The sequence below is a fragment of the Paenibacillus sp. FSL P2-0322 genome, from assembly GCF_037975315.1.
In the GTDB taxonomy this organism is placed as follows: domain Bacteria; phylum Bacillota; class Bacilli; order Paenibacillales; family Paenibacillaceae; genus Paenibacillus; species Paenibacillus polymyxa_B.
Genome location: NZ_CP150243.1, coordinates 15,001 through 72,671 on the forward strand (window position 1 = coordinate 15,001; position 57,671 = coordinate 72,671).

Consider the following 57,671-nt stretch of genomic DNA (forward strand, 5'->3'; position numbering starts at 1 on the left):
GTAATAGCTCACTGGTCGAGTGACTCTGCGCCGAAAATGTAACGGGGCTAAACACACCACCGAAGCTATGGCTTGATGCTTGCATCAGGGGTAGGGGAGCGTTGAATGCGGGTTGAAGGTGTACCGTAAGGAGCGCTGGACTGCATTCAAGTGAGAATGCCGGTATGAGTAACGAAAAGATCTGTGAGAATCAGATCCGCCGAAAGCCTAAGGGTTCCTGAGGAAGGTTCGTCCGCTCAGGGTAAGTCGGGACCTAAGGCGAGGCCGATAGGCGTAGTCGAAGGACAACAGGTCGAAATTCCTGTACCACCGTAATCCGTTATGAGCAATGGGGTGACGCAGTAGGGTAGTGACGCGGACTGATGGATGTCCGTCTAAGCAGTGAGGCTGGTGTGTAGGCAAATCCGCACATCGTTAAGGCTGGGCTGTGATGGGGAGCGAAAATTGTAGTAGCGAAGGTCATGATCTCAGACTGCCAAGAAAAGCCTCTAGCCAGGAGAAGGTGCCCGTACCGCAAACCGACACAGGTAGGCGAGAAGAGAATTCTAAGGCGCGCGGAAGAACTCTCGTTAAGGAACTCGGCAAAATGACCCCGTAACTTCGGGAGAAGGGGTGCCTCGGTAGGGTGAATAGCCCGAGGGGGCCGCAGTGAAAAGGCCCAAGCGACTGTTTAGCAAAAACACAGGTCTGTGCGAAGCCGCAAGGCGAAGTATACGGGCTGACGCCTGCCCGGTGCTGGAAGGTTAAGGGGAGTGGTAAGCCTTCGGGCGAAGCTATGAACCGAAGCCCCAGTAAACGGCGGCCGTAACTATAACGGTCCTAAGGTAGCGAAATTCCTTGTCAGGTAAATTCTGACCCGCACGAATGGCGTAACGACTTGGGCGCTGTCTCAACGAGAGATCCGGTGAAATTTTAATACCTGTGAAGATGCAGGTTACCCGCGACAAGACGGAAAGACCCCATGGAGCTTTACTGCAGCTTGATATTGAATTTGGGTACGATCTGTACAGGATAGGTGGGAGCCGTTGAACTTTGAGCGCCAGCTTGAAGGGAGGCATCCTTGGGATACCACCCTGATCGTATCTAGGTTCTAACTTGGTACCGTAATCCGGTGCGAGGACAGTGTCAGGTGGGCAGTTTGACTGGGGCGGTCGCCTCCTAAAGAGTAACGGAGGCGCCCCAAGGTTCCCTCAGAATGGTTGGAAATCATTCGAAGAGTGCAAAGGCAGAAGGGAGCTTGACTGCGAGACCTACAAGTCGAGCAGGGACGAAAGTCGGGCTTAGTGATCCGGTGGTACCGCATGGAAGGGCCATCGCTCAACGGATAAAAGCTACCCTGGGGATAACAGGCTTATCTCCCCCAAGAGTCCACATCGACGGGGAGGTTTGGCACCTCGATGTCGGCTCATCGCATCCTGGGGCTGAAGTAGGTCCCAAGGGTTGGGCTGTTCGCCCATTAAAGCGGTACGCGAGCTGGGTTCAGAACGTCGTGAGACAGTTCGGTCCCTATCTGTCGTGGGCGTAGGAAATTTGAGAGGAGCTGTCCTTAGTACGAGAGGACCGGGATGGACGTACCGCTGGTGTACCAGTTGTTCCGCCAGGAGCACCGCTGGGTAGCTATGTACGGAAGGGATAAGCGCTGAAAGCATCTAAGCGTGAAGCCCCCCTCAAGATGAGATTTCCCAATTAGTAAGACCCCTTGAAGACGACGAGGTAGATAGGTTGGGGGTGGAAGTGCAGTAATGCATGGAGCTGACCAATACTAATCGGTCGAGGGCTTATCCTAAGAATAAAACGCAAATGAGTTTCGGATCCAGTTTTCAGGGTGTAACCTTGAAAGTATGTACAAGTGACATACAATAAGCGCATGGCTATTCATTCACACGATAAGTGATGAACCGAATAACCGTACGGAAGAATTTACAGTGTAAATTCATGTTTGGTGGCGATAGCGGAGGGGTTCCACACGTACCCATCCCGAACACGACCGTTAAGCCCTCCAGCGCCGATGGTACTTGGACCGCAGGGTCCTGGGAGAGTAGGACGTCGCCAAGCAACAAGTAAAGAGGACCATGATCTCATTGAGATTATGGTTCTTTTTTTGCATATACGTATACTTTAGAAATATCCTTACAAAAGGAAGGTAACATTTTTGTTACGGAATGTAAGAGTAAACCCTGTATAATATAGGTATTGAATCCCATACACACACGCTGCATTATTGCAGAATTATGCAAACTCCATCATAGGATTTTGTATAGTCAATCAGGCTGGTAAGGAGGGAAGATCATGCGGCGAAATAAATGGCTTGCTCTATTGGTGCTATTCAGTGTCGCTGTCGCGATTCTTACCGGGTGCGTGGAGGAGGAGCCTTCTTGGACATCGTTTGAGGGTGCTGCCAATGAGAAGACGTTTCCGGTTCCCAAAGAAGCTAGTAAAACCGATCGGGCCAGCAGTAATTCGGACATGGACTATGTTCGCTATGCACTGCCAGCATTGAAGGAAAGTGATAGTCTACCTGCTCCTTATCTAGAGGAGATTGCAGCTTGGGGCTGGACTGAGGAACCGAATTTATCCACCTCGAATCAGAAGGTGTTTCAGAAAAATAAACACATGGTGCATTTATCTGTGCATGATGGTTCTTTTACTGTATTGGTTCCAAAAGACAGAAAGGCTGTTGTGAAGAGCAAAAGCGTGGATCTTAATTAGGGACACGGTTTTTAACCGAGTAAGTAGCATAGGATTTATTGTAGATCATATTTTTAGTAAACTCATAGCGTATTGTATGCTGTGTATAATGATGAATGAAGAGATCGGATATGGGGAAGCACTCAGAACTGCAGTTGAGTAGGGGGTGGCTTCCTTTTATATATTTGCATGTTGATCAAATGCTCTACATGAATAACGAGGATAATGATGAGGAAAAGTTTACTTGATAAGCGAATATAACGATTACAGTTGTTAAGTCACAAAAAAAGGAGTAACCGGTTGAGGTTGCTCCTTTTTTATTGCTTCGGTCTATATGGGTGTAGGTTAGTTCAGACCTGAATTTTCTATCTGTACGGATAATGAGTGGTTAGATTTACTGTTGATAATATGAGGCATCTTCATCGGTAAACTTCAACATGCCGTCTTTTCTCTCGCCTGTAAGCCGACTGAGGATGTATAGACGCGGTGCAATAAGCCATAGATGCCAGAAGAGTAAGGATACAGTAAAGGCTGGTGGAGACCAGAGAATGAATACGGCTGATAAGCAGATACCGATCCAGAGGGTATGTATGTGCACACGACGAAAGATGCTATAGCCTATATACTGGTCTGTCATATAGCCTAGCCAAGGTAATTTACGATGGAATGCCCAGCGTTTGCGGAAGGATGTTCCGCCACCGATGTATAGGACAGATCGTGAGATTACGAAGTGTACCCATAAGGTTAGGAAAAAGGCAAGAGCAAACAAAAACACGCTAGTCCAGGAAAAGGCAAGAAGCAGAAAGAGAAGCATAATAATAGGTAATGTGATGTGACTCCATATTAGTTGACGCGGTATACTGATTTTTTTAATGAGCTTGTAGTGATAGTAGGTAGCTTTGGTTCCGGTTTCCTCTGTCATGCGAACAGTCCTTTCATTAATCTACTGCATCACAAGTGGCTTCCCGTCCACAGCCGGAAAAAGGGACGGTACTTCGCTCATGCCGCTTTAAATAAGCATTTAATCGTTTTTGTAGAAATACAGAATGATCAACATCCAGTGTTAGCTAGCCTACTCTATAATTACTGGAAAAGCTATCACTGATGAAGTGTTCAAGAGCTCCGATGAAAGGGTATCCATACATAAGAGCTTTTCTTATTATATCGGCATAGACGGCTGTTTTTTAAACATACGGGGTACAAACACCATAATGGCCCAGAAGGAATATATATAGAGTATATCGTCGAACTGGGCTATGAAAAGGTTTAAAATAGTAGAAAGTGCCCCATACTAATAGTAAAAGAAACAAGGTGGGATGGATATGCATGATCAAGGCGGCCACCGCTGCATTATATGCGGGCAGCACAAGCATGAAGGCATTTTTATCGTTTCCGAGTTTATCTGTGATACGTGTGAAGCTGAAATGGTGCACACGGATGCAACTGATGCCAAATATCATTTTTTTATTGATCAATTAAAGCAAATCTGGGTACAGAAAAATGCATAATATCCTTTGCTAATTAGTCTTTGAAGGATTGGCATTCCAAGGTCTGTCGATACGGGCCTTTTTTTCTGTGAGTAAAAGTAGGATTCCGCTTGATTTTACGATAAAATAAGGTAGATATAAAGCTTTGTTTGGAAGGATTGCAGAATGATGGGGAAAAAGGCGGTACATGCACCATTAATGGAAGCTCTAATACGTTACCGGACTCAGGGCAATGCTTCTTTCCATGTACCCGGTCATAAAAATGGACAAGTATATGAGCATGAAAATATTGCGTCTCTGTTGCAAGAAGTGATGTCTATTGATGCGACAGAAATTTCTGGACTGGATGATTTGCATCACCCAGAAGATGTGATTCGTGAAGGGCAGGGACTGGCTGCAAAGTGCTTTGGTGCTGAGGAGAGCTTTTGGCTAATTGGAGGAAGCACGGTCGGTAATTTGGCTATGATTTTAACTGTATGTACGGAGCCGGGAGATCTACTGCTGGTACAGAGGAATGTACACAAATCTGTCCTGAACGGTCTCATGCTGTCAGGGGCTAACGCGGTATTCCTGGATCCGGAAATAGATACACTAAGCGGACTGGCGGTTGCCCCAACGACGGATACAATAAAGGCTGCACTGAAGGCCTATCCTTCGGCTAAAGGGGTGTTACTTACACTACCTAATTACTATGGAATGGGGCATGACCTGACGGCAACGGCTAAGGCCTGTCATGCAGCCCATGTGCCGCTATTGGTAGATGAGGCACACGGTGCCCATTATGGGCTGCATCCTCGTTTGCCAGCCTCTGCGCTATCCTGCGGGGCTGATGTAGTCGTCCAGTCGACACATAAAATGCTTCCAGCCATGACCATGGGGGCCATGTTACATGTGCAGGGAGAGAGAATCCATCGGGAACTGCTTCGTCAGCGGTTGGCGATGGTGCAGAGCTCTAGCCCTTCTTATCCGTTAATGGCTTCACTGGATTTGGCAAGATGGTATATAGAGGCGTATGGAGCGGATGCTTTTACAGTGGGCTTAGCGGCGGCAGATGCTTTTAGAAAGGGCCTGGAGCAGCTCCCACGCTTTCGCTTGCTAGAACCTACACAGCAGGTACTAGAGAGGAAAGGCGCTCACAGGGGAATCTCTGAGGTCCTAGAAAGGGCTGAGGAGGGAATAAGCGGATATTCAACCCAGGACCCTTTTAAATTGGTGCTGTATGATACATGGGGGATACTGGATGGGTTTGGACTCAAGCATGAGTTGGAGACTTATGGATGTACTCCAGAGATGAGCGACGAAAAACATGTTGTTTTATTGTTTACGTTAGGCTCTACGCCTAAGGATGCGAGTCACCTGTTGCAGGCTCTTGTGCATATAGATAATGATATAAGATTTAAGGAGACGGCTGGTGAGCCGAGGGCAACGGAAAAAGAGCTGCAAAGACTCGAATTAGATTTTTCCACGTGGAACAATGATAGAATGAAGGGATACTCTAGTCCGGTGCTTTTTGGGCTTCGACCGATTAGCCCGGATCAGATAGAGAACGTGTCTGTAGACGATTCCGCTGGCAGGGTAGTGGCTGAAATGATTATCCCGTATCCTCCAGGTATTCCGCTGTTATATACAGGAGAAACAATCACAGAAGCGATTGCACTGCGGATGAGTCGTCTACGTGAGCTGGGAGCCAAGTGGCATGGGATAGCAGATGAAAGTATGCTTACAATTCGGGTATTCCGTTTACAATAAAGATTAGATACTAGAGACTTAACAAATACAGAAGACTGAATAAAAGAAGCATACGTAGCCTGTGGGTGACTTTTATTTTTCAGGCAGGAAAGCAGGGAATAACATGAATCGCAAAGGCATTTTTATCACACTGGAGGGGGGAGACGGCTCCGGTAAAACAACTATGATTCAACGGCTGGCGAAGTTTATGGAGGAAGAAGGCTATCCAGTCATCACGACGAGGGAGCCGGGTGGCATCGAAATTTCCGAAAAGATTCGCTCTATCATTTTGGACCCTGCTCATACCAGTATGGATGCTCGAACAGAGGCACTTTTATACGCGGCGGCGCGGCGTCAGCATTTGGTGGAGAAGGTAAAGCCGGCTATTGAACAGGGAGCTATCGTATTATGTGATCGTTTTGTGGATAGTAGCTTGGTCTATCAAGGATTTGCAAGAGGGATCGGAATTGAAGAGGTAGCTTCAATTAATCGCTTCGCGGTGGATGATTGGGAGCCGGATGCCACATTTTATCTGGATATTGAGCCCGAATTGGGATTGGCAAGAATTAATGCGTCACGAGGAGCAGAAATGGACCGCCTCGACATGGAGAGTATATCGTTTCACCATAAGGTGCGAGAGGCATATTTGGAGTTGGCTCGCAAATTTCCGGAGCGAATTACAATTGTTGATGCATCTCCGGCGCCAGAGCAGGTGGAGCAAGTATTGAGGGATTTGCTGAAAAAGCGGTTTGTTCAGAATTTTAGCATATAATTGTCGAAGGATATACGGTAAAATTGAGCTAGGGACAAGGTTGTCTCTAATATGACTTGAAGGAGGAATACAGGATGAAGCTGATTATTGCGATTGTACAGGATAAGGACAGTAATAGATTATCCAGCGGACTGGTGAAAGCTAATTTCCGTGCTACCAAATTGGCGAGCACAGGAGGATTTCTGCGTGCAGGTAATACGACATTTATGATCGGTGTTGATGACAATCAGGTGGACTCATTAATGAACGTCATTCGCAGCAGTTGCAAGGTTCGTGAACAGCTGGTCACACCCGTTACCCCTATGAGCGGGACGACGGATTCCTATTTACCGTTACCTGTTGAAGTGCAGGTGGGTGGAGCGACGGTATTCGTGATGCCTGTAGACCGTTTCGAGCATTTCTGAATCTACACAATAGGGCCTATTCTGCCGATATGATAGGGGAATCGCCTGTATCTTCTCACATGATGGGAGTGAGGGCAGATCCACTAAAACGGCAGCGCTACAGCGTAGTCCCCGGAAAGCCGAAGAAACCCCGAGTTCTAGTTTGAACTGTTCATGAAGGGGGAAAGTGGAAGCATCCGGGGAGAAAGCAGGTTTATATGAAAATAAATCCGGGCTATCGCCCTTTACAAAGTACATTGTCTACAAATGAAATGAGTGCAAAGCCAATTCAGCCCAAGAGCTTCTCCGACGTTATGCAGCAAAATGGGGAGCAGGCTTCGCAGGAGGAATTGAATCGGCGCTTTAAGGAAATACAAATGCAGGGAGATCGTCTTGCACGTTCAATGACGATTCGTGAGTTGAAGGCTTATAAGATGCTGGTTAAACGGTTTTTGGAAGATACAGTTCGGCGAGGCGTGTCCATGAAGGACACAAAGGGTTGGGATCGCCGGGGACGCAGCAAACGTTATAAGCTGATTGATGAAGTGGATGAGCTGTTGCTCAAAATGGCGGATGAGCTGCTTGAAACTGAACAAGGCAAGATTGAGCTTTTGCAAGGGGTCGGTGAGATCAGAGGATTGCTGATTAATCTCTCATTTTAATGCAGACTTATGTTATAAATGAATACAGACGGGCTGTTGCCACGAAGAAATAATCTGCTTGCTGATCATGCTGGCAGATTATTTTTGACTATGTATATGTGGGCAGACGTGATACGGAAATAGCAGCAGTTGCCCCGAAAAACGAGGATTTGAAGTTGGAATCATGAAAATAGCAACAAAGTTTGCCCGGAAGAACAACGGTTTGCTGAGGGATCACAGTTGTTTTCAGTGGAGAAAGTGAGGAAATATGTCTTTTCAACATATAATGGGCCAGGATGTAGCCAAAAAAATGCTGCAAAGTGCACTACGGAATCATACGGTCAACCATGCCTATGTTTTTAGCGGGCCGCCGGGAAGCGGGCAGATGAACATGGCGCAGATCTTTGCTAAGGCTTTATTTTGTGAGCGACAGACGGATGATGCATGTGGGGAGTGCTTGTCGTGCCGTAAGGTAGAGCACGGGAATCATCCAGATTTGCACATTGTAGAGCCGGATGGAGCTACGATTAAAATTGATCAGATTCGCGGGCTTCAACGTATATTTTCTTACAAATCTGAAAGCTCCAATCCGAAGGTATATATTATTCGACAGGCGGATACCATGACAGTGCAAGCTGCTAATAGCCTACTTAAATTTCTAGAGGAGCCCCAGATTCCAGTGGTCGGCATACTCATTTCTGAAAATGGACAGGCGTTGCTGCCTACGATTCAATCACGGACGCAGCAGATTCCTTTCCACGCTTTACAGCCGGAAGTGATGATGCAGGCGTTAATTGGGGAAGGCTATACGGCAGGGCTTGTCCGGTCGGTCGTTCATATTGCTTCAGGACTGGAATCATGTAGAGAAATTCTCCAGCAGAATTGGTTTGCAGAAATTAGAAACGTAGTGTTACAATTAGTGAAGGAGTCCATGAGTCGGGGGAGCTCGTCTATTATTCTGGCTCAACAGAAGATTTTTAAAACTGGACTTTCTGAACACCTGGATATTCTGTTTCATCTGTTTCATTTGTGGTTTAAGGATATGCTTCATTTCCGTTACGGAAGGCACGAAAGCATTGTTTTCATAGATCATTTGGAGTCCGTCTCCAAATTGGCAATCACCCGCAGCACGGAACAATGGGTCTCTTATATGGATTTGGCCGCGAATTGCAGGAAGAAGCTCCGTTTTCACGTCAACGGGCAATTATGCGTGGAGCAGCTTCTGATTGGGTTGTCCGATACAAGCGGTTCTATCACCGGCTAACAGGAAGGCGCGCTTGTTCCACTCTGCACAATCCGCGACGCCAGGTTCCCGGTTTGTGCGACAGTGAGACTTCAATTGCGGCCATTCGTACAATGTCGGCTTCAAATGAGGTTTAGTGGCATACAAGGGGGTTAATTTTTGTATAGTGTAGTGGGTGTCCGTTTCAAGAAGGCGGGCAAGACTTATTATTTTGATCCGCTGGACCTTCCAGTGGAGAAAGAAAACTGTGTCATTGTAGAGACCGCGCGCGGTATTGAATATGGCAAGGTTGTAGTGGGCAAAAAAGAGGTAAATGATTCGGATGTTGTCCTGCCCTTAAAAAAAGTCATTCGTATTGCTGGGGATGATGACGCTCTTGTTGTAGAAGAGAATAAATTGGCGGCCAAGGATGCATTCGGCACGTGTTTAAATAAAATTAAAGACCATGGCCTTAAAATGAAGCTGGTAGATGTAGAATTTACATTTGACCGCAATAAGATCATTTTTTATTTTACGGCAGAGGGTCGGGTGGATTTTCGAGAGCTTGTAAAGGACTTGGCCAGTATTTTTCGTACACGGATCGAGCTGCGGCAGATCGGCGTACGGGATGAGGCTAAAATGCTTGGCGGAATCGGACCTTGTGGACGTATTCTGTGTTGCTCCTCATGGCTGGGGGATTTTGAGCCGGTATCTATTAAGATGGCGAAGGATCAGAGTTTGTCGCTGAATCCGACGAAGATTTCCGGGTTGTGCGGGAGATTGATGTGCTGCCTCAAGTTTGAACATGATAACTACGAAAGCATGCGAGAAGAGCTACCTCAGGTGGGTAAGATGGTTATCACCTCTTTGGGAGAAGGTAAAGTCGTAGGTGTGAATGCAGGTCATCGCACGGTGCATGTTCAACTGTTTGAGATCAGTAAGGTCAAGGAACTTCCAATGGACGATGTAGTCGTCAAGTAAACCATTAGGTTGCTTCGGGGTGGAAACTTGGATAAATTAAATGTTTTTGCGCGTATTCACGAAATGGAAACCCAAATGGGACAGTTGCATAGCGATCTGGGTGAATTGAAACTGGCAGTAAAAGAGCTGCTGGAGGAAAATCAACGACTAACGATTGAAAACGAACAGGTGCGCAAGATGCTCAAACGTGAAACCTCTGGAGAAGAAAAGACGGCAAACAAGCCGAAGCTTCCTCCTCCGATCGTCATTAAGGATGAAGGGCAAACGGGTGAGGTCGTGGGTGAAGGCTACGACAATCTAGCAAGGCTGTATCATGAAGGATTTCATATATGCAACGTGTATTACGGACATTTGCGAACGGAAGGCGATTGCCTCTTCTGTCTGTCATTTTTGAATAAATAAAAACAAGCCGTAGGAGCAAGATGCCTACGGCTTTTTTGTAAGGAAGTATGAGTGAAAAGCGATTTTGGTTATAAAAGATGGGAGAGCACTATGGACGAAAATGAAAAGAAGTCTGAACGAATTGATGATTTACTTTCACATAATTTGCGCATTATCCAAAGTGATGAAGTATTCAGCTTCTCGATGGACGCGGTCTTGCTGGCACGTTTTGCCGGTATTCCGCAGCGTGGAAAGATTCTGGATCTGTGTACTGGCAATGGGGTTGTCCCGTTGTTGCTAACGACACGAACAAAAGCGTCTATTGAAGGAATTGAGATTCAACCACGCTTGGCAGATATGGCTAGACGCAGTGTCAGCTTGAATGGATTAGAAGCAGCAATTGAGATTCGGGAAGGGGACCTGCGTGAGCTGGTTCAAATCACGGGACATGGTGTTTATGATGCGATTACCGTGAATCCCCCCTATATGCCGCTAAATGGTAGCGATATCAAGCTGAATCCTCACCAGGCAATTGCCCGTCATGAAGTGAACTGTACACTGGAAGAAGTCATTCAGGCATCCACCCGGCTCGTCCGTAATGGGGGCAAAGTATCCATGGTTCATCGCCCGCAGCGATTGGGTGAGATTATAACCTTGATGCGTAATCATAGTTTGGAACCCAAACGAATACGTTTTGTTCACCCACGAGTTCATATGGAAGCCAATATGGTACTGGTTGAAGCATTACGTGACGGCAAACCGGAGGTTCGTCTGTTGCCTCCGCTCATTGTATATCAGGAAAATGGGAATTATACTCAGGAAATAAGAGATATCTATGGAGAAGTAAGCAAGGGGGATTCTGTGTGAAAGCAGCTGTACAAAAAAGCTTTAGTACCAGCGAAGAAGAACGGGGAAAGTTGTATCTTGTTGCAACACCCATTGGGAATCTGGACGATATGACCTTTAGGGCGATTAACACCTTAAAATCATGTAGTATTATCGCTGCCGAAGATACGCGGCAGACACGCAAACTGCTCACCCATTTCGAAATTACACCGGATATGCTCTTCAGTTATCATGAGCATAATAAGGCTGCAAGTGGGCCTGAACTGATACGTTATATAATAGAAGGAAAAAATTTGGCACTGGTTAGTGATGCAGGTCTACCGGCCATTTCTGACCCTGGTTCGGATCTGGTCAAGCTGGCACTGGAAGCGGAAATTAGCGTCATTCCTATCCCAGGAGCAAATGCAGCACTATCGGCTTTAATTGCTTCAGGACTGGATACAGAAAGGTTCACCTTCGCTGGCTTTCCACCACGGGAGAAAAAGGACCTAGAGAAGCTGTTGCTATCGTTTCAGGTATCTCACGGCACAATTATTTTTTATGAATCGCCTCATCGCATTGTGAAGACATTGATGGTGTTGAAGGAAACATTAGGTTCACGCAAAGTGGTGCTTGCGCGTGAGCTAACCAAGCTGCATGAGGAATGGGTGCGAGGAACCGTGGAGCAATGCCTTGCTAAACTAGAGGAGAATCCACCGATTGGTGAATATTGCCTGGTGGTTGAAGGAAAAGACGAAGAGGAAGAGGAACAGGAACGTCAGGCGTGGTGGCAGTCCTTATCTTTGGAGTCCCACGTCGCACATTACGAGGCAGAGGGACTTACACGTAAGGATGCAATGAAGCGTACAGCCACAGATCGTTCAATCTCCAAGAGAGATGTTTACAACGCACTCTTATGAATATCTGTCTAAACAAAAAAGGGCCTTCCAACGGTTGGGTTCAAACCGTGGAAGGCAACAAGGAGTATATATGAAAAAGGTTAGAATTAACAATATCTGATAAGTCTATTATATACTAAAATTCTCAGTTTGTCACAGGTGTTGGGATTTCAGAAATGCAATCTTGGCAAACAATTTTCCCTTTGAAGTAAATTACGTTCTCAGCATTGCCGCAGAAGATACAAGCAGGCTCGTATTTTTTAAGCATGATGCGTTCGCCATCAACATAAATTTCCAAAGCGTCTTTCTCTCCGATTCCCAGGGTACGACGCAATTCGATTGGAATAACAACACGTCCGAGCTCGTCAACTTTTCTTACAATACCAGTGGATTTCATCATAATAAATCAGGCTCCTCTCGCCGTTTAAAATAATATAAGTGTCATGATTCGACAAAATTTTCTCTTTTCTGATATTTACTATACCAACGATTCCCAAAACAGTCAACCTTAAAAATGTAGTAACAGTCTGATTATGCAAAAGTATTTAGATTAAAGACCTTTACTCATGTGTATTGCCTTATCTTATTGATGATTTATTCAGTTTGTCGATTTGGAAATGTCGAAAAACTATAATTCGACATATTACGACAAAGAATGTCGAATGAGGGAAATTATTTAGGATTTTATTGTATTTTAATCCATTATTCCGAATATTAAAGGAGCTGATATCTTGCACCAGCCACTCAGTGAAGAAAAAGTTTTTAAAGACCCGGTACATAATTACATCCATGTTCAGGATACTGTGATATGGCGGTTGATCAACACGCCAGAGTTCCAACGTTTACGGCGCATACGGCAGTTAGGCACATCGTATCTTACGTTTCATGGAGCGGAGCATAGCCGTTTTTCACATTCATTGGGCGTATATGAGATTACGAGACGTATTATTTCTCAATTTGAACGTGGAGATTTCCCAGATTGGCCGAAGGAGGAAAGGCTGGTTGCTCTGTGTGCAGCCCTATTGCATGATGTGGGGCATGGCCCATTTTCTCATTCAATTGAGGAAGCCTTTCATATGAACCATGAGGATTGGACATGCCGCATTGTACTGGGAGACACGAAGATCAACGCCGTGCTACGGCAAGTCGACGACAAGCTTCCACAAAAGGTGGCTGCGGTTATAGCCAAAACGTATGATAAGCCAATCGTTGTCAACTTGGTAACCAGTCCGCTAGATGCTGACCGTATGGATTATTTGTTGCGGGATGCTCATTCGACAGGTGTCAACTACGGCACAATTGATTTGGATCGTATTTTACGACTGCTACGTCCTCATAATGGGAGAATTGTTGTGAAGGAATCAGGCATGCATGCAGTAGAAGATTATTTAATGTCACGCTACCAGATGTATTGGCAAATTTATTTTCATCCTGTAACACGCAGCTCGGAAATCCTTTTACGTAAAATTTTCAAGCGAGCAAAGGAATTGTTTAAAAACGGATATGAGTTTGGTTTTCTGCTGGACCCGCTGCCGGATCTGTTGAAAGGAGAGCTTACAGTAGAGCAATATCTGATGCTCGACGAGTCATTAATCCAGACCGTATTTAGCCAGTGGAAACGAGAAAAGGACGAGATTTTAAGTGATTTGAGCAGCCGTTTTATGGACCGTAGATTGTATAAATATGTAGAGATTGAAAATATGGATACAGATACCATTGACAGTATTAGAGAAGCTTTGAAAGAGGCTGGTTTGCACCCTGAATATGATTTTGAAATTGATTTTCCGACAGATCTTCCTTATGATGTGTTTCGGCAGGGTGGCTCGACGGACAACCAGATTTTACTGCTTGGACGTCAGGGCGAGGTGAGTGAAATATCCGAAGTTTCGGAAATTGTGCGCTCAATAAGTGGTATTCACCGAGGAAAATATCATATGTATTTTCCCCAGAATAAATTGAACGCGGTAAAAGACAGGCTTCCTGCCGAAATAAGGAATTATTTTGTCAAAGAATAGACAACTATATAGAAATGTAAGTAAAAAAAGGAGATGTAAACCTTGGATTTATTCGACACTCATACTCACTTGGATGCGCCACAATTTGACGAAGATCGTGAAGAAGTTATAGCACGTGCTGTCGAATCAGGAGTAACACGGATGATCAATATCGGATTTAATCGTGAGACCATTCCATCCACTATGAAATTGGCCGAGACGTATGATTTTATTTATGCGGCAGTTGGATGGCATCCGCAGGATGCTATTACAATGCAGGAGGGCGATCTAGAATGGATTGCATCGTTATGCAGTCATAAAAAGGTTGTAGCCATCGGAGAGATCGGTCTGGATTATTATTGGGATACATCACCGAAGGATGTGCAGCATCGGGTGTTTCGAAATCAAATTGGTCTGGCTCGTGAGCTCAAAATGCCCATTGTTATCCATAACCGGGATGCACATGAAGATATTGTTAAGATTTTGCGCGAGGAAAAAGCGAGTGAGATTGGCGGAGTCATGCACTCCTTTTCGGGTAGCTGGGAAACTGCCAAAATGGTGCTGGATATGGGATTTCACCTTTCCTTCGGTGGTCCAATAACGTTCAAAAATGCCAAGCAGCCAAAAGAGGTGCTCGCACAGGTGCCGCTGGACCGTCTGCTCATTGAAACTGATGCTCCCTATCTGACGCCTCATCCGTTTCGTGGGAAGCGAAATGAGTCTGCACATGTGAGACTGGTAGCAGAGGCTGCAGCCCAAATCAAAGGGATTACAGTGGAGGAATTAGTGTCAATAACGACCCAAAATGCCCTGGAACGATTTGACATTCAATGAAAAAGTGAAGAAATCGATCAAAATAAAGAGATAGACGAAGCTAATCATGAATTTGTTGCAGGAAACTCGAGAATATTACAATATTTTAACCGAATATTTTAAAAAATGTACTTGAAACCTGCTTTACAACATGCATAGAAACAGGATATCATCTTTTCAGTGAATTGTTGTTTGAATGTAAACATCAACAAGTCATTTCATGAACCAGTCTCGCTGAGTCCCTTTTACAGGGAACGGGGGAACCGATATGGCTTACAGTACGTCCGGCATATGTGCAAGAAGGGAACGTCTCTTCCGCCAGCCGGCTCGACCGAAATTCTTTCCCCGGATGGGATTGAATAGGTGGAGGAGCCGTATTTCGATTTCTTTCTGGGTCTTCGGGGTGAATGTGAAGGCGACCGCCATGAGCGGTTGACCCAAGCTAGGGCGACTCTCTACGTCCGAACCCGACAGCTAACCCCGTAAGCGTAACAAGAGAGAAGCCATCTCGTGCATGAGTTTTCCCGCATATTCACACATGCCGGAAGCCACGAAAGAGCTCTCTAGTCTCTTTCTCTGGCTTTTTTTGTTGTGAATAAAAGAAAATCTGTCATCATACTGTGGTTAAACAGGGGAGGACAGCATGCCGCGAAGACGGGTACATGGTGCAGGACAGTCGCAGTTTGGGCTTGTCTTGTAGAAAATCTGTTATAGTCACGTCAAATCTCAACTATGTCTTACTCCAGACGGCGGGCTATGTAAGGAGGACGGAGGAAATGGGCATTTTCCAAAAAAAGGATACCCATGAGTCACGCTCATCCAGCATGTCTTACGTATTGCGTTGGAAGCAAGAGAATGTGCGCCAGGCTGCTTTGGTTGCTATTTTTCTAATCGCGCTAACGATTATGATTTCAATTCTGATGTACACGCAATCTAAAAAACAAGTCTTTTTTGTCATCGATGGCAAGGCGTCTGCGGTAGAAACCCGGGAATCCAAGCTTCAAGATTTGCTGAGCGAGCATTCCATTTCACTTCAGCCGCATGATACAGTTTCCATGCCGCTAAATGGAGCAATACAGGATGGCGATCGCGTAGTCATTAAACGTGCCAATCAAGTCAAAGTATCTTCAGGCAATGAGACGAAAAAGCTGTACACAACAGAAAATACAGTAGAAGGTGCCATTCGTACCTCGGGCTATAAATTATCATCAACGGATAAAGTTTATCCTGCGTTGGATGCCTCTGTTTCGTCTAACATGGACATAAAAATCGTCCGTGTGAAGAAACAGCAGGTCGAACAGAAAAAACAGGTGCCTTATCAGGTCATCAAAACGGCCGATCCGAGTCTTTATAAAGGCGATAATCGGGTCATTCAAAGCGGCAAATCGGGTGTGGTCGTCCAGCACGTTCAAAAGGTATATCATGATGGAAAGTTGGTATCCAAACAGCTGGTTAACAAGGAAGTTGCACAGAACCGTGTGGATAAAGTCATTGCGGTAGGAACGAAGAAAAAACCGGTCGTTCTGGCTGCTTCCGTCGGTCCCAATGATGCGGTTAAGGCAACAACGGTTAGTTCGGGCAGTGCTGTCCGTAAAGCAGGCGTCAATTTTAAATATAGCAAAGTTTTACAAAATGTCTCCATGACGGCGTATTCCTCACAGGAGCCAGGTATCGGTACACGTACTGCATCCGGCGCACGTGTCACGGAAGGACGCACCATCGCGGTCGATCCGAGTGTAATTCCAATCGGCTGGTGGGTGTATATCGAAGGGGTGGGCTTCCGCCGTGCGGAGGATACCGGTGGCGCGATTAAAGGCCACAAAATCGATGTGTATTATGAGAGTTTGAGCCGAGCCAACCAATTTGGTCGTAAGCACGGTAAAACCGTTTATGTTATCGGACCGATAAAGCCTGAAATCAACTAAAACAGGTTGTGTATGTTGAGGGCAATGCGATAGTATTAATAACATAGTTATGCCATGCTAAGAAGAGGATATCCTCTTCTTATTTTGTTTTCAAAAGCAGGGAAAGATAAATATAGCTTGCTGTGTAGCAGTGGAGGGAAACGCAAATGATCAAGGAAGTGATCGTGGTAGAGGGCCGGGATGATACGGTGGCCATCCGCCGCGCTGTTGAAGCGGATACGATAGAAACTGGCGGCTCAGCCATTAATAAAATGACGCTGCGTAAAATTGCATTGGCGCAGGAGCGGCGGGGGGTCATCATTTTAACCGATCCCGATCATGCAGGGGAGCGCATCCGTAAGATTATCGCTTCCAAGGTACCCGGCTGCAAGCAGGCCTTTATACCCGAGGCAGAAGCGACGCGCAAAGGAGATATTGGCGTGGAGAATGCCTCACCGGAAGCGATCAGACACGCTCTTGCACGGGTCCATACGACAGTGGAAGGCGCCGACCCGCTGATTGAGTGGGCGGACCTGATTGATGCTGGACTCATCACCCACCCCAATGCTGCTGCACGCCGTATGGCCTTAGGGAATGTGCTGGGTATTGGTTATTGTAACGGAAAGCAGCTACATAAACGGCTCTCTGTATTTCAGATCAGCCGCGAGGAATTTGCCGGGGCGCTGGCACAAATTGAAAGTGAAGGATTGTGATATCCGTATGACAGGGATTCAAGATATAGCAACACCGCGGCGTACGAAGGACATTATTCAACGGCACGGTTTTTCGTTCAAAAAGAGTTTGGGACAAAATTTCCTGATTGATCAGAATATTCTCAATAAGATTGTAAATGCTGCCGGATTGGATGAGACGAAGGGCGCACTTGAGATCGGTCCTGGGATTGGTGCTTTGACCGAGAAGCTGGCCCAATCGGCCAAGGCAGTTACCGCTGTCGAGATTGACCAGCGGCTACTGCCAATTCTCGAAGAAGTGTTGGCCCCTTACGAGCATGTGAAGGTACGTCATGGAGATGTGTTGAAGCTGGATTTGCGCGAGGTGTTCGCAACCGATTTTGCAGACGTGAGCAAAGTAAGTGTCGTGGCTAATCTGCCGTACTACGTTACTACACCGATTCTGATGAGGCTGCTGGAGGACAAGCTCCCTTTGGAGAATATCGTCGTTATGATCCAAAAAGAAGTGGCTGAGCGTATGGCTGCGTCTCCTGGAACGAAGGATTACGGCAGCCTGAGCATTGCGGTGCAATATTACAGCGAACCTGAATTAGTCTGTATTGTGCCGAATACAGTATTTATTCCCCAGCCGAATGTGGAGTCTGCAGTCATCCGGTTGCGTGTACGGGAAGCCCCTCCAGTGGAAGTGGTGGATGAGAAGCATTTTTTTGAAGTGGTTCATGCTGCTTTTGCCCAGCGTCGTAAAACCATTTCCAATAACTTAAAAAGCCGTTTCTTCACCAAAGAGAACAGGGACACGCTGGAGCCGTTGTTGCAACAAGCTGGTATTGAACCCTCCCGTCGAGGAGAAACGCTAAGTATTGAGGAATTTGCGCGTCTCAGCGCTGTGCTGTTGGAGGCAGGTATATCCTAAGCTGGAACCAAACTGTGCATTCACCCATACGATATAGGAGGGGTGATACAGTGTGATGAGTTTAGGAGACTTGGTCGTTCGGAAATCGTACGGCGGAGATGTCACGTTTCGTGTTGAGGACATCCAGCGGGATAAAGCGATCATTAAGGGAATAGAATTTCGGCTGCTGGCCGATTCCCCAGTGAACGATCTGGTCAGAGTGCCTGCAGACCAGATTAGCGGTAAGACTCAGCAGGCCCATATTAAGGCTGGTGAGTCTCTTAATCTGTTGCAACGGGCACGCCAGCAGCAAGCTGCTCGTAGTCAGGCAGCTCTGGTTGGGGACTGGAGTGATCCGGTCGAGTCAACGTATTTTGAAATGCCGGGAAAGGTTCTTCATCTGGATGGAGATCCCGGCTATTTGAAAAAATGTCTCAGTTTATATGAACAGCTCCGTGTTCCTGCAGAGGGACATCACGTTCACGAATCGGCAATGGCGGACACGTTGTACCGACTGCTTCCCCGTATCCGTCCGGATATCGTAGTCATTACCGGACATGACGGTGTGCTGAAGCAGCCACAGCCTTACGATTTGTACAGCTTGAAAAGTTATAAAAATTCGCAAAATTTTGTGGCGGCGATTCAGGTAGCAAGACAATATGAACGTCATCTGGATTCGCTGACGATTGTAGCGGGGGCGTGCCAGTCCCATTTTGAGGCGCTGCTACGTGCGGGAGCGAACTTCGCTAGCTCACCAGGGCGTATCCTGATTCACGCGCTGGACCCCGTTTACGTGGCTGCCAAGGCGGCCTTTACTTCGATCCGTGATACGGTCAACATGGGGGACCTGTTTCACCAGACAATCAGTGGCAGCCGCGGAGTGGGTGGAATTGAAACTAGGGGAAGCTATCGCATCGGCCTGCCGAAGCTTGAAAATTTGTCTACGCTTAAAGTAACGCCTTCCGCAATCTAGGATTCAAATGTGCCAATAGGATTAATCTGAACAAAAAGCCTCTGCTTTTAGAGGCTTTTTGTCATTTTTTATATAAATTATTCCTGTTCGCAAAAAATTAAATTGACAACTTATTTTTCGTGTTGTTATAATATTTAGCTTGATTTGACAATCCCTCTAAAATTCGTTATAATGGACAAGGAAAGAGGTGGTCGTTAGGCAATGGCTAAAAATACGCTGTTGGAAATCAAACGCAGTCTCGACGCACATGTAGGGCAAAAAATTTTGCTGCGGGCTAACGGCGGACGCCGTAAGACCGTCGAACGAACTGGTGTCTTGGAAGAAACGTACCCTTCTGTTTTTATCGTCAAGCTGGATCAGGAGCAACAGACGTTTAAACGTGTCTCCTACAGCTATGCTGACATTCTTACCGAGTCGGTGGAAGTCAGCGTATATGATCCCGACTCCCATACAAGTGTAGTCGAATATTTTGAAACACCTTAATTAATTTCGTGATTTATACCAGCTTCGCAGGTTTAACGACGGCTTCGTCATTTCAAATGACGGGGCCGTTTTGTATATACAGAGCAGGATGAAGCATGACATCTCTGCACATACTAAGCCGGGAATGATCTTCCTTATTCCATTGCCGAAGGAGGCGTATGTATGAGCCGAAGAAGACGGAGTGTCATGTCGGAGGAGCTAAAGTACGAGCTGGCCAAAGATCTTGGGTTTTACGACACGGTCAAGGAAGAAGGTTGGGGAGGCATTAAAGCCAAGGATGCGGGCAATATGGTCAAGCGGGCTATCCAACTTGCCGAGCAGGCGGCTTCCCGCAAATCGTAGCTATCGGTGGTGCTGATGAAAAGCGGGGATATCCGGGATTAGACCGGGTCATCTCCGCTTTTTTGAACCTCATGACTTGACACGCTGAGTCTGATATAATATGTTAAGCTGTCTTGAGGGAAAAGTTGAAGGTGGGTGAACGCCTTGAAAATATATGAAAAAGCACCGGCGAAAATCAATTTAATGCTTGATGTTCTACGTAAGCGGGACGATGGTTATCACGAGGTCGAAATGATTATGACCATGGTCGATCTGTCTGACCGATTGACGATGTCCGAGTTACCGCGTGATACCATTATTATTTCAAGTCAAGCCGGGTACATACCATTGGATGAAAAGAACTTGGCTTTTCAGGCTGCGCGTCTGATCAAAGAACGTTATAACGTGTCTACGGGCGTCCACATCCATCTGGATAAGCATATCCCAGTGGCGGCAGGGTTGGCAGGTGGAAGTAGTGATGCTGCCGCAGCGCTGCGTGGACTGAACAAGCTATGGAAGCTTGGCATCTCGGATGCAGAGTTAAGGGTGCTGGGTGCTGAGCTGGGCTCAGATGTACCTTTCTGTATTACAGGGGGTACAGCTTTAGCGAGCGGACGCGGAGAACTGCTCAAGCCACTTCCGAATCCGCCACAATGCTGGGTGATCCTTGCGAAGCCGCCGATTAATGTGTCGACGGCTGAAGTGTATGGTCGTGTCAAAGCAGATCAGATTACGCACCACCCGTCTGCCCGCCAGATGGAGCATGCGATCCGTAACGCTTCTTTTACCGATGTATGCAACGCGCTGGGGAATGTACTGGAGGATGTAACACTAAAGCTGTATCCAGAGGTAGAGCATCTTAAAAGCTCCATGATCCGCTTAGGAGCAGACGGTGTGCTGATGTCAGGTAGTGGACCTACGGTGTTCGGACTGGTATCGAAGGAAGCCAAAGTGCCACGGATTTACAATGGACTAAGAGGGTTTTGTAAAGATGTGTATGCAGTACGACTTTTGACCTGATTTTAGATATTTTTTTCTTATTATAGTGGTAATTGTTGTACAAATACGTACGAAGATGATATATTTACTATTAAATATTCGGATTTTACTATATCACTTACATTCCGCCAGCAACCGGCCAGTCCGCCGGTGCTTTACTGTACAAAGCGGGCGGCAGGAGAATAGATCGCGAGGAATTGTTGTGAAAAAACTTAAAAGAAGCTCACGATTGGTGGAAATGACGCAATTTTTGTTGTCACGGCCGCATACGCTGGTGCCTCTTACTCATTTTGCGGATCGCTACGGGGCAGCTAAGTCGTCCATAAGCGAGGATCTGGCCATCATCAAGGAAGTATTTGAGGATGAGGGCACTGGCGAGCTTCTGACGCTGGCGGGAGCGGCAGGGGGCGTCAAACTGATCCCAAGGCTTTCCAAGCAGCATGCGCTTGCGTTTGCGAACGACCTGTGTGCACAACTGGAGCAGCCTGACCGCATATTACCAGGAGGATACCTGTATTTGTCCGATTTGCTGGGCCAACCTGCGATGATGAACGAAGCTGGTAAAATATTCGCGACCGCTTTTGCCAATCGTCAGATTGATGTGGTTATGACGGTGGAGACCAAGGGTATTCCACTTGCCTATGCAACCGGAGCACAGCTGAATTTGCCAGTCGTTCTCGTACGGCGTGATCATCAGGTGACAGAAGGCTCGGCTGTAAGTATTAATTATGTTTCAGGATCACAAAAGAGCCTGCATACGATGTCTTTATCCAGACGTGCAATGCGTGAGAAATCGCGTGTGCTCATTGTAGATGATTTTATGAAGGCCGGTGGCACGATTCAGGGGATGGTCGACTTGTTGGCTGAGTTCGATGCTGAGGTGGCCGGTGTAGGTGTGCTGGTAGAATCAGGCGAGGTGGAGAACGAAGAGCGCCTGCTGCACGATTATATTTCACTGGCGAATCTGACCGCAGTCGATTCTCGAAGCAAGCAAATTACAGTCAAGCTGGGCAATTATTTTGATGAGTGAACAGGGCAGTAAATTGTCACAATCCATCATAAAATACCTAAATATGTCGAAAAGAAATCTTTTCAAAAAAATTACCTGAATTTAGGATACGAATTGCCGAAAAAAAGAAGGATTTCGAACTGCTGTGTGGAATGTATACACCAAGTCCTATTTGGAAAAAGGTGGTGAAACACACATGCAGATTACGGATGTTAGACTCCGCCGAGTGAACTCAGAAGGAAGAATGAAGGCGATTGCATCCATTACGATTGATAATGAGTTTGTTGTTCATGACATCCGAGTTATCGACGGTAATAACGGGATGTTCGTAGCTATGCCAAGCAAACGAACTCCAGACGGAGAGTTTCGCGATATCGCTCACCCGATATCTTCAGGAACCCGTGAGAAGATCCAAGCTGCTGTATTGACTGAGTACGAACGTGCAGCTGTGGATGAAGAAGTTGCTATTGAAGAAGGCGCTTAATTCGCCTAAAGCAGGATTGGGGTACAAAAGAAAAAGAGAGCCACTAACTGTGGCTCTCTTTTCTTTTTGTCTGGAATGAGATATATTCTTTAGTGAGTTAACAGTCAGTTTTAAGGCAACTTGGAGCCATCCGGGCTGCCGAAGCGGCTTTTTCATAAGACAGGGACTAGGCAGCGATGCGTCCCGGGGATGAATGTCCAGCACAAGCTGGCCTGAAAAAATAGCCATTAACCAAAGGTTCGCCGTTATTTTTCAGGAGGATTGTGAAAAGTTAAGCAAAATCTGATCTGGGAATTAACGTTTTAGCCAAGGGGTAACTGTTATTTTCAGGATAGGAGGTTGGACTTGTTGGAAAGGTTGGCAGTCATTCTTGCCGCAGGGCAGGGAAAACGTATGAAATCCAAATTATATAAAGTTCTGCATCCGGTGTGCGGAAAACCGATGGTCGGGCATGTGCTCGACACGGTTCGTGAAATCGGTGTGTCCCGAAGTGTAGTCGTCGTGGGTCATGGAGCAGAGGCGGTACAGTCTTATTTGGGACCGTCAGCAGAATATGCGCTTCAGGCAGAGCAGTTGGGAACGGGCCATGCTGTCAAGCAAGCCAAGGACTTGCTCGGTCAGGAAAAAGGTACAACCATTGTCATTTGTGGGGATACTCCTTTGATCACAGCGGAAACGCTAGAGGGCTTGGTGCAACTGCACGAGAGCCGTGGGGCGGCTGCGACGATTCTGACCGCTGAGTTGGACGACCCGAAAGGATATGGACGAGTTATCCGTGATGCTTCCGGGGCCGTGCTCAAGATCGTGGAACAGAAAGATTGTTCACCTGAGGAAGATGCTGTCCGGGAGATCAATACGGGAACGTACTGCTTTGACAATGCCAAGCTGTTTGCAGCGCTGGACAAGGTAACGAACACCAATGCACAGCAGGAATATTATCTGACAGATGTCATTGGTATTTTGCATGGTGAAGGTGAGCAGGTTGAGGCGTATTTGACAGATGATGTGTCTGAATCCATCGGTGTTAACGACAGAGTCGCTTTGTCGGTAGCTGAGGGCTATATGCGTGAGCGCATCGTCCGCAAGCATATGCTGAATGGTGTCACTGTCATTGATCCGTCTTCTACCTATATCGGGAGCGAGGTTGTTATTGGTTCCGATACGGTACTGTACCCGAACACATGGCTGCATGGTCAAACACAAATCGGAGAAGATTGTGTGATTGGTCCGCAGGCTGAGATTCAGAATACGATTATCCATTCAGGCGCAACGGTAAAACATTCGGTGTTGAACGAAGCGGAAGTGGGAAGCAGTACCTCTGTGGGGCCGTTTGCTTATCTGCGTCCAGGCGCGAAGCTTGGCGAACATGTGAAAATTGGTGATTTTGTTGAGGTGAAAAATGCGACCATTGGAGATCATTCCAAGGTGTCTCATTTGAGCTATGTCGGTGATGCCAAGGTGGGTACAAACGTAAATATTGGCTGCGGGGCAATAACGGTCAATTATGATGGATATAATAAATCTATTACAGAAATTGAAGACGATGCCTTTATTGGCAGCAACGTGAATCTGATCGCCCCGATTAAGATTGGAAAAGGTGCTTATGTTGTAGCAGGCTCCACTGTAACACATGCTGTCCCTGATAACGATCTGGCCATTGCCAGACCACGTCAAGAGAACAAAGCCGGATATGCGGACAAAATCCGCGCACGTGCCAAAGCGAAGAAGAAAAGATCGGAATGATCTTAATCAGCAAGCTGTTGAATCTGTAATGAATGAACCAGCACGGAGGGTTTCTATTAATGACTTATTGCGATTCCAAACTCAAAATATTTACTTGTAACTCCAATCCGAAGTTAGCCCACCAGATTGCGGACTACATCGGCATCCCAATGGGGGAATCCCATACCACATCGTTTAGTGACGGTGAAATCCAGGTTAAGCTGTCGGAAAGCGTACGCGGCTGCCATGTGTATATTGTGCAGTCAACTTGTCTGCCGGTTAACGACAACTTGATGGAGTTATTGGTTATGATTGATGCACTTAAACGCGCTTCTGCCAAAAGTATCAATGTCGTTATGCCATATTACGGTTACGCTCGTCAGGATCGTAAAGCTCGTTCACGCGATCCGATTACAGCGAAACTTGTCGCTAACTTGATTGAAAAAGCGGGAGCTCACCGCGTGATCAGCATGGATTTGCATGCGATGCAGATTCAGGGATTCTTTGATATTCCAGTGGACCATATGCTGGGAGCGCCAATTCTGGCCCAATATTTCCGTTCCAAGCAAATTGAGAACCCGATTGTCGTTTCACCCGATCATGGCGGGGTTGTTCGTGCGCGTAAGCTGGCGGACTTCCTGAGTGCGCCGCTCGCTATTATTGATAAGCGTCGTCCAGAGCCAAATGTCAGTGAAGTGATGAACATCATCGGGAACATTGAGGGTAAAACGGCTATTTTAATTGATGATATCATTGATACAGCCGGAACGATTGTATTAGGTGCAAATGCGCTTAAAGAAGGCGGCGTAAAAGATGTGTATGCATGTTGTACACATGCTGTGCTTTCTGGTCCTGCTATGGAAAGACTGGAGAATTCGCCATTAAAAGAGGTGGTTGTGACGGATACGATCCCGATCGTTCACCCGAATCCGACAAGCAAGCTGAAGGTATTGTCTGTGGCTCCATTAATGGGAGAAGCTATCATCCGTGTGCATGAAGAATTGTCGATCAGCAAACTGTTTGAAATCGAATAAGCGCTGGCTCATTAAAAAAGGGGTTGCCTTTTCCATATGGAAAAGGTAACCCCTATCAGCATGTCAGGCTAAAAGCCTGGGCGAGATATGAATGTGAAGCGTTGACGATTGTATAGTGTGTCCTCTATTTCGACGAAATGCTCATTAAAACGCGCAACGATGCCAATCTGAATATGTACATTCCCGTCATATATCTGGACAGGAACGGAATGTTTTAAATGATATAGAAAATGGCTGTCATATAAGAGGATATCACCTTGATTGAGCATACCGGCACGCACCTTCCTATTCAATACAACTATTTTACCAAAAAATACAGACTGCGAAAGAGGGTGTCAAGGTTATGAAGTGGATTGTAGGATTGGGCAACCCCGGTCCCCAATACGAGAAAACGAGACATAATGTCGGATTTATGGCATTGGATGCTCTTGCCTCGCGTCATAACATCCAGATTAACCAAAGCAAATGCAAGGCGTTGATTGGAGAAGGCCACATTGGTGGCGTAAAAACCGTACTGATTAAGCCAATGACCTATATGAATCTATCAGGCGAGTCTCTACGTGCTTATATGGACTACTATAAGGCCGATATGGAAGATCTGGTTGTCGTGTACGATGATCTGGATACTGAAGTCGGTAAAATAAGATTGCGTTATCAAGGTAGCGCAGGCGGTCATAACGGCATTAAATCGATCATTCAGCATACCGGCACGCAGTCCTTCAATCGGATACGTATGGGCATTTCCCGCCCGGAACCTGGACATGCTATTGTCGATTATGTTCTGGGTACCTTTCCCAAGAAGGAAAAAGAATTACTGGCCGGAATGATCGAGGACACGTGCAACGCCTTAGAGCATAGCTTGAGTCATCCGTTTGAACGGACGATGGCTGAATTCAACAAGTAAGTTCAGACGCAGGCAGACGGGCTTAAATGGAAGATTGTTGGACATACTGAAAGGTATAGAAAACTTTCAGGAGGCATATACATTACATGATTGTTAATTATGTATGCAGACATTGTCGAACTTTCTTGGGACGAATTGATTCCGCGGCAATAACCGAAGAAAGGTTGGGCTTCCATTCCTTGACCCCTGCCGAACGTAGAGATATAATAGCGTATAATTCGGGTGGTGAAGTGACCGTCAAAGTCATTTGCGAGCATTGCAGTCAGGCATTGGAGAATAATCCTGAGCTGAGTCTGCTCGTTAATCCGCTCCAATAACAGGTATTCAACTGGTAGGATGTACCAGCTTGAGAGGTGAAGCGGCAATTCCGCTTATGGAGCCTTGGCAGCATTGCTGAGGCTTCTTTTTCGGTTTACATGTAACTATTTATAAGCATAAAGGGGTGCCTTTTTTGTTACAAGCACTTATTCAGGCTTTTACGAAGGATGCTGATTATGCATCCATTGCAGCAGGTATATCATCAGGAATGAAGGAACAACTGATATCAGGTTTATCAGGCTCTTCCCGACAGGTACTGATGGCCGCGCTTGCCGAAGATACCGGACGACCGTTAATGGTCATGACGCACAATATGTTTGCCGCTCAAAAAATAGCAGATGACTTACAGGAAGCGCTTTCTCCTGATCAGGTTTTATTGTATCCTGCTAATGAGCTGGTAGCTGCTGAAGCAGCAATATCCAGTCCAGAGACATTGTCCCAACGAATTGATGTATTGATACGCTGCGCCCAGGGTTTTCGTGGGATTGTTGTCGTGCCGTTTTCTGGTGTCCGACGTTTACTGCCGATCCCGGAAACATGGCGTGAGGCTCGTATTGAGCTGAAAGAAGGCGAAACGATTCAGCTGGAAGCGTTTTTGCTACATATGGTCGAGATGGGCTACCAGCGTGTAGAGCGTGTGGAATCACGTGGAGAGATGAGCGTACGCGGAGGAATTATTGATTTTTATCCCATGACAACCCGTTGGGGCTATCGTGTGGAGCTGTTTGACGATGAAATTGATTCGATCCGTAAGTTTGATCCGCAAGATCAGCGTTCGGTGGAAAAGGTTCAGGACGTTACTGTAACACCGTGTAAGGAAGTTATTGCGAATAACCAGCGTATGGACCAGGCGGCGGATGCCGCTGCTATTTTGTTGGAGGAGCAGCTGGGCAAAATGACGGATCGTCAAGCTAAGCAGCATCTGAAAGAAGAGATTCATCGTGAAATTGAGTTGCTGCGAGAGCATGTGTATTTTGACGAAATCTATAAATATATCTCCCTGCTGTATCCTGAACGTAAAACCCTAGCAGACTATATGCCGGAAGATACGATTCTGATTATTGATGAACCGGCACGTATGCTGGAAACAGCCAAGCAACTGGAACGGGATGAGTCGGAATGGAATCTGCATTTGCTTCAAAACGGTAAAACGTTACCGCAGCTAGAACTGTCAGATGACGCGGACAATCTGCTGTACAACCGGAGATTTCAGACGTTGTTTCTGTCGATTTTCCTCCGTCAGGTTCCTCATACCCAGCCACAAAATATTTTGAACTTCATCTGCCGAGGCATGCAGGATTTCCATGGCCAAATGAATGTGCTCAAGGCGGAGATGGATCGTTGGCGCAAAGCGGGCACACAGGTTATGATGCTGGCGAGTGGAGATGAACGTCTAGATCGGATGCGCCGAGTGCTTGAAGATTATGGTATTGATGAGCCTACGATGGCTATCGGCAATCTGCAAAGCGGTTTTGAAATGCCGTCTATTCATCTGGCAGTCATTACCGAGGGTGAAATGTTTTCCCAGAAGCAGCGGAAAGCTCGTAAGCAGGGCCGACATGTGGACAATGCAGAACGGATAAAGAGCTATAGCGAGCTGAAGGTGGGCGACTATGTCGTACACCAAAATCACGGGATCGGGAAGTACATGGGGATCGGCACGCTAGAGGTTGGCGGTATCCATAAGGATTACATGCATGTCCTCTATGCGGGTGGAGATAAGCTGTCTGTGCCGATTGAACAAATTGATCTGATTCAGAAATATGTCGGCTCAGAGGACAAGGAACCCAAGATTTATAAACTGGGTGGCAATGAGTGGACACGGGTTAAAAGTAAGGTGCGCAGCTCGGTTCAGGATATTGCGGATGACTTGATCAAGCTATATGCAGAACGACAGTCGGCACCAGGGTTTGCTTTTGAAAAGGATTCGCCGGAGCAACAAGAGTTTGAGGACATGTTCCCCTATGATGAGACACGTGACCAGATTCGGGCCATTGAAGAGATTAAGAAGGACATGGAGCAGAGTCGCCCGATGGATCGTTTGCTATGCGGTGATGTAGGTTACGGCAAAACTGAAGTTGCTATTCGTGCTGCTTTTAAGTCTGCTATTGAAGGTAAACAAGTAGCGGTGCTGGTACCGACGACAATTTTGGCACAACAACACTATGAGACGTTCCGTGAACGTTTTTCAGGGTATCCGTTCAATATTCAGGTATTGAGCCGTTTCCGCTCGCGCAAAGAGCAGAATGAGACGATTAAAGGGGTCCGGCAAGGCACGGTCGATATTGTCATTGGTACCCATCGTCTGTTGTCGCAGGATCTGGTGTTTAAGGACTTGGGAATGCTGATTGTCGATGAAGAACAGCGATTTGGCGTAACCCACAAGGAAAAGCTGAAGAAGCTGAAAACGAACGTAGATGTGCTGACGTTAACGGCAACACCTATTCCGCGTACGTTGCATATGTCCATGCTGGGTGTACGTGACTTGTCAGTCATTGAGACGCCACCGGAAAACCGTTTTCCAGTGCAAACCTATGTGGTTGAGCACAGCCAGACTCTAGTTCGTGAGGCCATTGAACGCGAGATGGCACGCGGAGGGCAGGTGTACTATCTGTATAATCGCGTGCAGGGCATTCAGGAGATGGCTGCAGAGATCAATGCGCTCGTACCGGAGGCCAAGGTGGGCGTGGGTCACGGACAGATGTCCGAAACCGAACTGGAGAAAACTATTTTGGATTTCCTGGATGGCGAATATGATGTGCTGGTCAGCACCAGCATTATCGAAACCGGCGTGGATATTCCAAATGTGAATACACTCATTGTGCATGATGCCGATAAAATGGGGCTATCTCAGCTTTATCAGCTGCGTGGGCGTGTAGGTCGTTCCAATCGGATTGCCTATGCTTACTTCACGTACCAGCGGGATAAGGTGCTCACGGAAGTGGCAGAGAAGCGCCTTCAGTCGATTAAAGAATTTACGGAGCTGGGCTCCGGGTTCAAGATTGCAATGCGCGATTTGTCCATCCGTGGAGCGGGTAACTTGCTTGGCGCTGAGCAGCATGGATTCATCGCATCCGTCGGTTTTGATCTTTACTCGCAGATGCTAGCTGAGGAAATTAATAAACGTAAAGTCAGCGTACTTGGAGAAGAGGATCAGTCCAATCGGAATTGGAGTACGTCGATTGATTTAGGCGTCGATGCTTACCTGCCGGGAGACTATATTTATGACAGCATCCAGAAGATTGAGATTTATAAAAAGGTTGCAGCGGTCAGCACTTTTGACGAGGCTTCCGAACTGGAGGATGAACTGGTCGACCGATTTGGCGATCTGCCAGAGGCTGTGCGTCATTTGCTAGCCGTGGCTCGCCTCAAGGTATATGGACGCATGTATGGCATCGAGTCCATGGTGCAACGGGATGACAATATAGTGCTGAAATTCCATGAAGGGCGCCAGCAGGCGGTACAGACTGCTAAACTTGCCGAGATTGGCAATCGCTTTGAAAGACGTGTACAATTTGAACAGGGCACTTCTATGAGCGCACGCATAAAGGGCAAAGGTCTAAATGATCCACAGTTGCTAGAACTGCTGGAACAATTTTTGAGTGCATTGAAAGAAGCATTCACATTGAAGGAGGAACTGCAAAATGCCACAACTAAATAAAAGAAAACCTTGGAGAATGCTCTCCTTGGGAATGGCAGCGCTGCTAGCTATATCCGTGCTGGCAGCATGTACGAAGCAAGCGGATGAGAACAAGGTCAAGGATGAACCGAAGGACAACAGCAAGGTTGTCGTGACCTATAAGGGTGGAACCATTACCGAAAATGAGTTCAACCAAGAAATCAGCATGATGAAATTCCTTTACCCGGAATATGAGGCTGCGTTAGCTTCGGATCAGGTACGGGAGCAAATTGTAAAGCAGGAAGTGGTGTACAAGCTTCTGGCGGCCAAAGCGGACGACAAGGCCAAGGAGCAGGGTGCCAAAGAAGGGAACGAACAGCTGGAGCAGTATAAAAAGTCAGTCGGAGAAGATAAGTTCAAGACATTTCTGAGTGATAAAAAACTGACCGAACAAGGTGTGAAAGATTACTTCACGCGTGTAATGACGGTAATCAACAGCGAAACCAACAAAGTAACAGATGATCAGCTAAAACAGGAATTTGAGAAAAATAAAGATCAATTCACAACAGCAACCGTGCGTCATGTATTGATTAACTTCGAAGATCCTAAAACGAAGAAACAGCGCAAAAAAGAGGATACCCTCAAGCTGGCTAAAGAAGTGAAGGCGAAGCTGGACGGAGGAGCGGATTTTGCGACGATTGCCAAGAAGTATTCAGAAGACCCAGGTTCTGCGTCTAACGGAGGCCTGTATGAGAATGCATCCGTAGCGCAATGGGTACCTGCATTTAAAGAGGCCGCTGAGACTCAGCCGATTAACAAAATCGGTGAGCCAGTGGAAACGGAATACGGATATCACGTGATCAAAGTGGAGTCCCGCAATGAGCCAACGTTTGATAAATTGAAAGACAACGAAAAGGCTGCCCTGAAAAATAAATTGGCCGGGGAAAGTATCCAAAACTTTACCGAAAATGATTTGACGAAGCTTGATTTGAAAATCAATCTGCCGAAGGTACCAGCTACGCAAGAGAAAAGCGGTGCAACTTCCGGTGCTGGTAGCACAACTACACCGGGCGCAGCAACAAACGGTACGGGCGATACCAATGCAGGAACAGCCAAAGATGGAGCTACAAACGAAGGTAAATAACTGAACATGCATAAGGAATTGGGAACAGATGAATACTATGGTCAGATATCACCATAAACACCATGACCGTGACGTTCTTCGTGACCGCTTCTGGGGGAGTGGAAGCGTCTTTCGATACCGTCAGTAGTTTACTAAATTCTTCTTGAGAAAGTGGGGCAACATGTGAAATGAAAGCTACTGGTATAGTTCGCCGTATTGATGACCTTGGGCGGGTAGTTATTCCAAAGGAAATTCGCCGCACCTTGAGAATTCGTGAAGGAGATCCGCTTGAGATTTTTGTGGATCGTGACGGAGAAGTCATTTTGAAAAAGTATTCACCTATTGGTGAACTTGGTGATTTCGCCAAAGAATATGCTGAGTCCCTGTTTGAAAGCACGGGCCATATTACAATGATTACCGATCGGGACACCATTATTACGGTGGCTGGAGGCTCTAAAAAAGAGTTTCTGGACAAGCCAATCGGTAGCATTATCGAAGGTAGTATGGATAATCGCAAAACTGTGCTGGAGACAGCCAGCGGCTCCTATGAGCTAACGCGAGACCACGAAGAAACACTCTCGTCCTTTGTGGCGGCTCCCATTGTTTCCGGTGGTGATCCCATTGGTTCCGTTGTATTGTTGAACAAGGACGAAAATGTAAAAATGTCCGAAATGGAGATCAAAATGGCTGAAACAGCCGCTGGCTTCCTGGGCAAACAAATGGAACAGTAACATCCCGTTTCACCCCTGTATGACGTACAGAATGGCGAAAGCCGTCCTGCGTTGTACAGGGTTTTTTTTTCTTTCCGGGAGAAGAGGCGGTATAATAGGACTCGTGAAAGATGCATATTTCAGGTGGGAGTGGAGACGGAGAATGCAGGAAAATCGCGCCGCTTCGCGGCTGCTACGAGGTGCTGTCATTTTGACACTGGCAGCAGTAGCGAGCAAGCTGATCGGCACAGTGCAAAAAATCCCGCTGCAGAATATCGGCGGCGACGGCGTGTTTGGCATTTATAATACGGTTTATCCTTTTTATACGCTGTTCATTACCATTGCAGCTGCTGGATTTCCGGCTGCAATATCCAAATTTGTAGCTGAGTTTGAGGCAGTGGGAAACCAGGCAGCGGGGCAACGTGTTGCTCGGCTATCTTCGCTTGTCTTGGGTGTCTTTGGATTGATCTTGGGCGTGCTGATGTATACGTGCGCGCCGCTCATTGGTCAATGGATCGACAATGCTCACGTTATTCCATCGGTGAGGGCGGCGGCGTTTGCCTTTTTGTTCGTACCGGTTATGGCGGGATTGAGAGGATATTTTCAAGGTTTGCAAAATATGCTTCCGACTGCTATCTCCCAAGTGACGGAGCAGGCGATCCGGGTAAGCGTGATGATTATGCTGTTGCTGCTCATGCTGTCGCAAGGAGCGGGGGCGGATATGATTGCCGCCGGAGCAGTGTTTGGTTCAGCAGCAGGTGGAGCAGCGGGATTGGTCGTCATGTTGCTATATTGGCGAAATCACAGGAAGAGGCTTAGAAGGCAAGGGACGGTCATGGCGACAGTGCAAGCACAAACTGGAGAGCTACACCCGGCGGAAAGCAACGGTGCCTTGCTAAAGGCGCTGCTGCGTTATGCCTTGCCTGTTTGCCTTGGAGCGCTAGCCGTTCCGTTAATTAGCCTGGTAGACACTTTTACCGTACCTCGCTTGTTAAAGCAGGAGGGTTTGGACGATACTGCGGTTATGGTGGCCTTTGGCGTGTATAACCGAGGTCTGCCGCTGGTACAGTTAGTCATGATGTTTGCTACCACACTGTCGGCATTATTCATTCCATCGCTGGCTGAGGCGCGGGTGACCGGCGGTACGGAGCTGGCACGTCGCCAGTGCGAGCAATCGCTGCGCTGGTTTTGGTTGCTGGGACTAGCCGCTGCGACAGGCTTGATCGTGCTGGCTGTGCCCGTCAATGTGATGCTGTATGCGGACGACACCGGCAGCGAGGTCATGCGCTGGATGGCGCTAACCGCCGTAGGCGGCACGCTCAGCATCATCTCGGCTGCGCTGCTGCAAGGGCTTGGCGCGGTTCGCGCGCCGGCTTTGGCAATGCTCGCGGCCGCAGTAGCCAAGGCGCTGCTAAACTGGCTGCTCGTGCCGCAGCTAGGCACGGCTGGAGCCGCCATTGCGGGGGCTGTCGCCTATCTGCTGGCGGCGGTGATCAACATCGTGCTGCTGGCTCGCTTGGTAGGCCTGCGTGGGAGCTGGTCCGCCAGCGTGCTCAAGCCGGCGGCACTGCTTATCGCCCTGGCTGGTGCGGCCGGGGCGGCGATGTGGGGCACCAGCGCTGTGCTGGGTGCCTTGGGATGGGCTGCCGGAGGTCGCGCCACGGCAGCCGCGGAGAGCCTGCTGGGCGTAGCAGCAGGCGCCATTGTGTTCGTGATCGGCCTCGCACGCTTGAGGCTGATCACGGAAGCCGAGCTTGTGGCGGTGCCCAAGCTCGGACGCCCGCTGGCAGCCGTGCTGCGCAGGCTGCGTGTACTGGCTTAGCCCAGGCATAGGGCTTAGGGCGTGAAAGCGGCACAGCCATTTTATGAGCCTATACAACTTTGTGGTATAGTAAATCCCAAAGCAAAGGAAGCGGAAGCGGGGTTAGGCCGTATATTTTTTCGAGCACGAACCTTGTTTCTGCGAAACGGAGGATTGGATATGAGCGTAACATTAACGGTCGTAGGTTTGGGCTCGGGAGATCCGGATCAGCTTACGATAGGGATATTGAACAAAATGCGGGGCGCTTCAGCGCTCTATCTGCGGACCAAGGAGCATCCTGCGGTTCAAGTGCTGAATGAGTTTGAAGTGGCTTTTGAGTCGTTTGACAAGGTATATGAGACAAAGGAGTCCTTTCCAGAGGTATACGAGGAAATTACCAGCCAATTAATTACGACAGCTGCTAAGGCGGCAGACGGAAGCGAAATCGTCTATGCGGTTCCCGGTCACCCGATGGTGGCAGAAGCAGCGGTGCAGTTGCTTAAGGAGCGTTGTCCTGCGCAAGGGATTGAACTGAACATTCTGGGTGGCGAAAGTTTCCTGGATGAAGCTTTTGTGCGTCTTGGTTTTGATCCGATCGAGGGTTTCCAACTGTTGGACGCAGGTACACTGGATGCCAGCTGGCTCCAGCCTCAGCTGCATACGCTGATCGGACAGGTGTATGACACCTTCACGGCTTCTGATGTGAAGCTGTGCCTGATGGAGCGGTATCCTGACGATTATGAGGTGTACGTCGGTCACGCTCTTGGGGTGGAAGGCGAGGAAGCGGTGCACAAGGTGCCGCTGTACGAGCTAGATCGAGTAGAGGGCTACGGGAACCTATCCTTGGTATACATACCTCGCAGTGAAGATGAGGCACTGAAACGGCGTTCTTTTGACCGTTTACACGAGATTGTCGATATTTTACGCAGTCCGGAAGGCTGTCCATGGGATCGTGAACAGACACATCAGTCGATCCGCAAAAATCTGATCGAAGAAACGTATGAAGTCATTGAAACGATAGATGAGGACGACCCTGAGCATATGAAGGAAGAGCTGGGCGATCTGTTGTTGCAAATTTTGCTGCATGCCCAAATGGAAGAGGAAGTTGGAACCTTCAATGTGTATGATGTTATCCAGGGGCTGAATGATAAGCTTATTTTCCGTCATCCACATGTATTTGGTGACAATCAAGCGAATGATGCGGAAGAGGCACTGCAAAACTGGGAGCAGATGAAGGCTGAGGAAAAACGGCTTAAAGGCACGACGGCAGCAGACCCTTCCGTACTGGATGGGGTTCCACGTGATCTGCCTGCTCTTATGAAATCGTACAAGCTCCAGAAGAAAGCAGCTAAAGTAGGCTTTAACTGGGATAGCATTGAGGGCGTATTCGATAAATTGGACGAAGAAGTGGCTGAGCTGAAGGAAGCGGTTCGTGAAGGGCATGCCGTGGAAGCCCAGTTGCTGGAGTTAGGCGATGTATTATTTGTTGCAGTGAATGCAGCCCGGTTCATGGGAGTAGATCCGGAAGAGGCATTGTCCGCCACCAATCGCAAATTTGTCGACCGTTTCCAGTATATTGAGCAGAAATTACGCGAGCAGGGACGCCGTCCCGAAGACAGCAGCGTAGATGAAATGGAGACTTACTGGCAGGAAGCGAAAAAGCTCCTTGGCAAAGCGTGATTCCACATATTCGCTTTTGGCTGCACAGAACAGTAAAATGAGACATATGCAGGGTTGAAAGAAGGCCCAGTTTGTGAAGACTTGCCAATGGGCAGAGTTTTGTAGTAGGATGTTGGCTTAACTGGGGTCGAATAAAAAAACGCCTGTCATTGCAGGATTTTTACGGACAAGCCAGAATAACTTGTAGTAATTCTGAAAATAACTGTAGCTTATAGTTAAGCGTGTTACAGTGACATTCAGGAGGGCTTCGGCCACAGTTGGACCTCACGTCTGCTCCATAAATGGACATGCAGCGTGATGATTATTTTTTGACATTTGGGAGGCTTTTATCTTATGAACAAGACAGATCTGATCAACAATATTTCCAGCAAAAGCGGTTTGAGCAAACGTGACGTTGAAGCTGTATTGAATGGCGTTCTTGGTGAAATTACAGATGCACTTGCTAGCGGTGACAAAGTGCAACTGATCGGCTTTGGTACTTTCGAAACACGCAAGCGTTCCAGCCGTACAGGCCGCAATCCACAAACCGGTAACACGATTGAAATTCCAGAATCGACCGTTCCTGCTTTTAAAGCCGGTAATAAGCTTAAAGAAGCCGTTAACTAATGCGTCTTGATAAATTCTTGAAAGTCTCGCGGCTGATTAAGCGGCGTACGGTAGCCAAGGACGTCTCCGAACAAGGGAGAGTGCTGGTGAACGGACGCGAAGCCAAGCCGAGCAGTGCGGTCAAAGTAGGCGATGAAATTACCGTCCAGTTTGGCCAGAAGCTGGTGACCGTGCGAGTGGAACGGCTCGCCGACACTACACGCAAGGACGAGGCTGCAAGTATGTACACTTTGGTAAAGGAAGAGCCTATTGCCAGGGACAATGGTTTGAACTGGTAAGCAGACATCTGATTTTCTCACAACTGTACATGAAAGCATTCCTTCATTATTTTATGAAGGAGTGCTTTTTTTCTTTAGATGACGAGGTTTCGTCCATCATATGCTGATTAACAGCAAAAGCGGTTCTAAATCATACGGCCCCCTTCATAAGCTAAGAACAGAAGGAGGGGTACATGCCATGATTGAACAAGGGAAGTCCAAGCACCATGATCTGCGCATGCAAAGCCGCAAGCAACTCGATATTTCAGGCGTCAGCAATGTGGAGAGCTTTGACAGTGAAGAATTTTTGCTTCAGACCGAGCTGGGCCATCTCACCATTCGCGGACAACATTTACATATCAAAAACCTCAGTCTAGAAGAGGGGCTGTTGTCCATTGAAGGTTTGATTACTTCCCTCGTCTACCTGGAGCCCGGGGCCCCGGCCAAAAACGGAAAAAGCCTATTCGGCAAGCTCTTCAAATGAACCCTTACACACAATGGCTGACATTGACATGGATGCTGTTGTCGGGCATAGCCATGGGAGTGGTGTTTGACAGCTACCGGGTGCTGTCCATCCGCTTTCATTTTGCCCGCTGGAGCGTTCATATGTTGGACGTGCTGTACTGGGTGGCCTCGGCTTTGTTTATTTTCCGTGTGCTATACGCGAGTAATCGCGGTGAGCTGCGGTTTTATGTCTTTTTAGGACTACTTTTGGGGGTTTGGCTCTATTTTTGGGCCTTTAGTGTTACAACCCAACGTTTTGTGGTAATGTTATTAGAGATAGTTCGCAGACTGACGTTGATCGTGAACAGCATACTGCGCATCCTGATTGTTCTTCCGGTGTTAGCGCTGTATCGGCTGTTACGCAAGCTGGTCGGATGGACATGGACACTTATTGTGTTCCTGGGAAGGATGCTGATATACATCCTGATGCCGGTTTGGAAGCCGATCTTATGGCTGATCGGTCCGCTTAAAGCGCGCTGGAAGACTCCAGAGTTGCTCGTAAAGCTGGGTATCAGACTGAAAAACACAGCGAAAAGATGGTTTGGAAGGAGGTAGTATCATGCGTAATTCGTCTGTAGATCGCCATTCATCTTCTACGTCCAAGTCCAACGCGGGCGGGCGCAGGCGAATCATGATTTGGTTGCTATCGCTTGCCGCCTTTGGTAGTTGGGCAATTTTTACCTTTTTTTCTCAAGGCATGATTATGGCCGATCGAAGTGAACAGCTCACCCAGAAGGAAAAGCAGAAGCAAGCTGCTACACAAACGGAACAACAGCTTCAAACCGAAGTGAATCGTCTCAAGGACCCTGAGTACATTGGCGAGATTGCCAGAAGCAAGTACGGTCTTTACAAACCGGAAGAGACGCCAATCATCGGAGATCAGAAATAGGAACATTATCGGGCCAATGCTTAGTTGACCTTGGTTCCGCCATTTTGTATAATCAAATCACCACAGCGGGATTTTTTTGCAAAAAAATCGGTTGTATATTTTAAGGGAGGATCATTTTATTCTATGGCAATTGAAGTGGGCACCAAGTTAGAGGGCAAAGTGACAGGCATCACGCATTTTGGAGCATTTGTGGATTTGTCTGGAGGTGTCACGGGTCTCGTTCACATCTCGGAAATCGCCGATAACTATGTTAAGGATGTTAACGACCACCTGAAGATTAATGATGTTGTGACGGTGAAAGTCATTAATGTTGACAAAGATGGCAAAATCGGACTTTCCATTAAGCAAACGATTGACAAGCCGGCAAGTGAAGCCCGTCCCCCAAGAGCTCCAAGACCGGAGCGTACAGGAGGACCAGGCGGAGGCGACCGTTTCGGCGGTGGAGGTTCAGGTCCAAGTCAAGGACGCGGTGGTGGTGGCGGTGGTTTCAACCGCGATCGTGGAGGCCGTTCTTTCAAGCCTGCACCGGGTAAACCTTCATTTGAGGATAAAATGTCACGCTTCCTGAAAGATAGTGAGGAACGCATTTCGTCGCTGAAAAAGAACACCGAAGGTAAACGCGGAGGACGCGGCGCGAAGCGTGTTTAATTCACTTTGACAACCGTATCAATCATACACGGAAAACCGTACAGTCGAGAGACTGCTACGGTTTTTTTGCGTTCTACCGACAACAGATGCGATAAGCAGCGTCTGTCGGCGCTGAATCCAGTGGTTAGTCGTACGGGCATTTATGAGATTCGCAATTTTGGCGAAGAAGATAAGAGCTACGATGCTGGAAAGTGGATGTTTTTTTTGTCGTGAGGACATAATCGTCCGACAAACTCCAACGGTTTTCCGTCTATCTTCTGTGCGAATCGCTAGTTTGGACATCAGGATGAACGACATCGAGAGGTTATGTAAGGAGTAGCGGGACGTTTCTTTCATCGGCTTCCATACGGGCGTAGCTTGATGTTCAGAGTGATGCTCTGTCCTTTCGCGCTGAACGTTTTTTTGTCGGAAATTTCTTGGAATAAGACGTGAGGTTCTGACAAACTTTCTCAATCGTTCTGGTTTAAGATGGGAACATCAAATTGATGAATGGGGTGCCTGACGCATGATGGAGAAATGGAACGTGGTACATTTTCCGGGGTTAAAATCTAGAAAGTCCAAATCCAAAGAGCGTACGGAAGGTTGGTCTTCCAGACTCAAGAAACGGCTGGATTCACATAAAGTGGTGCAATGGGTAACGGCGCAAAGATGGATGCTGCTATTGTCAGCTATGGGAGTTCTACTGGGACGCGCCACTATTTTGGACGAGCTTTCTCCCTTTGCCCTCGCTTATTTTGCGGTCATAACGTTTCTTCGGCGTGATCTGATGCTGCCTGTAGCTGTATCAGTTGTGTTAGGCAGCCTGTTAGCTCCTTACCCATCGTTATTTATGATTGGTGGTGAGCTACTGGTATTTTATCTCCTGTATCGCGGGCTACGAGCCTTCGACCGTCTGGAATTATCCTATGCCCCGCTTATGGTTTTCTTGTCGGTGTTTATGGTCAATTTATTTAACACCGTGATGGCTCCAACTTTCACATGGTATGAGCTTATCATTGTGGGAACGGATGCGGTTCTCAGCTTTATGCTTACGCTGGTGTTCACGCAGGCCATACCGTTGTTTACGTACCGCAAGAAGACAAGCCAGCTCAAAAATGAGGAAATTTTATGTCTTATTATTTTATTAGCCTCTGTGATGACGGGAGCAGTAGGCTGGACTGTTCATTCATTGTCTGTCGATCATGTGCTGTCGCGATATTTGGTCTTGGTGTTTGCTTTGGTGGGAGGTGCTTCGCTGGGTGCATCAGTCGGTGTAATTACTGGTTTAATTTTAAGCTTGGCCAATATGTCTGCAATTGTGCAGATGAGTTTACTCGCTTTTGCAGGTTTGCTAGCAGGAATGCTGCGTGAAGGGAAAAAAGGTGCTGTTGCGCTTGGGATGCTGCTAGGCTCCTCAATTCTGACAATCTATTTGGACGGGACCGGAGACGTGCTGACGTCAACCTGGGAGAGCTGTGCGGCAATTCTATTATTCTTAATGACCCCAAAAAGTTTCTTTAAAGCGGTTTCTACCTATGTTCCCGGTACGCAGGACCACGCCAAATCTCAGCATGAGTATGCCAAAAGGGTCCGCGACCTCACCGCAGAGCGGGTAACGAAGTTTTCTCGTGTATTCAGTCAGCTATCCCGCAGCTTTCATCAGATATCTGCGAGTGAGAGCACGAAGTCGGATGGTGAAATCGAACACTTTATGAATGCGGTGGCGGAAGGGACATGTGCCTCCTGCTTCAAGTGTGAGCAGTGCTGGGACGGCAAGTTTATGCAAACTCATCAGTATATGACGGAAATGATGAGCGCCATTGAGGATAACCCGGATTTGGAACCAGAGCAGATACCGCCGCAATGGAGCAAGGCATGTGCTAAAACGGGCGCTGTCCTGCAAGTGATGAAGCAGCAGTATAGCCTCTACCAACATAATATGCAGTGGAAGCGCCAAGTATACGATAGTCGTCAGCTTGTTGCTGACCAGCTATCGGGGGTATCACAAATCATGGAGGATTTAGCGCGAGAAATTCAGCGGGAAGGGCAGACCATGCATCGGCAGGAGGAGCAAATACGGGAGGCTCTTGATAGACTGGGCTTGTCCATTCAATCCATTGAGATCATTAACCTGGATGCAGGTCAGGTAGAAATTGAGATTGTCCATGCCTATACAAGGGGATTTGATGAATGTCGGAAAATCATTGCTCCACTTCTGTCGGACATACTGGACGAGCATATAGCTGTGATGCGCGAAACGGAGGCAGATCGCCGCCAAGGCTTGGCTACAGTCATGTTCGGCTCTGCTAAAACGTATGAGATTGCTACAGGAGTAGCTAGTGCCGCCAAAGGAGGCGATTTTTTCTCAGGAGACAGCTACAGCATGATGGAGCTAGGGAACGGGACTTTTGCAGTCTCTTTAAGCGATGGTATGGGGAACGGAGAGCGCGCGCAGCAAGAGAGCAGTGCAGCACTTAACATTTTGGAGGAATTACTGCAGTCGGGTATGGACGAAAAATTGGCGATCAAGTCGGTTAACTCTGTCCTGATGCTGCGATCACCTGAGGAAATGTATGCTACGGTCGATATGGCGCTGATTGATCAGTACACGGCCCAGACAACCTTTATGAAGATTGGGTCTACGCCGAGTTTTATTAAAAGAGGGGAGGAGGTCATTCCCGTATCTGCCAGCAACTTGCCGATTGGCATTATACAGGATATTGAAATTGATCTGGTATCACTGCAGCTCCAGCCGGGTGATATTCTCATTATGATTACAGACGGTATATACGACTCACCGGGTTATGCGGTTAATAAGGAAATATGGATGAAACGCATGATTCAGGAAATTGAAAGCGAAGATCCACAGCAGTTGGCCGACTGCTTACTAGAAAGGGTTATTCGATACCAACAAAATCAAATCTATGATGATATGACAGTAGTCGTTAGTAAAATAGATCACTTCCGCCCAGAATGGGCAACTCTCCATGTACCTGGCATGAGGTGGTTGGAACGTCCACGGACGGTGAGCTAATCCGACATTGCCCGGGAAATTCCTTATTCGTTTTTAAAAATCCGCATCCTTCGTTTGAATCGTTCCGGATTAGGCAAAGATAGAATCTATCGGGATAGATTAAGAGGAAGCGGAGGTCAAAAAACGATGAAGCAAATTTTGATCATTACAGACGGATGCTCTAATGTAGGTGTTAGTCCAGTCATGGCGGCTGCCCAAGCTTTACGAGAAGGTATTACAGTGAACGTCGCCGGAGTCATAGATTATGGAACTATTGGCGAGCTTGGCAGCGCGGAGATTCAAGAAATTGCTAAAGCAGGGGGAGGGTTTAGCCAAATCGTTGGGACGAAGCAGTTGGCTCAGACCATGCAGATGATGACGCGCAAAACGGTGGTTCAAACCATTCAGCAGGCGGTTAATAGAGAGTTAACGCACATTCTGGGTGAGGGTGGCGCCAAACATATCGGTGAACTTCCTCCGGCAAAACGAGCCCAAGTGGTTGAGGTAATGGATGAGCTGACAGAAACAAGCACCCTGGAGATTGCTTTGCTCATTGATGCAAGTGCGAGCATGAAGCCCAAGCTGCCTGCTGTAGAGGACAGCATTCGTGATTTACTGCTCAGTTTACAGTCCAGAAGCGGACACAGCCGTATATCTGTATTTCATTTTCCGGGCGGAAAAATGGGAGAAGACGCAGTCATGGATATCGGTTGGACCTCTGAGCTTAACCAGATCAAATCGATATTTGGACGCTTGCGGATGAAAGGGGCAACACCGACAGGTCCTGCCATTTTACAAGTGATTGATTATTACCGATATGTTACACTAGGAGAACAGAAAGATCTGGAAGAATCCTATGGCAAAGGAGAAGGGATGCTCGGTGACTACGTCGTCTGATCCCGTTCTTGCACCCGGAACGGTCATCAAGGGCAAGTGGAAGCGGAGCAGCTATGTCATCCAGCGCTTGCTGGGCCGGGGAGCGAACGGAACTGTATATTTGGTAAAAGAAGCACAGGCCGATCGGCAATTTGCTCTGAAAATGGGGAAGAACACGCTTGATCTGCAATCAGAGATTAATGTGCTAACCACATTGCAGTCTCAGGGGACTCAGGCCGCCCTTCAGCGAAATGGAAATCCTTCCTTTTTGTTTGAGGTGGATGATGTAGTGTTACGCAGCGGAGAAATCCCCTTTTATGTTATGCGATATGTTAAAGGTGATCCGCTTCATCGTTTTGTGGCAGCCAAAGGGTCGGAATGGTATGGTGTGGCTGGAACCGGTATACTGAATCGTCTGGCGGATCTCCATCAGGCAGGATGGGTGTTTGGCGACCTGAAGCCGCAGAATATTTTGGTCAATGCCTATGGAGAGGCTGAATTAATTGACTACGGTGGGGTGTCTCTTGCTGGTCGGAGTGTTAAACAATTTACAGAATGGTATGACAGGGGATTCTGGAATGCTGGCAGCCGAAATGCCGATTCCCAGTATGATCTGTTTGCCTTCGCTCTTCTAACGATTCATATATTGGAGAGCGAATCGTTAAAGGCGGCTGCGAGCAGGCTGCCACAGTTGCGTAATACGGCAGAATTGACGGTCATCATTCGCCGCAGCCGTGTATTACGCCCCTATGCCGAATGGCTACTGGGTGCAGTGCGTGGAGAATATTCCGATACTCGTGCAGCGGCCCGATCTTGGTCACGTTTGGCTTCCGCACATGTCAGGCAATCGTCGGTCAAAAGAGGGAACCCACGCTGGCTGGGATATGCTTTCACGGTATCGCTTTTGCTGCTTGCCGGAGCGCTCTGGATTGCGTTAAGGTAGCAGCATGACTTACATAAGATAACAGATGATCATCATTTTTACGGTCGGGAGAAAAGAGGGTCGTGAATGGGAACAACAAAACCGACCGGTGTTGTACAGGAAGTGCTCGCCTTGGCGCGAGATCATTCACTGTGGAGCCCCGGAGACCGCATTGTGGTTGCTGTATCCGGTGGGCCGGATTCGGTGGCCCTTTTGCACATTTTACATGAAATATCCGTTATACATATGCCTTTACAACTCGTCTGCGCTCACGTTCATCATGGCTTCAGACCAGAGGAATCGGATGCGGAGGCTGAAGAGGTACGCAATATTGCCCGAAAGCTTGAACTTCCATTTGAAATGACTCGGGTGGATGTACCCGCTTATATGAAGGAGAGCGGGAAGGGACCACAGGAAGCAGCTCGCGAGCTGCGCTACAGCTTTTTACATGATATGGCTACAAAGTGGGAAGCACAGCATATTGCAATGGCCCACCACGGCGACGATCAAGCCGAAACGGTTCTCTTGCACTTGCTGCGTGGTAGCGGCCCAGCAGGTTTGGCGGGTATGCGTTTGGCGCGCAGGGAAAAAAATGTGCAACTCATTCGCCCGCTGCTACGTATGTACAAGGCTGACCTGATTGAGTTTTGTAACTTTTATGGTCTTTCCTATGTGATAGACAGCACTAATTTATCATCCAAATACCGTCGTAACGCCATTCGCATGGATGTGCTTCCTTTTTTGGGGCAATATAATGAGCGACTGACACCGTCCCTAAACCGGCTGGCCGAAACGATGGCTGACGAAAATGACTTTATGGAGGCATCCACACTGTCGGCATACGAGAAAATGGTGCGCTTGGATAATGGCAGGTACATGTTTCCCATCGCTTCATACCGTAAGCTATCCGTTGCTTTACAACGGAGGTTGATTAAACTAATATTAAATTATCTGCCTTCGGACAGTGAAAATTTTGATTTTCGTAAAATTGAGACCGTTCGACTAAGACTTCTCCAAGAGGCATCGTCTACATGGAGTTTGGATTTGGGAGGCGGTGCGGTTGGAGTCCGCGAATATGACCAGGCGGTTTTGTTTGACCGTACGCAAGTCGTTATGGGCGAATGGTGCTATGGACTAAGTGTATTGCCTATTTCCGGTGAGCTAGAGTTGCCTGAGGCAGGTGGTATACTTCGGTGGCGAAGGGCTTCCTATTCGGATGCGGACCATCCGGTGAATAAGGAGGAAGCGTGGTTCGACGCAGATCAATTGAGTCTGCCTTTGACTGTACGCTCGCGATTACCTGGAGATACCATGTATGTAATGGGATTAAACGGAAGAAAAAAGGTTAAAGATATTTTTATTGATGAAAAAATACCTCCTTCAATGCGTTCCGTTATTCCCATCGTCTGCGACCACTCTGGGGCTATTCTCTGGATTCCGGGCGTACGACGTTCTGTACATGCCGCGGTGCAAAAGCACACGTCTTCGGTTATATATATGTCATGGCAAAGACGAGAGAGTCCGGGGCACCGGTAATTGCGCAGGAACGGCTTTCATAGTATAAACTTAGGAGGTTTACACCGTTGCAGAATGATATTCAGGAAATATTGATCAGCGAAGAAGAAATTCAGAGTAAAATTAAGGAATTGGGTGCACAGCTCAGCGTAAAATATGAAGGAAAAAATCCATTGGTGATTTGCGTGCTGAAAGGTGCGTTTATCTTTATGGCTGATTTGGTTAAATCCATTACAGTGCCGTTGGAGCTTGATTTCATGGCTGTATCAAGTTATGGAGCGTCTACAAAATCCTCAGGTATCATCAAAATCATTAAAGATTTGGACGCATCTGTGGAAGGACGCGACGTTCTGATTGTCGAAGATATTATCGACAGCGGCCTGACGCTGACGCATTTGATTGAATTGCTTAAGAATCGTAATGCCAATTCGGTATGTGTCGTAACCTTGTTCGACAAGCCTGCACGCCGGACAGTTAATCTTGAAGCAGATTATACTGGATTTACGCTTCCAGATGCGTTTGTTGTCGGCTACGGTCTGGACTATGCCGAGCACTACCGGAACCTCCCATACATAGGGATTTTAAAGCCGGAAATCTACACCAGCTAATCTCAGCCTCCAGTCCTAGGACTAAATAAGGCCCTTTGTTGAGAAGGACTTACAGGCTATGGTAAAATAACTTAAGTGTCTCGAGAGGAGGTAGGGGATGAATCGGTTCATCCGGAATTCTGGTTTTTATTTGATTCTTTTTTTAGTTGTGGTGGGTATCGTTCAGTTTGTTAGCAACAGTAACGAAGCCTCCGATCTCCCTAGATATGACCAATTACGGCAAGAGGTTAAAGCTAATAACATCTCTAAAGTAACGGTCCAATTTGACGGTTACGCCTATCTTGTAACCGGTGCATATAAGAAGCAGCCGGCTAATGCTAAATCGACCAATTTTTCCGTATATGTTCCACCAACGGATCAAGCACTAAGTGAACTGGTGAATGCCAGCGAAACGAACGGGTTTGAATACGTGCAGAAGAAAATGGAAGGCGAAAGCATTTGGCTGACGTTTTTGACTTCTATCATTCCTTTGGTGATCATGTTCCTGTTGTTCTTCTTCCTGTTTAATCAGGCACAGGGCGGTGGCGGCAAAGTTATGAACTTCGGCAAGAGCAAAGCCCGTCTGTATAACGAAGAGAAGAAGAAGGTTACGTTCGAGGACGTGGCAGGGGCTGACGAAGAGAAGCAGGAGCTTGTCGAAGTCGTAGAATTCTTGAAGGACCCACGCAAGTTTGCAGCTGTGGGCGCTCGTATTCCAAAAGGTGTTCTGTTAGTGGGCCCTCCAGGTACGGGTAAAACACTCTTGGCGAGAGCTGTTGCAGGCGAGGCCGGAGTGCCGTTTTTCAGCATCTCGGGTTCTGATTTTGTAGAAATGTTTGTCGGGGTCGGTGCTTCCCGTGTTCGTGATTTGTTCGAGAACGCGAAGAAGAACGCACCTTGTATCATTTTCATTGATGAGATTGATGCCGTTGGACGTCAACGTGGCGCCGGATTGGGTGGCGGACATGATGAACGTGAGCAGACGCTCAACCAATTGCTCGTAGAGATGGATGGATTTGGCGCAAACGAAGGTATCATCATCGTAGCGGCTACAAACCGTCCTGATATTTTAGACCCGGCGTTGCTTCGTCCAGGACGTTTTGACCGTCAAATTACGGTTGACCGTCCAGATGTTAAAGGCCGTGAAGCAGTATTGTATGTACATGCTCGCAACAAGCCATTAACGAAGGATGTTAAATTGGACGTAATTGCGAAACGTACAACAGGCTTTACAGGCGCTGATCTGGAAAATCTGTTGAACGAAGCTGCCTTGTTGGCGGCTCGTCGTAACCGCAGAGATATTTCGATGCGAGAAGTAGATGAAGCCATCGACCGTGTTATCGTAGGTACAGAAAAACGCAGCCGCGTAATCAGTGACCGCGAGAAACGAATTGTTGCTTATCATGAAGCAGGCCATACGATTATTGGTTTCTTCTTGGAAAATGCCGACATGGTTCACAAGGTAACGATTATTCCACGTGGACGTGCAGGCGGATATGTCATCATGCTTCCGAAGGAAGACCGCATGCTGACTACCAAGCAGGAATTGCTGGACAAAATCACTGGATTGTTGGGTGGACGCGTATCCGAGGAACTGTTCATTGGTGAGATCGGAACGGGAGCTTATAGCGACTTCCAGCAAGCGACAAGCATTGCACGCAGCATGATCGTAGAATATGGTATGAGTGAGAAGCTTGGTCCAATGCAGTTCGGTACTTCACAAGGCCAAGTATTCCTTGGACGCGATATCGGTCATGAGCAGAACTACAGTGATCAGATCGCTTATCAGATTGACCAGGAGATGAATCGCTTCATCACTGAATCTTATGAGCGTGCTAGAGAACTCCTGACCAAGTATTCCAAAGAGGTTCATTTGATTGCTCAAACCTTGCTGGTAGAAGAAACCTTGGAACTTGAACAAATCAAACGTTTGATCGAGACAGGTTCTTTGGATGGTGGCACGACTGAGGGAGAAGGAACACCGGAAAATGGTGAGCCTGTGATCGACAACATTGGAGACGTCCGTGTACGTATTCAAGGTAAGGATGACGAGCCTAAGAATACAACGGATCAACCGAATGATATCCCTAATCTGCAAAAGCCAGAGGATGATAACAATTCGGGCAACTCCGGTGGTACTCCACCGACAACAACCTAATCATCCGATGGATAGTTGAATAAGCGTATATGTAAGCTCCGGGGAACCAGGTATTATGGGTTTTCCGGAGCTTTTTAAATGGAAGATTATTGCTAACGTGATTTGACAGACACCGGAACGTTGTGTACATTTATTGTTAAATAAACGGCTGTCGTCTTCTTAGCTTATAAAAGCCAACAGCCGCTGCAATCGACTTTCTATCATTTTGAACATATACGTGAGCGCATACTGTAGAACCTATGGTGTGCGCTATTCTTCTGTGAAATCAGGTGAAGGCATGATTCCAAGGTATCTAGTTGATTTTGATGTAGCGGAATTGACCCGATTGGAGGCCGACGTGTTAATAATCGGCTCGGGCATTGCGGGCTTATATACGGCGATTAAGGCTGCGGAGAATCGGAAAGTGTTGCTGATTACCAAGAAGACTTTGATGGAAAGCAACACGCGTTATGCTCAAGGCGGCATCGCTGCTGTCACATCGGACGAGGATACACCAGCTTATCATATGGAAGATACCCTGATTGCTGGTGCAGGTCTGTGTGAATCTGAGGCGGTCAGTACGCTTGTCCATGAAGGTCCAGTTGGCATTCAGGAGTTAATACGTTTGGGAACGGCTTTTGATCGTGTGGATGGTGAACTAGCGTTGACACGGGAAGGAGCGCATAGTCATCGGCGTATTTTGCATGCAAATGGAGATGCTACGGGTTATGAAATTGTTCGTGCGTTGTCAAAGCAGGTTGCTGCCCATCCCGGTATCGAAGTATGGGAAGAGTGCATGGTAATTGATCTGCTGACGGAGCATGGTGAGTGTATTGGGGCCCTCGTCCAAAAGCCAGGTGGGGAAAGGTCGTATATAACCGCTAATGCAACGATTTTGTGCTCAGGAGGTAGCGGGCAATTATACCGGTATACGACCAATCCGGATATTGCAACCGGGGATGGTATCGCTATGGCATATCGTGCCGGGGCGATTGTACGGGATATGGAATTCATACAGTTTCATCCTACGGCGTTGTGCCATCCGGGCGCTCCAAGGTTTCTAATTTCCGAAGCCGTACGGGGAGAAGGAGCCGTGTTACGCAATATTCACGGAGAACGCTTCATGGACAAGTATGATTCCCGGCAGGAGCTTGCACCCAGAGACATCGTAGCTCGTGCTATCATTCATGAGATGGAACGCACCCAAGCTGCGTTTGTATACCTGGATATTACACACGAGCCGCCAGAGCGGGTGAAGCAACGTTTTCCAACAATTTATCGGACATGTCTGTCATTTGGTTTGGATATGACGACAGACTGGATCCCCATTGCGCCTGCTGCCCATTATATGATGGGTGGTGTACAGACCAATTTACACGGGGAAAGCTCCATTGCGCGTTTGTTCGCCTGCGGGGAAACCTCTTCTACAGGAGTTCACGGAGCTAATCGTCTGGCGAGCAATTCGTTATCTGAAGCTATTGTATTTGCCAGCAGGATTATTGAGCGACTGCATTCATTGCCACCGCTGGTCGGCCATACATTGATATCTTATAGCGATAACCGTACAGAGTTCCCGGCTTCATCCGTCACGGAGCAGCGGCATAAGCTGCAAGAAGCAATGGTTCGTTATGCTGGAGTTCGTCGGCACGGCGAGGGGCTGAAAGCAGCATTAGACGAGATGCAAGGGCAAATGCCTATTTTTGAGGCTGTGATCGCTAGCCGGGAAGAGATCGAATTTGCCAATTTGCTCACCTGTGCTTTATTAGTAACAGATGGTGCGCTGCTGCGTGAGGAGAGCCGGGGAGCGCATTATCGCGAGGATTTTCCTGAGACAGATGATAGCGTCTGGCGAAAGCATGTTCAGCAGAGACGTGAGCAAGGGATAACGGAGGAGTACGTTCATGACATCTAACAGCGAGCTTTATGGAGAGTTTAGTGGATATCAGGAAGAACTGACAGCACAAATTCGCAGCTGGCTGCGAGAAGATACGGGCTCTGGCGATGTGACCACGCGCTGGACGATTGAGCAGGGCCACCAATCCAAGGCTGTCATTCATGCCAAGGAGAGCGGCGTGGTTGCCGGTTTACCCGTGGCTGCCCTTGTATTTCAGGTAGTGGACCCTTCCTTGTCGTTCACTCCGCTGGTGACGGATGGACAGTGGATTGAAAAGGGAAGCGTTTTGGCGGAAGTGACGGGTAGTACCCATGCGATTTTGACTGGAGAACGACTGGCGTTAAATTTGCTCCAACGGATGTCTGGCATTGCCACGCGGACTCGGGCTTTTATAGATCAATTGCATGGTTTGTCCACTCGCTTGGTGGATACACGTAAAACAACACCGGGACATCGGCTGCTGGAGAAGTATGCTGTGCGTGTAGGCGGGGGCTCGAATCATCGCTTTGGCCTGTACGATGCTGTTATGATTAAGGATAATCATATTAAGGGCGCAGGTGGGATTGAACAAGCTGTGAGTCGAGCGCGCGCTAATATACCGCATACGATGACGATTGAAGTAGAGACGGAAAACATGAAACAAGTTCAGGAAGCCCTGGAAGCTGGGGCGGATATCATTATGCTGGATAACATGTCTGCCCCAGATATGAAGGAAGCCGTTCGGTTCATTCGGGAACGGGCACCACATGTCAAAACAGAAGCCTCGGGCAATGTATCGCTGGATACAGTGCGTGAGATGGCTGAGAGTGGCGTAGATGTGATCTCTGTAGGCAGGCTGACATACTCTTTTCATAACCTGGATATCAGCCTTGACCTTAACGCAAAGAAAGATAGGTGACACCCATTGATTCTTGTAGTGGATGTAGGTAATACCAATATTGTTCTGGGGATATACGAAGGGCGGGAGCTGTTGCACCATTACCGGATCAGTACCTCCAGACAGGCAACCGCAGATGAATACGGCGTACTCATACATAATCTTTTTAGTATGGGTGGCGTATTAAAGGATGACATCCAGGGAGTTATTATTTCCTCTGTCGTTCCGCCGTTGGTCCGTGTATTAGAAGAAATGTGCGATAAATACATAGGCAAAACGCCTTTAATCGTCGGACCGGGAATCAAGACCGGTCTTAACCTGCGTTATGAGAATCCGCGTGAAGTAGGTGCGGATCGGATCGTGAACGCTGTTGCGGCTGTCGAACGGTTTGGCGGGCCGCTGGTTGTGGTGGATTTTGGGACAGCGACGACGTTTGATTGTATTGACGATAAGGGAAACTACTTGGGCGGTGTCATTGTGCCGGGTATCGGGATTTCGACGGAGGCACTGTATCAACGGGCTTCCAAGCTACCCCGCATCGAGTTGGAGAAACCCAAAAAGGTTATTGGTCGTAATACGGTTCATGCCATGCAAGCTGGGATTATCTTCGGTTATGCTGGGCAAGTGGATGGCATTGTGCGGCGCATTAAGGAAGAAATGCAGGCGGAGCCTACAGTTATTGCTACCGGAGGTCTTGCAGAGCTAATCGCATCAGAGGCGGAGAGCATTCAGAAAGTGTTGCCGATGTTGACGCTCGAAGGATTACGCATCATTTACCAACGTAACGCCGAATAAAAAAGTGGATATAAGCTGCCGCTGAGTCCAACCGAATGATTTTATCGGTTTGGATTAGCGGCGTTTTTCGTCTATACTGAAATATGTTACGTTTTTGAACAATTCGCGTGATCTGTAGATGCAGGTTGTTTATATAGTAGGAAATTATGCTTCAATGATGAGCAATACTAACGAAAATAAGCAGCATAGCTGTCCTGGTGAATAGGGGAGGATATCAATATGGAAAATAAGCAGGATCGACTTATTCGTGGCACAGCCATGGATGGGAGGGTTAGAGCTTTTGCTGTTCGGACAACTCAATTGGTAGAGGAATTGCGGAGAAGACACGATACGTATCCAACGGCTACCGCTGCTTTGGGGCGAACCCTCACAGCAGGTGCTATTATGGGTTCTATGCTAAAAGGAAAAGAGCGATTGACCATTCAAGTTAAAGGTGATGGACCGATTGGGCAAATCGTCGTTGATGCCAATGCTGTAGGGGAAGTGCGAGGTTATGTTACTGAACCGCATGTGCATTTGCCGAGCAATAGTATGGGCAAACTGGATGTAGCGGGTGCCGTAGGTACAGAGGGGTTCATTCATATCATCAAGGATTTGGGGTTAAAAGAACCGTATCGCGGCAGTACTCCGATTATTTCCGGTGAACTGGGTGAGGATTTTACCTATTATTTTGCCAAATCGGAACAGACCCCGTCAGCGGTGGGCTTGGGTGTGCTGGTAGATACGGATAACACGGTTATTGTGGCCGGTGGATTTATTATTCAGTTGCTTCCAGGCTTGAATGATGATGAGATTACTGCGATCGAAAATGCAGTCAGCTCCATTCCACCCGTTACTGCTTTGCTGGATCAAGGGTTGGAACTTGATGAAATGCTGCGCTGGATGCTGCCGGACGTTCGGATTCTCGATGAATTGGATATCCATTTTCAATGTGAGTGTTCACGTGAGCGCGTGGAAAAAACATTGATCAGTTTGGGAGAAAGCGAATTAGAGCAGCTAATTGAGGAAGAAGGACAGGCTGAGGTCGTATGTCACTTTTGTAATGAGGCTTATCAGTTTAATAAGGATGAATTGCAAAATCTGTTAGATCAAGCCAAATCCTAACCGGATGGGCGGTGCAAGCGATGACTACACGGGAAAAAGGATTATGGACAGCTGTCATTATTCTGACCGTTAGCGTCGCCGCCTTGGGTGGTCTTATCATGCTTCGGGGGCTGTCAAAGCCGGGTGATGTAAGCAAGGATGACGGCGATCATACTGTGGCGGAGATGGGTCAGGAAGGCATATCGGAGGAACAGTGGGTAGCGGAACTGAAAAAGCGATATGGAACCAATACGCTGTTGCAAATGTTGAATCGTAAAGCCGTGCAGGCTGAAACCAAGCGTCTCGGTATCAAGATCACCCAAGAGGATTTACAGCAGGTGCTGGAGCAGGATAGTAGAGGGTATGACTCAGATCATGCCTACTTTGATGAAATGCAGCGACAGTTTGGCTTAGATCCGGGTGACTTGCGGAATGAAGCGGAATACCGGATTGGTTTGGAGAAAATAGCCACGCAGGGTATTCAAGTTCAGGAAGCTGAGATTGACGAGTATTGGGAACAGCACCCTGAGGAATTTGCCGTCGGTAAGCAGATCCAATTGGCAGCTCTTTATGTGGATAATGCGGAGGAAGCAGAAGCGTTGCTAGATCGGGTCAAGCAGGGGGAGAGCTTCGATGTGCTGATTCAAGAGTATTCAGGTAAGCCTTTTGGCAAGGATAGCAGCGGGCAGTTGGGATGGGTGGATGAATATGATCCATTGCAACCGGAGGCGATCATGAAGGCGGCGAGAGAGCTAAGCTCCGGGGATGTTGCAGGTCCGATCTCTGTTAACGATGGCTATGCTGTCATTTATGTACAGGATGTCCGGTTGAAGAATTCTCCGGATAAGCAGCAGATCCGGCAGCAAATTCGCCGATCTCTTGCGCTTGCACAGGCCGCTCCTTTGGAAGAGGTCGAGAAGAGTCTACGTGATAAATATGGAGCGCGTATTTTATCTAGAAAAGATGCATCCTCCGCTGCTCTGTAACGTAGTGAAAGAATATTGGTTTGAAGGAAGCACGATGCTGATAACGCGGGTTGACAGCATCGCGGCTTACTCACTCGTATTGACATTGGAATTGAAGATTGTTATGATTAGCGTATAAAACCCACTATTTTTATCGGAAATTAAATGAACGGTACAAAATTAAAGTGATTGACTAAGATTGATCTACAATATGATTTCGCAATTTTTAATATATCATCTACAGTCAGGGAGGAATTATCATGGCTAAAGTTGTTAATAACATCACCGAACTTATCGGGGAAACTCCCCTCGTTCGGCTCAACCGGATCGTACCGGAAGATAGCGCCGAAATTTATTTGAAACTGGAATATCAGAACCCCGGCTCCAGTGTTAAAGATCGTATTGCGATTAGCATGGTAGAAGAAGCTGAACGTGAAGGTTTGCTTAAGCCAGGCGGTACGATTATTGAAGCAACTAGCGGTAATACAGGAATCGGCTTGGCTATGGTTGCTGCTGCGAAGGGCTATAAGGCAGTGATCGTTATGCCAGAAACGATGAGCATAGAGCGTCGTAATTTGTTGCGTGCTTATGGAGCCGAACTTGTGCTAACACCAGGATCAGAAGGCATGAACGGGTCCGTTAAGAAAATGGAAGAATTGCTGAGTGAAAATCCGGAATATTTTGCTGCTGAGCAGTTCAAGAACAAAGCTAATATCAAAATTCACCGTGAAACGACCGGTCCTGAGATTGTGGAAGCCATTCGTTCCATTGGCGGAACTCTGGACGCTTTTATAGCTGGAATAGGTACTGGCGGAACCATTTCTGGTGCCGGAGAAGTGCTTAAGAAAGAATTCCCTGATATTAAAGTTGTGGCTGTAGAGCCTGCCTCTTCCCCACTGTTAGCAGGCGGTAAGCCAGGACCCCACAAAATTCAAGGACTTGGTGCCAACTTTATTCCTGAAATTTTAAACCGCGATATCTATGATGAAATTATTCATGTAGAAAACGATGAAGCTTTCGAGGTAGCACGTAGAGTGGCCAAGGAAGAGGGCATTTTGTCCGGTATTTCATCTGGCGCGGCTGTTCATGCGGCTTTGAAACTTGCTAAGCAATTGGGCAAGGGTAAACGGATCGTTGTCATTGTTCCAAGTAATGGAGAACGTTACCTGAGCACACCACTATACAATTTCGAGCTGTAATTATGTCGTAATTGTGTATACTATACGTAAGGATTCCCTCATTTCCCTGTTGCAGGGGGGTGGGGGTTTCTTTTTAAGGAGAGAATATAGACTTATTGAAAAGTAGGGAAGGGGAAGCACACACGGATGAAATCGACAGCTAGAGTGACGGAGACGCAGTGGCAGGTTTGGCAGGAGGAAGGCTGGAGCATACTTCCCTATATTGCTGAGTACCCATTACCCGTGGGGGGGCTACCGTCATCGTGGCGGAAGGCTTGGGAGGATTCGTCTCCATATGCCTTTTTGCTGGAGAGCGCTAAAGGTGGGAGGTACACCTATCTGGCCTTAAATCCGGTTGCTATATTGGAGGGCAAGGGAGAACATGCAGTTTGGACTGATTTGCAAAGCGGGAAACATGGAGAAATGCATGGTCAACCTTTGAAAGTCATGAGCAACTGGATCGCTCCTTACCGTGCGCCGCGTGTACCTGGCATGCCTTTTTTCTCTGGAGGATTTGCGGGTTATCTTGGCTACGATGTAGCTCGCTCGTTGGAGCGTTTGCCATCTCAAGCTGCAGACGATACGGACATACCTGATTATGTATGGATGAGGGTGGATGAGCTATGGATTTACGATCACGAAAAATCCTCCATATATTGTGCTGTTCATATGCCCGCTCCTGCGCATTCCGATAAAGTCAGTAGTGATACCGATTTGACCAATCGCGTTATGCAGGATGGGCCGAATCCTATACTTTGCGAGCGTTACGCGGAAGCTGCCCAACGTGCAGAACGTATGCTGACTCAGTGGAATAACATCATAAATGCAGGAGAGATTGATTCTGCGTACCCTCGTCGTTGTGCTAGGCTCGCCGAAGAAGGGTTAGAGGCTGCTCATCTTGAATCTGAAGGCTGGACAGCGGCATTCAACCAACAAGATTTTGAACAAGCCGTGAAACGTGTGCAGGAATACATTGCCCAAGGGGATGTATTCCAGGTCAACTTATCGATTCGTCAGCAACGTGCGCTTACAGCCCTCCCTGAAAATATATATGAATGGCTTCGTCTGCTGAATCCTTCCCCTTATATGGGTATGCTGCGTATGCCAGATTTACGGATCGTTAGTGGCTCGCCGGAATTGTTGGTGAAGCTGGAGGATGGACGTGTGAGCGCCCGACCAATTGCAGGTACGAGAAGAAGAGGGCTAACACCGGATGAAGATGCCGCTATGGCAGCAGAGCTTCTATCAAGCGAAAAGGAACGCGCCGAGCATATTATGCTCGTCGATCTGGAGCGTAACGATATCGGACGGATTGCCGAATACGGATCGGTGCATGTGCCTGAACTGCTGACGGTCGAATACTATTCGCACGTTATGCACCTGGTTTCTCAGGTTGAAGGAAAATTAGCCTCGGGTCGTACAGCTATAGATGTAATTGCTGCTACCTTTCCAGGCGGAACCATTACCGGGGCACCCAAGGTGCGCACCATGGAAATTATTGAAGAATTAGAGCCCGTTCGTCGGGGGCCTTATACAGGGTCCCTTGGATGGATTGACTATAACGGCAATATGGAATTAAATATTATAATAAGAACACTAGCTGTTAAAGGCAGCACTGCCTATTTACAGACAGGTGCGGGGATCGTCATTGATTCAGACCCGTACAGGGAATATCGGGAATGTCGGAACAAGGCTAGAGCTGTCATGAAGGCGGTACAATGTGGTGAAGAAGAAGCCGCTTTGAGCAGAAGCGGTATCACAGGAGGGTGAGTCGTATGATTTTGGTGATTGATAATTATGATTCGTTTACGTACAATCTTGTTCAATATTTAGGTGAACTTGGCGAAGAAGTAACCGTAAAACGGAACGATGAGATTGATGTGAAAGGCATAGAAGAGCTGGCACCAGAGCATATTTTGATCTCGCCGGGTCCATGCACGCCGAATGAGGCAGGGATATCACTGGATGTGATCAGCCATTTTAAAGGTCGCATTCCGATTTTTGGCGTTTGCCTCGGCCACCAGGCCATCGGACAGGCTTTCGGCGGTAAGGTTATCCGGGCTGAACGACTCATGCACGGTAAAACATCACCGATTCTTCATCACAATACGTCAGTATTTGAAGGCTTGCCTTCTCCGTTCACAGCAACCCGGTATCACTCATTGCTGGTGGAGCGCGAGAGTCTGCCTGAGTGTCTAGAGATTACCGCGGAAACCGCAGAAGGTGAAATTATGGGTTTGCGGCATAAAGAATTTGCCGTAGAAGGAGTTCAGTTCCATCCAGAATCCATTATTACGGATTATGGGCATCAACTGTTACGCAATTTCCTAAAACGCAAGGTAGGCGTCTGATTCATGAAATATATCGGAGTCAACGGCGTCCTCACGGAAGCCGCAAAAGCCGTGATTCACGTAAGTGATCACGGCTTTTTATACGGAATGGGCTTGTTTGAAACATTCCGCACCTACAAGGGTGTCCCATTCTTGCTGGATCGGCATCTACATCGACTGCAGGAAGGTTGCCGAATGCTCGGCATTCCTTTTCAACTGGATGAGGAGCAACTTACGAGACACATCCAACATCTGATGGTGGCGAATGGACTGGATGAAGCCTATATCCGTTACACCGTATCAGCGGGCGAAGAGGTGCTAGGATTGCCGACAGGGGACTATACGCGTCCTAATCATATTCTGTTCGCTAAACCGTTGCCCTCTACCAATACACAAACCGGGCAATCCACTTCCCCATCGGCGCTTCAGTTGTTGCGAACTCCCAGAAATACTCCAGAGGGTGAGGTTCGCTTAAAGTCGCTCCATTATATGAATAATATTCTTGCAAAGCGGGAACTTCAGCAGTATGCCGAGGCTGTCCGTTATAAGGCTGAAGGAATGATGCTTACGGCGGATGGTTTTCTGGCAGAAGGAATGGTCAGCAATCTGTTCTTTGTGCGGAACAATACGTTGTATACCCCTGACTTGTCTACAGGGATTCTGCCAGGCATTACGCGTGAGTTCATTTTGGAGCTGGCGCATCTGCGAGACATTCCTTGTGAGCAAGGCCTGTACCGCTGGGACGAGCTGAAACAGGCTGATGAAATTTTTATGACCAACTCTATACAAGAAATACGGCCCGTGGATTTGTTGTTGGAGCCGGGAGGAGCAACGAACCATTTATCGGTTCCCTTGACACAGCCCAGGTCCATAACAGCTTTGCTGTTGCACGATTATAGACAGAAAGCAGGGATCAAGTGAACATACCGACCCTTTATCAACGTAGTTACCGAATGGGGGATGCCGAGCTTACGCTCGGACATTCCACACAGATCATGGGTATACTGAATGTGACCCCGGATTCATTTTCCGATGGAGGATTACATTATAGTCCCGAGATTGCTGTTTTACATGCATTGAAGCTGGTGGAAGATGGAGCGGATATCATTGACATTGGTGGGGAGTCTACTCGCC

The 57,671-nt window shown here is 47.6% G+C and carries 57 protein-coding genes, 2 rRNA genes and 1 riboswitch (2 of these 60 only partly in view); of the genes, 56 read left to right on the plus strand and 3 right to left on the minus strand.

Annotated elements, in window-relative coordinates; all coding sequences use genetic code 11:
- The 3 genes from MKY24_RS00055 to MKY24_RS00065 all read left to right on the plus strand — a co-directional run.
- Positions 1 to 1,786 (plus strand): 23S ribosomal RNA (locus MKY24_RS00055); it begins 1,139 nt to the left of the window's first position.
- Positions 1,787 to 1,938: 152 nt separating this feature from the next.
- Positions 1,939 to 2,055, plus strand: a 5S ribosomal RNA gene (rrf, locus tag MKY24_RS00060).
- A gap of 234 nt (positions 2,056 to 2,289) precedes the next feature.
- The gene (locus tag MKY24_RS00065; RefSeq protein WP_013308104.1) at positions 2,290 to 2,709 is read left to right on the plus strand and encodes a hypothetical protein; all 420 of its coding nucleotides are present in this window, start codon (positions 2,290 to 2,292) and stop codon (positions 2,707 to 2,709) included.
- A gap of 373 nt (positions 2,710 to 3,082) precedes the next feature.
- On the opposite strand, the gene MKY24_RS00070 is transcribed toward MKY24_RS00065, so the two are convergent.
- Positions 3,083 to 3,610, minus strand: coding sequence for a hypothetical protein (locus MKY24_RS00070; protein ID WP_023986421.1), 528 nt, complete (start codon positions 3,608 to 3,610; stop codon positions 3,083 to 3,085).
- Between the two features lie 400 nt (positions 3,611 to 4,010).
- Here MKY24_RS00070 and MKY24_RS00075 point away from each other — a divergent pair, with 400 nt between their 5' ends.
- From MKY24_RS00075 to rsmI, 10 genes are all read left to right on the plus strand, one after another.
- On the plus strand, positions 4,011 to 4,196 hold the full coding sequence (locus MKY24_RS00075) for a sigma factor G inhibitor Gin (RefSeq protein ID WP_023986422.1): 186 nt from the start codon (positions 4,011 to 4,013) through the stop codon (positions 4,194 to 4,196).
- A gap of 144 nt (positions 4,197 to 4,340) precedes the next feature.
- Entirely contained in the window at positions 4,341 to 5,924 is a 1,584-nt protein-coding gene (locus MKY24_RS00080) for an amino acid decarboxylase (RefSeq protein ID WP_076265347.1), read from the plus strand.
- 103 nt (positions 5,925 to 6,027) lie between these two features.
- The gene (tmk, locus tag MKY24_RS00085) at positions 6,028 to 6,675 is read left to right on the plus strand and encodes a dTMP kinase (RefSeq protein WP_068938708.1); all 648 of its coding nucleotides are present in this window, start codon (positions 6,028 to 6,030) and stop codon (positions 6,673 to 6,675) included.
- 74 nt (positions 6,676 to 6,749) lie between these two features.
- Complete coding sequence (locus MKY24_RS00090) at positions 6,750 to 7,079, plus strand: cyclic-di-AMP receptor (RefSeq protein ID WP_007427998.1); 330 nt, start codon at positions 6,750 to 6,752, stop codon at positions 7,077 to 7,079.
- 197 nt (positions 7,080 to 7,276) lie between these two features.
- Positions 7,277 to 7,720: a YaaR family protein gene (locus MKY24_RS00095; RefSeq protein WP_013308108.1), complete on the plus strand. Its 444-nt coding sequence runs from the start codon at positions 7,277 to 7,279 to the stop codon at positions 7,718 to 7,720.
- A gap of 247 nt (positions 7,721 to 7,967) precedes the next feature.
- A complete protein-coding gene (gene holB, locus MKY24_RS00100) occupies positions 7,968 to 8,963 on the plus strand; it encodes a DNA polymerase III subunit delta' (protein WP_339201217.1) in 996 nt (331 codons plus the stop codon).
- Between the two features lie 138 nt (positions 8,964 to 9,101).
- Positions 9,102 to 9,902, plus strand: a complete 801-nt coding sequence (locus tag MKY24_RS00105; protein WP_013308110.1) for a stage 0 sporulation family protein — start codon at positions 9,102 to 9,104, stop codon at positions 9,900 to 9,902.
- Positions 9,903 to 9,929: 27 nt separating this feature from the next.
- On the plus strand, positions 9,930 to 10,304 hold the full coding sequence (gene yabA, locus MKY24_RS00110) for a DNA replication initiation control protein YabA (protein ID WP_025722558.1): 375 nt from the start codon (positions 9,930 to 9,932) through the stop codon (positions 10,302 to 10,304).
- A gap of 90 nt (positions 10,305 to 10,394) precedes the next feature.
- Positions 10,395 to 11,150: a tRNA1(Val) (adenine(37)-N6)-methyltransferase gene (locus MKY24_RS00115; RefSeq protein WP_254349261.1), complete on the plus strand. Its 756-nt coding sequence runs from the start codon at positions 10,395 to 10,397 to the stop codon at positions 11,148 to 11,150.
- Positions 11,147 to 12,028: a 16S rRNA (cytidine(1402)-2'-O)-methyltransferase gene (gene rsmI / locus MKY24_RS00120; protein ID WP_053324314.1), complete on the plus strand. Its 882-nt coding sequence runs from the start codon at positions 11,147 to 11,149 to the stop codon at positions 12,026 to 12,028. The genes MKY24_RS00115 and rsmI overlap by 4 nt, the downstream gene beginning before the upstream one ends.
- Positions 12,029 to 12,152: 124 nt before the next feature.
- Here the strand turns inward: rsmI and MKY24_RS00125 are convergent, their stop codons facing one another.
- Complete coding sequence (locus MKY24_RS00125; protein ID WP_007428005.1) at positions 12,153 to 12,407, minus strand: AbrB/MazE/SpoVT family DNA-binding domain-containing protein; 255 nt, start codon at positions 12,405 to 12,407, stop codon at positions 12,153 to 12,155.
- Positions 12,408 to 12,738: 331 nt separating this feature from the next.
- On the opposite strand from MKY24_RS00125, the gene MKY24_RS00130 reads away from it, so the two are divergent.
- The 13 genes from MKY24_RS00130 (at position 12,739) to MKY24_RS00190 (ending at position 25,327) form a co-directional block, all read left to right on the plus strand.
- The gene (locus MKY24_RS00130; protein ID WP_023986428.1) at positions 12,739 to 14,022 is read left to right on the plus strand and encodes an HD domain-containing protein; all 1,284 of its coding nucleotides are present in this window, start codon (positions 12,739 to 12,741) and stop codon (positions 14,020 to 14,022) included.
- Between the two features lie 42 nt (positions 14,023 to 14,064).
- Positions 14,065 to 14,835, plus strand: a complete 771-nt coding sequence (locus MKY24_RS00135) for a TatD family hydrolase (RefSeq protein ID WP_023986429.1) — start codon at positions 14,065 to 14,067, stop codon at positions 14,833 to 14,835.
- Between the two features lie 201 nt (positions 14,836 to 15,036).
- Positions 15,037 to 15,319, plus strand: a riboswitch (cyclic di-AMP (ydaO/yuaA leader).
- A gap of 271 nt (positions 15,320 to 15,590) precedes the next feature.
- Positions 15,591 to 16,739, plus strand: a complete 1,149-nt coding sequence (locus MKY24_RS00140) for a 3D domain-containing protein (protein WP_071559543.1) — start codon at positions 15,591 to 15,593, stop codon at positions 16,737 to 16,739.
- A gap of 146 nt (positions 16,740 to 16,885) precedes the next feature.
- Positions 16,886 to 17,431, plus strand: coding sequence for a ribonuclease M5 (gene rnmV, locus MKY24_RS00145; protein WP_013308117.1), 546 nt, complete (start codon positions 16,886 to 16,888; stop codon positions 17,429 to 17,431).
- A gap of 7 nt (positions 17,432 to 17,438) precedes the next feature.
- The gene (gene rsmA / locus MKY24_RS00150) at positions 17,439 to 18,323 is read left to right on the plus strand and encodes a 16S rRNA (adenine(1518)-N(6)/adenine(1519)-N(6))-dimethyltransferase RsmA (protein ID WP_023986431.1); all 885 of its coding nucleotides are present in this window, start codon (positions 17,439 to 17,441) and stop codon (positions 18,321 to 18,323) included.
- Between the two features lie 55 nt (positions 18,324 to 18,378).
- Complete coding sequence (gene yabG, locus MKY24_RS00155; RefSeq protein WP_023986432.1) at positions 18,379 to 19,275, plus strand: sporulation peptidase YabG; 897 nt, start codon at positions 18,379 to 18,381, stop codon at positions 19,273 to 19,275.
- A 201-nt stretch (positions 19,276 to 19,476) separates the two neighbouring features.
- Positions 19,477 to 19,758 carry a Veg family protein gene (locus MKY24_RS00160; RefSeq protein WP_013308120.1) on the plus strand — a complete coding sequence of 94 codons (282 nt, stop codon included), beginning with the start codon at positions 19,477 to 19,479 and terminating at the stop codon, positions 19,756 to 19,758.
- A gap of 162 nt (positions 19,759 to 19,920) precedes the next feature.
- Positions 19,921 to 20,100 (plus strand): small, acid-soluble spore protein, alpha/beta type, encoded by a 180-nt coding sequence (locus tag MKY24_RS00165; RefSeq protein ID WP_007428013.1) that lies wholly within the window; start codon positions 19,921 to 19,923, stop codon positions 20,098 to 20,100.
- A gap of 144 nt (positions 20,101 to 20,244) precedes the next feature.
- Entirely contained in the window at positions 20,245 to 21,099 is an 855-nt protein-coding gene (gene ispE, locus MKY24_RS00170) for a 4-(cytidine 5'-diphospho)-2-C-methyl-D-erythritol kinase (protein ID WP_013308121.1), read from the plus strand.
- A 181-nt stretch (positions 21,100 to 21,280) separates the two neighbouring features.
- On the plus strand, positions 21,281 to 22,108 hold the full coding sequence (gene purR / locus MKY24_RS00175) for a pur operon repressor (protein WP_013308122.1): 828 nt from the start codon (positions 21,281 to 21,283) through the stop codon (positions 22,106 to 22,108).
- A gap of 175 nt (positions 22,109 to 22,283) precedes the next feature.
- Positions 22,284 to 22,571: a septation regulator SpoVG gene (gene spoVG / locus MKY24_RS00180; RefSeq protein WP_007428016.1), complete on the plus strand. Its 288-nt coding sequence runs from the start codon at positions 22,284 to 22,286 to the stop codon at positions 22,569 to 22,571.
- Positions 22,572 to 22,916: 345 nt separating this feature from the next.
- Positions 22,917 to 24,314 (plus strand): bifunctional UDP-N-acetylglucosamine diphosphorylase/glucosamine-1-phosphate N-acetyltransferase GlmU, encoded by a 1,398-nt coding sequence (glmU, locus tag MKY24_RS00185; protein ID WP_080658680.1) that lies wholly within the window; start codon positions 22,917 to 22,919, stop codon positions 24,312 to 24,314.
- A gap of 59 nt (positions 24,315 to 24,373) precedes the next feature.
- Positions 24,374 to 25,327 (plus strand): ribose-phosphate diphosphokinase, encoded by a 954-nt coding sequence (locus tag MKY24_RS00190; protein WP_013308125.1) that lies wholly within the window; start codon positions 24,374 to 24,376, stop codon positions 25,325 to 25,327.
- Positions 25,328 to 25,395: 68 nt separating this feature from the next.
- On the opposite strand, the gene MKY24_RS00195 is transcribed toward MKY24_RS00190, so the two are convergent.
- The gene (locus MKY24_RS00195) at positions 25,396 to 25,596 is read right to left on the minus strand and encodes a hypothetical protein (RefSeq protein ID WP_023986434.1); all 201 of its coding nucleotides are present in this window, start codon (positions 25,594 to 25,596) and stop codon (positions 25,396 to 25,398) included.
- 74 nt (positions 25,597 to 25,670) lie between these two features.
- Between MKY24_RS00195 and pth the strand changes: the two genes are divergently transcribed.
- The 30 genes from pth to folP form a co-directional block, all read left to right on the plus strand.
- Positions 25,671 to 26,231: an aminoacyl-tRNA hydrolase gene (gene pth, locus MKY24_RS00200; RefSeq protein ID WP_023986435.1), complete on the plus strand. Its 561-nt coding sequence runs from the start codon at positions 25,671 to 25,673 to the stop codon at positions 26,229 to 26,231.
- 86 nt (positions 26,232 to 26,317) lie between these two features.
- A complete protein-coding gene (locus MKY24_RS00205) occupies positions 26,318 to 26,548 on the plus strand; it encodes an anti-sigma-F factor Fin family protein (RefSeq protein ID WP_013308128.1) in 231 nt (76 codons plus the stop codon).
- A 134-nt stretch (positions 26,549 to 26,682) separates the two neighbouring features.
- Complete coding sequence (gene mfd, locus MKY24_RS00210; protein ID WP_023986436.1) at positions 26,683 to 30,210, plus strand: transcription-repair coupling factor; 3,528 nt, start codon at positions 26,683 to 26,685, stop codon at positions 30,208 to 30,210.
- Positions 30,194 to 31,312: a peptidylprolyl isomerase gene (locus MKY24_RS00215; RefSeq protein WP_023986437.1), complete on the plus strand. Its 1,119-nt coding sequence runs from the start codon at positions 30,194 to 30,196 to the stop codon at positions 31,310 to 31,312. The genes mfd and MKY24_RS00215 overlap by 17 nt, the downstream gene beginning before the upstream one ends.
- Before the next feature lie 167 nt (positions 31,313 to 31,479).
- The gene (gene spoVT / locus MKY24_RS00220) at positions 31,480 to 32,022 is read left to right on the plus strand and encodes a stage V sporulation protein T (RefSeq protein ID WP_023986438.1); all 543 of its coding nucleotides are present in this window, start codon (positions 31,480 to 31,482) and stop codon (positions 32,020 to 32,022) included.
- A 142-nt stretch (positions 32,023 to 32,164) separates the two neighbouring features.
- Positions 32,165 to 33,823: a polysaccharide biosynthesis protein gene (locus MKY24_RS00225; RefSeq protein WP_339201218.1), complete on the plus strand. Its 1,659-nt coding sequence runs from the start codon at positions 32,165 to 32,167 to the stop codon at positions 33,821 to 33,823.
- 159 nt (positions 33,824 to 33,982) lie between these two features.
- The gene (gene mazG / locus MKY24_RS00230) at positions 33,983 to 35,482 is read left to right on the plus strand and encodes a nucleoside triphosphate pyrophosphohydrolase (RefSeq protein WP_160788581.1); all 1,500 of its coding nucleotides are present in this window, start codon (positions 33,983 to 33,985) and stop codon (positions 35,480 to 35,482) included.
- 333 nt (positions 35,483 to 35,815) lie between these two features.
- Positions 35,816 to 36,088 (plus strand): HU family DNA-binding protein, encoded by a 273-nt coding sequence (locus MKY24_RS00235; protein ID WP_007428028.1) that lies wholly within the window; start codon positions 35,816 to 35,818, stop codon positions 36,086 to 36,088.
- Complete coding sequence (locus MKY24_RS00240) at positions 36,088 to 36,366, plus strand: RNA-binding S4 domain-containing protein (RefSeq protein WP_016818913.1); 279 nt, start codon at positions 36,088 to 36,090, stop codon at positions 36,364 to 36,366. The genes MKY24_RS00235 and MKY24_RS00240 overlap by 1 nt, the downstream gene beginning before the upstream one ends.
- A gap of 178 nt (positions 36,367 to 36,544) precedes the next feature.
- Positions 36,545 to 36,829 (plus strand): sporulation protein YabP, encoded by a 285-nt coding sequence (gene yabP / locus MKY24_RS00245; protein WP_013368685.1) that lies wholly within the window; start codon positions 36,545 to 36,547, stop codon positions 36,827 to 36,829.
- A complete protein-coding gene (gene yabQ / locus MKY24_RS00250; RefSeq protein WP_023986441.1) occupies positions 36,826 to 37,404 on the plus strand; it encodes a spore cortex biosynthesis protein YabQ in 579 nt (192 codons plus the stop codon). Before yabP ends, yabQ begins: the two co-directional genes overlap by 4 nt.
- A 4-nt stretch (positions 37,405 to 37,408) precedes the next feature.
- The gene (locus tag MKY24_RS00255) at positions 37,409 to 37,738 is read left to right on the plus strand and encodes a septum formation initiator family protein (protein ID WP_013308137.1); all 330 of its coding nucleotides are present in this window, start codon (positions 37,409 to 37,411) and stop codon (positions 37,736 to 37,738) included.
- A 123-nt stretch (positions 37,739 to 37,861) separates the two neighbouring features.
- A complete protein-coding gene (locus tag MKY24_RS00260; RefSeq protein WP_014279051.1) occupies positions 37,862 to 38,386 on the plus strand; it encodes a S1 domain-containing RNA-binding protein in 525 nt (174 codons plus the stop codon).
- A 6-nt stretch (positions 38,387 to 38,392) separates the two neighbouring features.
- Positions 38,393 to 38,599: a hypothetical protein gene (locus tag MKY24_RS00265; RefSeq protein ID WP_023986442.1), complete on the plus strand. Its 207-nt coding sequence runs from the start codon at positions 38,393 to 38,395 to the stop codon at positions 38,597 to 38,599.
- Between the two features lie 292 nt (positions 38,600 to 38,891).
- A complete protein-coding gene (spoIIE, locus tag MKY24_RS00270; RefSeq protein ID WP_209940734.1) occupies positions 38,892 to 41,399 on the plus strand; it encodes a stage II sporulation protein E in 2,508 nt (835 codons plus the stop codon).
- A gap of 126 nt (positions 41,400 to 41,525) precedes the next feature.
- On the plus strand, positions 41,526 to 42,275 hold the full coding sequence (locus tag MKY24_RS00275) for a VWA domain-containing protein (RefSeq protein ID WP_023986444.1): 750 nt from the start codon (positions 41,526 to 41,528) through the stop codon (positions 42,273 to 42,275).
- Positions 42,259 to 43,197, plus strand: a complete 939-nt coding sequence (locus MKY24_RS00280; RefSeq protein WP_339202242.1) for a serine/threonine protein kinase — start codon at positions 42,259 to 42,261, stop codon at positions 43,195 to 43,197. Before MKY24_RS00275 ends, MKY24_RS00280 begins: the two co-directional genes overlap by 17 nt.
- 66 nt (positions 43,198 to 43,263) lie before the next feature.
- Positions 43,264 to 44,712, plus strand: a complete 1,449-nt coding sequence (tilS, locus tag MKY24_RS00285; RefSeq protein WP_068938700.1) for a tRNA lysidine(34) synthetase TilS — start codon at positions 43,264 to 43,266, stop codon at positions 44,710 to 44,712.
- A gap of 47 nt (positions 44,713 to 44,759) precedes the next feature.
- The gene (hpt, locus tag MKY24_RS00290) at positions 44,760 to 45,299 is read left to right on the plus strand and encodes a hypoxanthine phosphoribosyltransferase (RefSeq protein ID WP_023986447.1); all 540 of its coding nucleotides are present in this window, start codon (positions 44,760 to 44,762) and stop codon (positions 45,297 to 45,299) included.
- A 97-nt stretch (positions 45,300 to 45,396) separates the two neighbouring features.
- Complete coding sequence (gene ftsH / locus MKY24_RS00295) at positions 45,397 to 47,436, plus strand: ATP-dependent zinc metalloprotease FtsH (protein WP_028542511.1); 2,040 nt, start codon at positions 45,397 to 45,399, stop codon at positions 47,434 to 47,436.
- Positions 47,437 to 47,713: 277 nt separating this feature from the next.
- A complete protein-coding gene (nadB, locus tag MKY24_RS00300; protein WP_339201220.1) occupies positions 47,714 to 49,327 on the plus strand; it encodes an L-aspartate oxidase in 1,614 nt (537 codons plus the stop codon).
- Positions 49,317 to 50,207 carry a carboxylating nicotinate-nucleotide diphosphorylase gene (gene nadC, locus MKY24_RS00305; protein ID WP_023986450.1) on the plus strand — a complete coding sequence of 297 codons (891 nt, stop codon included), beginning with the start codon at positions 49,317 to 49,319 and terminating at the stop codon, positions 50,205 to 50,207. Before nadB ends, nadC begins: the two co-directional genes overlap by 11 nt.
- A gap of 6 nt (positions 50,208 to 50,213) precedes the next feature.
- Positions 50,214 to 50,981, plus strand: coding sequence for a type III pantothenate kinase (locus MKY24_RS00310; RefSeq protein WP_023986451.1), 768 nt, complete (start codon positions 50,214 to 50,216; stop codon positions 50,979 to 50,981).
- Between the two features lie 219 nt (positions 50,982 to 51,200).
- A complete protein-coding gene (gene hslO / locus MKY24_RS00315) occupies positions 51,201 to 52,085 on the plus strand; it encodes an Hsp33 family molecular chaperone HslO (RefSeq protein WP_028542509.1) in 885 nt (294 codons plus the stop codon).
- A 20-nt stretch (positions 52,086 to 52,105) separates the two neighbouring features.
- Positions 52,106 to 53,050: a peptidyl-prolyl cis-trans isomerase gene (locus tag MKY24_RS00320; RefSeq protein ID WP_339201221.1), complete on the plus strand. Its 945-nt coding sequence runs from the start codon at positions 52,106 to 52,108 to the stop codon at positions 53,048 to 53,050.
- A 239-nt stretch (positions 53,051 to 53,289) separates the two neighbouring features.
- The gene (gene cysK, locus MKY24_RS00325) at positions 53,290 to 54,228 is read left to right on the plus strand and encodes a cysteine synthase A (protein WP_028542507.1); all 939 of its coding nucleotides are present in this window, start codon (positions 53,290 to 53,292) and stop codon (positions 54,226 to 54,228) included.
- A 126-nt stretch (positions 54,229 to 54,354) separates the two neighbouring features.
- The gene (locus MKY24_RS00330) at positions 54,355 to 55,977 is read left to right on the plus strand and encodes an anthranilate synthase component I family protein (RefSeq protein ID WP_339201222.1); all 1,623 of its coding nucleotides are present in this window, start codon (positions 54,355 to 54,357) and stop codon (positions 55,975 to 55,977) included.
- A gap of 5 nt (positions 55,978 to 55,982) precedes the next feature.
- A complete protein-coding gene (gene pabA / locus MKY24_RS00335; protein WP_013308153.1) occupies positions 55,983 to 56,558 on the plus strand; it encodes an aminodeoxychorismate/anthranilate synthase component II in 576 nt (191 codons plus the stop codon).
- A gap of 3 nt (positions 56,559 to 56,561) precedes the next feature.
- On the plus strand, positions 56,562 to 57,458 hold the full coding sequence (locus MKY24_RS00340) for an aminotransferase class IV (RefSeq protein ID WP_339201223.1): 897 nt from the start codon (positions 56,562 to 56,564) through the stop codon (positions 57,456 to 57,458).
- Positions 57,455 to 57,671, plus strand: partial view of a dihydropteroate synthase gene (gene folP, locus MKY24_RS00345; protein WP_023986456.1) — the beginning only. The gene runs 650 nt beyond the window's last position; the window shows 217 of its 867 coding nt (coding positions 1–217); the start codon lies at positions 57,455 to 57,457; its stop codon lies off the right edge, out of view. Before MKY24_RS00340 ends, folP begins: the two co-directional genes overlap by 4 nt.

Bases quoted from the DNA above. Each gene is read 5' to 3' on its own strand.
- MKY24_RS00065 (WP_013308104.1), top strand. From the start codon at position 2,290: ATGCGGCGAAATAAATGGCTTGCTCTATTGGTGCTATTCAGTGTCGCT.
- MKY24_RS00070 (WP_023986421.1), bottom strand. From the start codon at position 3,610: ATGACAGAGGAAACCGGAACCAAAGCTACCTACTATCACTACAAGCTC.
- MKY24_RS00075 (WP_023986422.1), top strand. From the start codon at position 4,011: ATGCATGATCAAGGCGGCCACCGCTGCATTATATGCGGGCAGCACAAG.
- MKY24_RS00080 (WP_076265347.1), top strand. From the start codon at position 4,341: ATGATGGGGAAAAAGGCGGTACATGCACCATTAATGGAAGCTCTAATA.
- tmk (WP_068938708.1), top strand. From the start codon at position 6,028: ATGAATCGCAAAGGCATTTTTATCACACTGGAGGGGGGAGACGGCTCC.
- MKY24_RS00090 (WP_007427998.1), top strand. From the start codon at position 6,750: ATGAAGCTGATTATTGCGATTGTACAGGATAAGGACAGTAATAGATTA.
- MKY24_RS00095 (WP_013308108.1), top strand. From the start codon at position 7,277: ATGAAAATAAATCCGGGCTATCGCCCTTTACAAAGTACATTGTCTACA.
- holB (WP_339201217.1), top strand. From the start codon at position 7,968: ATGTCTTTTCAACATATAATGGGCCAGGATGTAGCCAAAAAAATGCTG.
- MKY24_RS00115 (WP_254349261.1), top strand. From the start codon at position 10,395: ATGGACGAAAATGAAAAGAAGTCTGAACGAATTGATGATTTACTTTCA.
- MKY24_RS00125 (WP_007428005.1), bottom strand. From the start codon at position 12,407: ATGATGAAATCCACTGGTATTGTAAGAAAAGTTGACGAGCTCGGACGT.
- MKY24_RS00140 (WP_071559543.1), top strand. From the start codon at position 15,591: ATGGGCATTTTCCAAAAAAAGGATACCCATGAGTCACGCTCATCCAGC.
- rnmV (WP_013308117.1), top strand. From the start codon at position 16,886: ATGATCAAGGAAGTGATCGTGGTAGAGGGCCGGGATGATACGGTGGCC.
- rsmA (WP_023986431.1), top strand. From the start codon at position 17,439: ATGACAGGGATTCAAGATATAGCAACACCGCGGCGTACGAAGGACATT.
- yabG (WP_023986432.1), top strand. From the start codon at position 18,379: ATGAGTTTAGGAGACTTGGTCGTTCGGAAATCGTACGGCGGAGATGTC.
- MKY24_RS00160 (WP_013308120.1), top strand. From the start codon at position 19,477: ATGGCTAAAAATACGCTGTTGGAAATCAAACGCAGTCTCGACGCACAT.
- MKY24_RS00165 (WP_007428013.1), top strand. From the start codon at position 19,921: ATGAGCCGAAGAAGACGGAGTGTCATGTCGGAGGAGCTAAAGTACGAG.
- spoVG (WP_007428016.1), top strand. From the start codon at position 22,284: ATGCAGATTACGGATGTTAGACTCCGCCGAGTGAACTCAGAAGGAAGA.
- MKY24_RS00190 (WP_013308125.1), top strand. From the start codon at position 24,374: ATGACTTATTGCGATTCCAAACTCAAAATATTTACTTGTAACTCCAAT.
- MKY24_RS00195 (WP_023986434.1), bottom strand. From the start codon at position 25,596: ATGCTCAATCAAGGTGATATCCTCTTATATGACAGCCATTTTCTATAT.
- pth (WP_023986435.1), top strand. From the start codon at position 25,671: ATGAAGTGGATTGTAGGATTGGGCAACCCCGGTCCCCAATACGAGAAA.
- MKY24_RS00205 (WP_013308128.1), top strand. From the start codon at position 26,318: ATGATTGTTAATTATGTATGCAGACATTGTCGAACTTTCTTGGGACGA.
- MKY24_RS00215 (WP_023986437.1), top strand. From the start codon at position 30,194: ATGCCACAACTAAATAAAAGAAAACCTTGGAGAATGCTCTCCTTGGGA.
- spoVT (WP_023986438.1), top strand. From the start codon at position 31,480: ATGAAAGCTACTGGTATAGTTCGCCGTATTGATGACCTTGGGCGGGTA.
- MKY24_RS00225 (WP_339201218.1), top strand. From the start codon at position 32,165: ATGCAGGAAAATCGCGCCGCTTCGCGGCTGCTACGAGGTGCTGTCATT.
- mazG (WP_160788581.1), top strand. From the start codon at position 33,983: ATGAGCGTAACATTAACGGTCGTAGGTTTGGGCTCGGGAGATCCGGAT.
- MKY24_RS00235 (WP_007428028.1), top strand. From the start codon at position 35,816: ATGAACAAGACAGATCTGATCAACAATATTTCCAGCAAAAGCGGTTTG.
- MKY24_RS00240 (WP_016818913.1), top strand. From the start codon at position 36,088: ATGCGTCTTGATAAATTCTTGAAAGTCTCGCGGCTGATTAAGCGGCGT.
- yabP (WP_013368685.1), top strand. From the start codon at position 36,545: ATGATTGAACAAGGGAAGTCCAAGCACCATGATCTGCGCATGCAAAGC.
- yabQ (WP_023986441.1), top strand. From the start codon at position 36,826: ATGAACCCTTACACACAATGGCTGACATTGACATGGATGCTGTTGTCG.
- MKY24_RS00255 (WP_013308137.1), top strand. From the start codon at position 37,409: ATGCGTAATTCGTCTGTAGATCGCCATTCATCTTCTACGTCCAAGTCC.
- MKY24_RS00260 (WP_014279051.1), top strand. From the start codon at position 37,862: ATGGCAATTGAAGTGGGCACCAAGTTAGAGGGCAAAGTGACAGGCATC.
- spoIIE (WP_209940734.1), top strand. From the start codon at position 38,892: ATGATGGAGAAATGGAACGTGGTACATTTTCCGGGGTTAAAATCTAGA.
- MKY24_RS00275 (WP_023986444.1), top strand. From the start codon at position 41,526: ATGAAGCAAATTTTGATCATTACAGACGGATGCTCTAATGTAGGTGTT.
- tilS (WP_068938700.1), top strand. From the start codon at position 43,264: ATGGGAACAACAAAACCGACCGGTGTTGTACAGGAAGTGCTCGCCTTG.
- ftsH (WP_028542511.1), top strand. From the start codon at position 45,397: ATGAATCGGTTCATCCGGAATTCTGGTTTTTATTTGATTCTTTTTTTA.
- nadB (WP_339201220.1), top strand. From the start codon at position 47,714: ATGATTCCAAGGTATCTAGTTGATTTTGATGTAGCGGAATTGACCCGA.
- nadC (WP_023986450.1), top strand. From the start codon at position 49,317: ATGACATCTAACAGCGAGCTTTATGGAGAGTTTAGTGGATATCAGGAA.
- hslO (WP_028542509.1), top strand. From the start codon at position 51,201: ATGGAAAATAAGCAGGATCGACTTATTCGTGGCACAGCCATGGATGGG.
- MKY24_RS00320 (WP_339201221.1), top strand. From the start codon at position 52,106: ATGACTACACGGGAAAAAGGATTATGGACAGCTGTCATTATTCTGACC.
- cysK (WP_028542507.1), top strand. From the start codon at position 53,290: ATGGCTAAAGTTGTTAATAACATCACCGAACTTATCGGGGAAACTCCC.
- MKY24_RS00330 (WP_339201222.1), top strand. From the start codon at position 54,355: ATGAAATCGACAGCTAGAGTGACGGAGACGCAGTGGCAGGTTTGGCAG.
- pabA (WP_013308153.1), top strand. From the start codon at position 55,983: ATGATTTTGGTGATTGATAATTATGATTCGTTTACGTACAATCTTGTT.
- MKY24_RS00340 (WP_339201223.1), top strand. From the start codon at position 56,562: ATGAAATATATCGGAGTCAACGGCGTCCTCACGGAAGCCGCAAAAGCC.